This window comes from Methylomonas sp. BW4-1 (assembly GCF_052474385.1).
On the sequence record NZ_CP184125.1, the window covers coordinates 4,484,402 to 4,542,072 of the forward strand.

Genomic DNA, 57,671 nt, shown 5'->3' on the forward strand with positions numbered 1-57,671 from the left:
ATTCCGGCCAGAGACCAGTACCAGCAATATTGCCCCCAGCGCCGGGGTCCATAACAGCGCGCTTAGCATCACCATTGTTATCGTTTAAGTCCAATACAGCAAACATTCTAACGACATTTGGTTGAAAAAAGCCAATCCGACCAAGAATTGGTTTAAATAAACCAGACGGCCGTTTAGGGCTTACACTATCGGACGGTAGAGCCGATTTCGCAAAGCCCGGCGCTTCGTGTAACCTAAGCGCAGCAAAAAGTATCGGGATTTGGGGAGCCTACGCATGCCAAACAAGGTCACGCTTGCGATTAGCGCCAATAGCTCGGCGACGTTTGTAAACGCTGTGCGCATGAATGCCACCCGTTCTTTACCCCCGTTTTCCCGCGAATTGATAGCCTGTAACAACTATGCAAATCCACATGATAGCCGTCGGCAACAAAATGCCGGACTGGGTACAGCAAGGTTATAATGAATATGCCAAGCGGCTGCCGCGCGAATGCGAGTTGCTGCTAAAAGAAATTGCCCCGGACAAACGCCGTAGCGGCGACATTGCCCGCATTACCAAGGACGAAGGAGAACGCATGATAGCGGCATTGCCAAGCCGGGCGCACGTGGTGACGCTGGACATACCCGGCAAGCCCTGGACCACGCCTAATCTGGCGCAAGCCTTGCAACGCTGGCTGGGCAACGGTCAGCCGGTCGCGTTGATGATAGGCGGACCGGAAGGCTTGTCTCAGCAAGTGCGCGATCTGGCGCAGGAATCCTGGAGCCTGTCGCCGCTGACCTTCCCGCATCCCTTGGTTCGAGTGATTGTCGCTGAACAAATCTACCGGGCCTGGAGTCTGTTGAATAACCACCCTTACCATCGTTAAGCGCATGCACCCACAACTGATCCTGGCCTCCGCCTCGCCGCGCCGCAGCGAATTGCTCAAGCAAATCGGCATCCGTCACAGTATCATGGCGGTAGACATCGACGAAACGCCGCGGCCGGGCGAAACACCGACTGCTTACGTCGAACGGGTAGCCGCAGAAAAATCGGCGCTCTGTCTGGCAACGGTCGGCACTGATTTACCGGTACTGGCCGCGGATACCAGCGTGATTTGCGACGGCCGCATCCTCGGCAAACCGGACGATTTGCAGCACGCCATTGAAATGCTCAGTCATTTATCCGGCCGCAGCCATCAAGTCTATAGCGCGGTATCCTTACGCGGTGAGCAACACTGGCAAGCGCTTAGCGTTAGCGAAGTGCGCTTCCGGCCCTTGAGCCACCAGGAAATCGTCGCCTATTGGCAAACCGGGGAACCGTACGACAAGGCTGGCGCCTATGCCATTCAAGGCTTGGCCAGCGTATTTATCGAATCGATCACCGGCAGTTTTTCCGGCGTGATGGGCTTACCGCTCTTCGAAACCGCGCAATTATTAAGCCTAGCAGGCATAGACATTATTCAATGAGCGAAGAAATATTAATCAACGTCACGCCGCCGGAAACCCGAGTCGCGGTGATCGAAAACGGCGTCCTGCAAGAGCTGATTATCGAACGGGTCCGGCAAAAAGGTTTGGTCGGTAACATTTACAAAGGCGAAGTGTGCCGGGTGTTGCCGGGCATGCAGGCGGCTTTTGTGGATATTGGTTTGGAAAAGGCGGCGTTTTTGCATCTCTCCGATTTCAGCAGCAAGGAACTGGCCGAAAGAGCCTCGGAAAATATCGAACACTATTTAAAGGAAGGCCAAAAATTGGTGGTGCAAGTCACCAAAGATCCGCTCGGCAACAAAGGGGCGCGGTTGACCACCGATATTTCCATCCCGTCCCGCTACCAAGTTTACATGCCCTATGCCGGTAACTCCGGCGTCTCGCAACGTATCGAATGCGAATCCGAACGCACCCGCTTGCGGGCTTGCATCGAAGCCTATCAGCAGAAACACCAGGTGCCGGGCGGCTTCATCGCTCGCACCGCCGCCGAATGTGTGGAAGACGTGATTTTGTATTCCGACATGACTTTTTTGCACAAACTCTGGGAATCCATCCTGGAAAAAAGCAGCAAGGCCAAAGTCAAAACCCTGATCCATGAAGACCTGCCGCTCAGCATTCGCACTTTGCGGGATTTGTACAAAGACGGCATCGAAAAAATCCGCGTGGATTCCAAGGAAACCTTTCTCAGGCTGGTCGAGTTTGCCGAAACCTTCGTCCCGGAAATCGTTTCTGTGATCGAGCATTATTCGGGCGAGCGGCCGGTGTTCGATATTTACAACGTGGAAGACGAAATCAGCAAGGCCCTGGACCGCAAGGTTAAACTCAAATCCGGCGGCCATCTGGTATTCGACCAGACCGAGTCGATGACTACTGTCGACGTCAATACCGGCGGCTATGTCGGCGGCCGCAATCTGGAAGAAACCATCTTCAAGACCAATCTGGAAGCGGCCCAAACCATTTCCCGGCAATTGCGGCTACGGAATTTGGGCGGCATCATCATCATCGATTTCATCGATATGCAGAGTGAGGACCACAAGAAGCAGGTGTTGCAGGCCTTGCAGCGCAACCTGGACAAGGACCACGCCAAGACCAAAATCACCGAAGTGTCCGCGTTGGGTCTGGTGGAAATGACCCGCAAACGTACCCGCGAGAGTCTGGAGCATATCCTCTGCGAGCCTTGCTCGACCTGCGGCGGTCGCGGCGTCTTGAAAACCGCCGAATCGATCTGCCTGGAAATTTTTCGGGAAATCATTCGCGTGGTCAGGCAATACAATGTCCAGCAAATCCTGGTACTGGCTTCCGAACAAGTCGTGGAAATGCTGCTGGACGAAGAAGCCGATATGTTGGCGGAGCTGGAAATGTTCTTGAAAGTCGGTATTAAAATCCGCGCCGAAGCCGAATATAACCAGGAGCACTACGACGTGGTGTTGTTATAGGCGGCTATTTTGGTTATTCACCACGTTACCCGGGCTACCCGACACCTGTTGTTCTGGTCGCTGATCACGATTGCCCTCGTCTTGAGCGCGGTACGGGTTTTTTTGATCGACATTGCCGATTACCGCAGCGCACTGGAACAAAAAGTCCGCGAGACCACCGGCATTCCGCTGCATATCGGCAAACTGGGCGCGAATATGCGCGGCTTCAGCCCGGAATTATTGTTGCGGGAAATTGCGATCGAAGGCGCCGAAGCCGGGGCGAAGCCAGCTATCCGCCTGCAAGAAGTGCGGATTGGTATAGATTTACTGGAATGGCTATTGACCCAGGACCCTATGGCCGCCAGTTGGGTGACGCTGGTGGGCGCCAAACTGGATATTCTGCGTAATGAGGACGGCAGCCTCAGCATCAAAGGCCTGCAAAGCAGCGACGGACAACCGCTGTGGCTGTTACAGGGCAGCAAATACGAGATTCTGCAAAGCCAGGTGACGTGGCAGGATTTAAAGCGGCATCGGCCGCCGGTGACGGTCGAACACTTCGATTTGCTGATCAAAAACCACTATCTGGATCAAAGCCACGAGATCCATCTAGTCAGCAGTTTGCCGGAGCAATACGGCGACAACTTGCGCATTTCCGCCCGACTTGACGGCAATATCTTTCAGGCCAATGGCATCAACGGCCAAATTTATGTGGAAGGCAGCAATCTGCAAGGGTCCGGCTTGGCTGATCGAGGATTTGCCGCTGGGTTTGCATTTGGAATCCGGCTCCGGCGATATGCGGATCTGGAGCCAATGGCGCGACTCGATGCCCTACCAAGTCAGCGGTTATCTGCAAGGCCAACAGATTAAACTCGGCAGACAGCAAGGCAAACCGCTGCAACTCGATACCTTTGAAGGCAATCTAGCCTGGACCGAGCAAAACGGCCGGCAACGCTGGAGCGCCTACGATGTCAACGTTTTCGCCAATCATCAGCGCTGGCGGGATGCCGAGCTCTATCTACAGCAAGATGCGCAAGGCAACCTCAGCGGCGTGATCAAACAGTTGAATTTGCAAGCCTTGATGCATCTGATACCGCCATTTCTACCGGCAGAGCAAACGGATTGGGCTAAATGGCTGTCACTCAATCCACGCGGCACTTTGCGCGATCTGTCGTTTTACGCTGAGAGCAATCAGCAACGCTATGCGCTCAACGGCCATTTCAGCCAACTGGGCAACGATGCGCAAGGCGACGTGCCGGAATTACAAGAGCTAAGCGGCTCGATCATTGCCGGCGACCAGGGCGGGCAACTGATATTCGACAGTACAAACGCCAAATTCAATGCGCCGCAAATGTTTAGGAATAGCCTGGACGTCCCGCGTTTACAAGGCCGAATCAACTGGCGGCAAACCGACACCGACTGGCAAATCGCCAGCGAAAATCTGCAACTGGACAGCGCGGCCTTCCACACGCAAACCTACCTACAACTCAGCATCCCCAAGAATAACGACAGCGCTGTCATCGATATGCGCACCCGTTTCGACAATTTCAAAGACATCAGTAATGTACCGCAATACCTGCCGGCCAAAATCATGGGTAAGGATGCGGTCGCCTGGCTGGACGATGCTTTTATCGGCGGGCATATCGACAAGGGCGAAATGCGCTTGAACGGAAGGTTAGCGGACTTCCCGTTCACTAACGGTCCCGGCCTGTTTGAAGTAGTGTTTGAGATAGACGACGGCGAAATTCAGTTCAACGCCCTGTGGCCGCATTTGCGTGCGGTGCATGCCGATGTGCAATTCCTCGGCGCAGATCTGAACGTGGCGATTAGCGGCGGCCATAGCGAAAACGTCGACATCAATCAAGCCGTGGTGTCGATTCCTGATCTGGCCAATAGTGATTATGTTTACGTATTGGGCCAGGTGCAAAGCAAGCTGCCGCACAGTTTACAGTATCTGCAAAAAACCCCGCTACGCGCCAAAATTGATCCGCTGGCTAAAGTGTTAGCTCCGGATGGCCATACCCAAGTCGATCTGGATCTGAAAATCGCTTACTACGAAACGCTGCCGACCACCGTCAAAGTCGATGCGCATCTGGATAAGGCTCGCTTGCTGGTCAAACCCGTCGATCTGGCCGTCAACGACATCAGCGGCGTGCTGCACTTTACCGAAGACCGGGTCAGCAGCAACCGCCTGGAAGGCAATACCCTGGGCTATCCGATACATGCCATCCTGCAAAGCGATGCCAGCGCCACGCAAATCCTGATAGACGGTACCACCGACATCCAGCGCCTGGAAAAGCAATTCAGTTTCCTGAAAAACCAGGTTGCCGACGGCAGCTTGAATTATCAAACCGTATTGACGCTGCCATACGATGCGGTAAAGCCGTCCACACTGAGCATTAACAGCAACTTACAGGGCGTAACGATCAACACCCAGGATGCTCTGGCCAAATCGGCCGAGCAAGAGCAAGCATTGAATCTAAGCTTTATTTTTAACAACAGCCCATACTTGCCACTAAAAATTACTTACGGCAAGGAGTTGAACGCTGCGCTGTTGATCGACGGCAAACAAAATCAACTCCATTCCGGGCATATAGTGTTCGGTCGAAACTCGGCGGACTTTTACGAACCGGCAGGGTTGAAGCTGGAAATCAATCAGCCGCAATTCAAATTGTCCGACGCGCTTGCCGCATTCTCCGACAACGAAACCCAGCAACTTTTGCCGGCGTTAAAAGAAGTTATTCTGGATACCGAGCAACTGATCTGGCAAGGCCAGAACATCGGCGCGCTAAAATGCCGGATGCAGCATATCAATCAAGCTTGGCAAGCCACGTTGGACAGTGCGATGGCACGCGGCAAATTGACGATCCCCGACCAGCGCGGCGGCACCAACATCATCAAGCTGCAAATGGATTATCTGAATTTGTCGGCGATGGATAACCTGAATTTCGACGCGGCAGAAGAAGTGGTCACCGACTTACCCTTGATCGACATCGACAGTAAACAGTTGCTATGGCGCGGCGTGGATTTGGGTAGTTTGAAGCTGAATACCGAGCGGCTGATCAACGGCATTCATTTCAAACACGTGCAACTGGCCAGCGTGGCCGGTACGATAGATTTCAGTGCGGACTGGATCAAACTGGTCGGCGGCAGTTCGACGCAATTGACCGGCAAACTGAACATGAACGGTTTCGGCTTGTTTCTGTCGCAGCTAGGTTTTACCGACGACTTAAGAGGCACGCACGCCGAAATCAATTTCAACGGCGGCTGGCGCGGCGCCCCGCAGCAATTTTCAGCGGCCAACCTGACCGGGCAAATGCAGCTGAAGTTCAGTGACGGCCGCATTTCCAGCATAGAGCCCGGCTTTGGCCGCTTGCTGGGTTTGATCGCGATGGAACAATGGGCCAAGCGCTTGAGTCTGGACTTTACCGACGTCTACCGGCAAGGCCTGGCCTTTGATCAAATTACCGGCGACTTCAAAATCAGCAACGGCTTGGCCTATACCGACAATTTACTGATCGACGCGGTATCTGCGAAACTCAGCATAGCCGGCACCGCAGACTTGGTGAAAAAGACCATAGACCACCGCGTTGCCGTCGTGCCCAAGAGTTCCGGGGCCGTGCCGATTGCTGGTACAATCGTCGGCGGTATCGCTGCCGTCATTACCCAAGTGGTGACTGACGATTACAAAGAAGGTTATTTTTTCGGCTCGCAATACAAACTCGCCGGGCCCTGGGGCAATGTCGAGGTCACGCCGTTACACGATCAAGACGGCTTGGTGCAAAAGGCTTGGCGCGGCTTAACCGGCGGCTGGCTGGAGTCGCTGAGCAAATGAATGGCTCTGCCGAATAAACGGCTCCCCAACAGTTAAAACTATAGAAAACAATTAAAATCAGGGACACCTCATGACCATATGTGCCGCCATCCAGATGGCCTCCGGACCGCAAGTCAGCGCCAATTTGCTTGAAGCCGAGAAACAGATCGCCGAAGCCGTGAAAGCCGGTGCGAAACTGGTAGCCTTGCCGGAAAACTTTGCCATCATGGGTATGAACGAATACGACAAGGTTAAAGTCAGCGAGCAGGATGGAAACGGCCCGATTCAGGATTTCCTGGCCGCCACCGCAAAAAAATACGGCATATGGGTGATAGGCGGCACGATGCCCATGCAAGCCACTGCTCCCAATAAAGTCCGCGCGGCTTGTTTGATCTACAACGAGCAGGGCGAGCGAGTCGCCCGCTACGACAAGGTACATTTGTTCGACGTCAGCGTGCCGGATACCGCCGAGGAATACCGCGAATCCGACTCCGTCGAAGCCGGCGACGCCTCCTGCGTGATCGATACACCGTTCGGCCGGCTCGGTGTGGCGGTGTGCTACGACTTACGCTTTCCGGAATTTTTCCGGCCGATGACCCGGCAAGGCCTGGATATATTGGTGATTCCTTCCGCGTTTACCGCCAAAACCGGCGCTGCGCACTGGGAAGTATTGTTGCGGGCCCGCGCCATCGAAAACCTCTGCTACGTCATCGCGCCAAACCAAGGCGGCTTTCATATGAACGGCCGGCAAACCTACGGTCACAGCATGGTGATCGATCCTTGGGGCGTGGTACTGGATTGTTACAAAACCGGCCCAGGCTTTGTCAGCGCCGAAATCGATAAAAGCCGCCTGGAAAAAACCCGCCTGTCTTTCCCGGTGCTGGAACATAGACGCTTTTTTTGCGAGTGAGCCTTATGTGGTTGAGAACGCTGACTTACGGCCTGCCTTGCCTGTTGCTGACAGCTTGCGCGGATGCGCCGGACAAATACCGCGACACCCACCACCTGGAACTGCCGCCGGTTTTACCGATAGAACATACCAATCCGCAGCCGGCAGTGGCTGCCGACGATTTAAAGCCTAAGTCGGCTTTGGCCGATTTGATGGCGTTTACCGACGAAGGGGGCAAGCCTGTGCTTACCTTGAAAACCCGCCCCGACCGGGCTTGGGAAATGGTCGCCACGGCGCTGAAAATCAGCAATATCGAAGTGCTGGATAAAAGCCAGGAAGATCAACGCTTTCAGGTGCGTTATGACCCCGACACCAGTGGCAAGGATGTCGGCTTGTTGCGCGCTTTATTGAATAATGATTACGACGAAGCCGAATACACCATCAAGTTGAAAGAAGAGCGGCGTGGCTTAACCGTCAACGCCAGCCTGACAAAACCGCAAGACTTGGAGTTTGGCGAAGATGGCTCGGCGGAACTGATTCGTTTGCTACACAAAGCCATAGACGAAAAAATCATCAACCGCCCGCCTGACAAGAAGGCCGACGAGTAAGCGGCAAGGCTTGATTTAAGCGTCGTCCCGTCGCCAGTGCCCGGATTTGCCGCCGCTTTTTTCCAGCAAGCGCACTCCTTGAATCGTCATACCGCGATCCACGGCTTTGCACATATCGTAAATAGTCAGCAAAGCAATCTGGGTCGCGGTGAGGGCTTCCATTTCCACGCCGGTTTGGCCGGTAGTCTTCACTGTGGTTTGACAATACACGCGATTCAAGTCGGTTTGGGCTTGCAGGCTAAGCTCTACATGGCTGATCGGCAATGGGTGGCATAAGGGGATCAGGTCGGCGGTTTTTTTACTGGCCATGATGCCGGCAATGCGGGCAATGCCCAGCACGTCGCCCTTCTTGTGGGTGCCGGCCACAATCAGTGCCAAGGTTTCCGGCTGCATCTCTATGTACCCCTCGCAAACCGCCTGACGCTGGGTGATGGCCTTATCCCCGACATCCACCATATGGGCTTCTCCGGCGGCATTAAAATGAGTGAGCGGCGAATGGGACATGGCATACTAGGCAAGTGGAATCAGCCAAGCATTGTATTACCGGGTGAATAAAGATGTCGATTAAAGTGCTTTACTTTGCAAGCTTGAAGGATCGCGTCGGCCGCAGCTACGACGAACTAACAATCGATGCGCCGTTGACAGTGCTCGAGGTCTGGCATCGCGCTAATCCGCACATGGACATGCCGGGCACGATATTGGCGTCGATCAATATGGAGTATGTCGGTCTGGATGCCGAAGTTAGCGACGGCGACGACGTGGCGTTTTTTCCACCGGTCACCGGAGGTTGAACAGATGACCATCAAACTCAGCGCCGAGATTTTCGACCCCTGGCAAGAACTGGCCGATTTTCAAGCCCAAGCTGTCGACATGGCCGGCAAATACGGCGCTACCGGTGTCTTTGTCGGCACCATGCGCGACTTTAATCAAGGCGACGAGGTACGCGGTATGTACCTGGAGCATTATCCGGGCATGACCGAAAAACAATTACAGCGTATTGTCGAACAAGCCCAAGGCCAGTGGCAATTGTTGGAGGTGTTGCTGATCCATCGCATCGGCCAGATATGGCCCAACGATACGCTGGTGCTGGTGGCCGTGTGGTCCGCGCATCGCGGCGACGCTTTTGACGCCAGCCGCTTCATTATGGAAAACTTGAAAAGCCAGGCACCGTTCTGGAAACGGGAAACCTTGGAATCCGGGCAAATACGCTGGGTCGAAAAGAACAGTGACGGCTATCTAAAGCAACCTTAGGTCTGTTAAGACTGACGCAAATTACCCGTGGACTTTGTCTCGACAGCATAATTTACCGTTGGCATTTCGGCCAACGACTGGGCTTGTAGCTTCTGTTGCAGTTCGGCAATTTGCTGGTTGGACTGAGCAAGCTGCTGTTTCAGTTCATTGATGGTTTCATGCAGATATTCGAAGTGAACTTGAAAATAGCGCGCCGACGGGAAGCAGGCATCCAAGGCTTCCGGCGACATTTTGTCCAATTTGGTTCGAGATCGTCTTGTTTTCATATTACACCTAATCATCATTATCGGCTAAAGCATACCCATTCGGCATGATTGCTATGATGCTGTTAATAGTAAGACGTTCCAGAACGCAAATCCCCCACTTAAAATACCAAATATTTTAACAATCGCCCCAAGCGTCAAGCATACTTACCCGGTAACCAGCCACGCTCGACGCATTCCCGAAAATTCCATTGCGGCATATTCTCGGTTTTATAACTCCAGAAAAACCAGCCCAGATACTTTTCGAACACGGCCAGTTGGGCGGCCGCGTAGCCGCGACAAGCGATATCGAACTGCATGTCGTCCATTTCCGTATGGACATGATCGAAAAGCCCCTCGGCCCATAGCGCCGCCAGTTTTGCATCCAACCCCAAACTCCATTCGCCGACGTAGGTCGGCAAACCCAGGCCGCTGATAATCTCGTCAGCTTCTGCTTTCCAATCGCAAACCACTTTTTGCAGATGCCGATAAATATCCCTGTCGATATCGTCCTGTACAAAACATTGATAACGGTGTATGTCAAAGATCACATTGCCATGCTCGGGCGACTGTAAAAAACCGGCGTATTCGCGAAACGACCGGAAACCATCATGAAATATCACCGCCACCTGTTCGGCCGGACAATGGCGGCGAATGCGCCAATAAGCGGCTTCGGTGTAACGTTTCAACAGTTCAGTATCCACATCCCAGCGCGGCTCGTTTAAGATCTCAATTCCGTGCAATGTCGCGCGTTTGCCGTAACGCTGGGCCAATCGCTCAAGGGTCCCTAGGGAATAGTCGATATAGGCGTCTTGGGTATGCCACTCGCAAACGTCCTGGATGCCGCCATTATCGAAACCGTTCTGACAGCCGGGCGCGGCATGGAGATCGACAACAACCTTTAAGCCAAATTCTTCAGCCCAATCGAAAGCCCGGTCAAGCACCTCCATGCCGCCGCCGACAAAAGGAAATCGCACGGCGCCGAAACTATGATGATAGGGATAATCGGCTGCAAACAGCCAATAGCCAACCGGGATGCGTACCGCATTGATCCCGACTTGCGCCAACCAGGCAAAGTCGGCGCGGGTGATGAAGGTTTGCCAATGTTGCTGCAAACGGGTTTCGGCTTCGCGGCCCAATTCGACGCACCAACTGGTCTCGTCCCTGGCATTCAACCCGGCAAACAAACTGGGCGTCATCCATTTTTCTAAAACCAACCATCCGCCCAGATTGACCCCGCGCAGTTTTTTGGCAGACATTCGGATAGCCCCGGTAACAAAGCGCCTTAGAGCACGTTTCCCGTTAGCAGAGCGTAATCCGCCGCTTGTACAAAGCCTGTATATTGGGCACCTTGGTGATGGTCAGGACAGCGGAATCCGTGAGCCTTTTATGGATTAGATTGACCATGTCCACTTCGCTTTCAGGGTCGAGCGAATCAAAGGCTTCCTGCATCAATATCCATTTGGGTTTGTGCAACAACAGCCGCACCAAGCCCAAGCGTTGTTGTTGTTCGCGCTCAAGATTCTTCTCCCAATCGGCAACCTGGTCGAGCTGTTCCTCCAACTCTTTCACTCCGGCCAGTTGAAGGGCATTTTCAAGTATCTGCTGATCGAAAGTGGAGGGGTTGGATGGGTAGCAAATCGACGCGCGCAAGGTACCGGTAGGCAGATAAGGACGCGGCGGCATAAAGAACATGGTTTCATCATCCGGCAATTCAATTATGCCTTCGCCCCATGGCCACAGACCTGCTATAGCTTTGAACAGCTTGTTACCGGAAAACGCATTGCCAGCAATCAACACCCGCTCTCCGGCCTTGATTTCTTCATTGAGAGTGGACACGCAGACGATTCTGTCCAAACGCGAAATGCATAAATCGCGAAACGCCAATACGGATTTGTCGCTTTTCACCAAGCGAATCCGATAGGGGTCAGGCTTGGCTATTTCGCGTTCCAATTGCTCCAGGGCCTTGCTCAATCCCAAAACTCGCTCGACAGAGGCCCGCCATTCCGCAACCTTACCCATATTGTCAACCGGCCAGGACAAAGCCGCGACCATTTGCTGGAAAGCCTGCGCGGATTGCATCAACGCTCCCAGGCTGATCGTACCCAGAATAAAGCGCGGCGCCGACACCAAGATAGGAAATGCCATGGACAATATCGAATAACCGGAACTGAACATGGTGATCCGCTGCCAGGCATGGGTTTGCTGATTCCAGGCATCGACAATGTTTCCGAATAAATGATGAAAATGCGGATTCTCATGGCGCTCACCGTGGATCAAGGCAATGGCTTGCGCATTCTCCCGGGCTTTGACCAGCGCGAAGCGGAAATTGGCTTCCACAGTCTGTCTATTGTCGGTAGCCATAGTGAGCGGCTTACCTATCCACCAACCCAGCGTGGATGCGCTAGCGGCGTAAATCAACGCCAACCAGACCAAATGGCCTTGAACCGGGATTTCGACCAAACCTAGATTTACCGTAACGGTCCCCGACAAGGTCCACAGGATCTCGGTAAAACTGGTCAACAACAGTACGCAGTAAAAGAAAGTGTGTAACAGATCGATTGCGTATTCAGTGGAAATGCGGACATCTTCGGCGATGCGTCCGTCAGGATTATCGTGCTGACCCGGTAAGTGGGTAACCAGATAATGCCGGCCGTCGCGCATCCATTGCCCGATCAATTTATCGGTTAACCAGCCCCGCCAGCTCAGTTGCAAGCGGCGTTTGACGACCAAATGGGTCGCCGTGATTGCCATATTCGCGATAAAAATCAAGACGATCAACCCAACTTGGGTAAACAGCCTCGACATAGAGCGCTGCTCCAAGGCATCGAATAAATCCGCGCTCCATTCGGTAATAATGACCGAGACCGCAATTTGCGCCACTGTTAACGCGACCAAAAACGCCGATAAGGTCCGAATGGTCGTCTTATTTTCCGAGCACCAGAAAGGGCCGGCTAATCGGACGAATTGCATAAAAAATTTGCTGGTTGTTCGCAAGGCCATACTCCTCGTTTAAGGTCGTCGCGCAATATAACAAAATTAATCGCATCGATAACCATCAAATGTGCTGGCGCGCTGCTGGCTGCACATCAGAATGAGTCTAGGCTTCTGTGTTTTATGACAAAAAAGAGAAAAACAGCGGTGGGGATGTTTGACGAGTTTGTGACGAGCGCTGTAGCGCTCGTCGGTACAGAGGTTTTGCGCTCAGCGCTTCATCGAATCGAAAAATGCAGCGTTGGTTTTAAAGTCCTTGAGTTTGCCCAGCAAAAACTCGGATGCCGCCAACTCGTCCATTGGCTGCAGGATTTTGCGCAAAATCCAGGTTTTTTGCAGTTCGTCCGGATCGACCAGATATTCTTCGCGGCGCGTGCCGGAGCGGTTGATGTTAATCGCCGGATAGATACGTTTTTCAGCGATTTTCCGCTCCAGATGCAGTTCCATGTTACCGGTGCCTTTAAACTCTTCGAAGATCACCTCGTCCATCCTCGAGCCGGTTTCCACCAGCGCGGTAGCGATAATCGTCAAACTGCCGCCTTCTTCGATATTCCGCGCCGCACCGAAAAAACGTTTGGGTTTTTCCAGCGCATTAGCGTCGACACCACCGGACAACAGTTTGCCGGAAGACGGTACCACCATGTTGTAAGCACGGGCCAGACGGGTAATCGAGTCTAACAGGATAACCACGTCGTGCTTGTGTTCAACCATGCGCCGGGCTTTTTCGATGACCATATCCGCCACTTGCACGTGACGGGTAGCGGGTTCGTCGAAGGTACTGGAAACCACTTCGCCACGCACGCAACGCTCCATCTCAGTCACCTCTTCCGGGCGCTCGTCGATCAAGAGCACGATCAGATAACACTCGGGATTGTTCTCGGCAATCGCATGGGCGATGCTTTGCATAATCATGGTTTTACCGGCTTTCGGCGGCGAAACGATCAAGCCACGCTGGCCTTTACCGATAGGGGCGATCAAGTCGATGATACGGGCGGTTAAATCTTCACTGGTGCCGTTGCCTTGCTCCAAACGGAAACGTTTATTGGCAAACAGCGGTGTCAGGTTGGAAAAGGAGATTTTGTTTTTGGATTGTTCTGGCGATTCGAAGTTGATGCTTTCGACCTTCAACATCGCGAAGTAGCGTTCGCCTTCCTTCGGCGGGCGGATTTTGCCGCTAACGGTGTCACCGGTGCGTAAACCGAAACGTCTGATTTGGCTGGGCGATACATAAATGTCGTCGGGGCCCGCCAAATAGGAGCAACCCGGTGTTCTTAAAAAACCGAATCCATCCGCCAATATCTCCAAAACCCCATCGCCAAAAATATCTTCCCCACTCTTCGCCTGTTTCTTCAAAATCGCAAAAATCAATTCCTGCTTTCGGGCTCTGTCGATGTTTTCGAGACCCAAGGATTCAGCGATTGCAATAATTTCAGTGGCTTGTTTAAGTTTTAACTCGGTAAGATTCATGTTGATTAAGGGAAATGAAAGAAATGCAAAACAGCAGAGTGCTGTTTACAGCGGCAGGTAGTTGTTGGATTTGTTAAGGACGTTCAGAATGCGAAGAAGCAAGCGGGGAAAATTCTAGCGCAATAACCGGACTTATCAAAAACATTTTTAATAAATCCGGTGATTCGGCTTGATTTATATGTTGCTATCGATAAACGCAGCCAATTGGGATTTGGTTAAGGCGCCAACTTTAGTCGCTTCCACTTCACCGCCTTTAAAAAGCATCAAGGTCGGGATGCCGCGCACACCGTAGTGCTGCGGGGTTTTGGGGTTTTCGTCGATATTCAGTTTGGCAACGGTGAGTTTGCCTTGATATTCGGATGCAATTTCATCCAAAACCGGGGCAATCATTTTGCACGGACCACACCATTCTGCCCAATAATCGACCAACACCGGCGCACCGGCTTTCAACACAGTTTCATTAAAATCAGCGTCTGATACATGAAGGACTAGGTCGCTCACGCCATTCTCCATTAGTTTACAAAGTCAAGACTATAGTTTCGCGGCGCTTTAATTGTCAATCGATTTCAACCGCGCGGCTTTTTAGTTTATTCTATCGGGCTATGAAGAAAACACATTTGACGGAAACACGTTTTAGCAATTTGGAGCTGTCCGACTCCATCATTAAAGGTCTGAAAGAAGCAGGATTCATCAACTGCACCCCCATTCAGGATAAATCCTTGCCCTTGTCCTTACGCGGCAAGGACATTGCCGGCCAAGCCCAAACCGGCACCGGCAAAACTGCCACATTCTTGCTGGCGACCTTTCAGCACCTGATCAACGACGAAAGCGAAAAAATCAAGAACCCGCGCGCGCTGATTCTCGCTCCAACCCGCGAACTGGCGATTCAGATTCATAAAGATGCACTAGCCCTAAGCAAGTATCTGAACCTGAAGTTTGCCTTGATCTACGGCGGCACCGACTACCAAAAGCAGCTGGATAAAATCAAAGGCAATGTCGACATCATCATCGGCACACCGGGCCGGATTATCGACTTTTACCGGCAGGGCGCCTTCACGCTGGACAATATTCAAGTTACCGTGATGGACGAAGCCGACCGCATGTTCGATCTGGGCTTTATCAAGGACATCCGCTTCTTGCTGCGCCGCATGCCACCGGCGGAAAAACGCCTGAATATGCTGTTTTCCGCCACGCTGTCTTACAAAGTCACCGAACTGGCCTACGAGCACATGAACAACCCGGTGCTGATCCGAATCGAGTCAGAGGAAGTGACTTCCAAAGCCATCAATCAGGTGGCTTACTGTCCGGCCAACGAACAAAAAATCCCGCTATTGCTGGGTTTGCTGAGACAGCACCAACCGCAGCGCAGCATCGTCTTCGTCAACACCAAGCGTTGCGCCGAACAACTGGACGATTATCTGCAAGCCAACGGCCATAAAACCGCGATGCTCAGCGGCGACGTGCCGCAGGAAAAGCGCCAGCGCCTGCTCAACGATTTCCAGGAAAACCGGGTTACATTGCTGATCGCGACCGACGTGGCGGCGCGCGGCTTGCACATCCCCGACGTTTCGCATGTGTTTAACTACGACTTGCCGCAGGACGTTGAGGATTACGTGCATCGGATCGGTCGTACCGCGCGTTTTGGCGCCAGCGGCGAGGCGATCAGCTTTATTTGCGAGGAATACGCTTACTCGATGCCGGACATCGAGGATTACATCGGCGAGAAAGTGCCGGTGCAAACCATCACGCCGGAATTGATGGTGGAAGACGTGATCAAACCGGAACGCCGTGAGCCGCGCGAACGAGTCATGCAGCGCGACAAACGCCCGCCGCGTGCAGATCACAAACCCAGGGAGCACCGGCCGCCTCGCCCCGCAACTGCTACAAACCAGGCATCAACGCCCGAAAATCCTCCACCGCCGCAAACTCAGCAACCTGCTTAACCGGTCGTTGACTATCCGGCTTGCTGATCGACACCAGATGAGCAATGCCGAAAGTACGGGCGGAGGTCAGTACGGCAACACTATCGTCTACCAGCAGCGTTCTATCCTTTGCGAACAGATGCTGGTCTTGCAGGATTTGCCAAAAACCTTGCTGTTCCTTAGCAAAACCAAAATCGTGCGACGAAACGATTTCGTCGAAAAACCCATGCAGACAGGTTTTTTCCATTTTCAGATTCAAGCTGTCGCGGTGCGCGTTCGTCACCAGCAATAAACGCTTGCCACTGGTTCGCACCGCATCCAAAAACTCGGTGACATGCGGATGCACGGCAATCAAGCCTGCCAACTCCTGCTTCAGCCCGGCGATATTCAAGGCCAACTCCTGGGTCCAATAATCCAGGCAATACCATTCCAGTTTGCCTTCCATCGCCTTGAAACGCGGTGCCAACTGCTGTTTGGCGTCCTCAAGCGTTAGGCTGTGCAGTTCGGCAAAGCGCAAGGGTACAAACTCCTGCCAAAAATGATTATCAAAATTCAAATCCAGCAAAGTGCCGTCCATATCCAACAGTACGGTATCGATTTGTTTCCAGTCGAGCATTTTAGTTTATCCCTATCATTCAATAGCTCCCGTCATTCCCAAACACGGCCTAAATTAGTTTTTCATTCTAACCGGAAAATCCCTAAGTTCAGCTAGGCTTGATGTCTATAAGAAAAAGGATTAAAAGCTTGCATATCTGTGTTGTCCGGCAGCAGCCGTCGAAAGGAGTTAAATTCATGCGTACCATGAAAGTTCGGACCCGTTTAGGCTTGGGATTCAGCGGGGTCCTAATGTTATTGGTCATGATTGCCGGCATCAGCATCAACGGCATGAACGGCCTGCTGTCCAACATCGACAATATGGTCAACGATAAATTTCCGAAAACGGTCTGGGCCAATAATGTCATCGACAATATCAATATTATCGCCCGCTCCATGCGCAATACCCTGATTGTCAAAGACCAAGCCACCATCGACAAGGAACTGAGCCGTATCCAAGACTCGCGCCGTGCTATCAAGGAAAACCTGGATAAACTCGACGAGAGCATTGCCAGCCCGGAAGGCAAAGCGCTGCTGCAAAAAATACAGGCCGCCCGCACACCATACATTGCCGCCCAGGATCAGTTCATCAAATTGGCAGCAGAGGGTAAGCAAGCAGAAGCTGCGGATTTCTTGCTGTCCCAAGTCAGGAAGTTACAAACCGAGTATATTAACGCGGTAGCCGCGCTTATCGAGTTTCAAACCAAATTAATGAAACAATCTGGAGACGAAGCCAAGGAAACGGTTAATCAAAGCGTGAACTTTATTACCATACTGGCGCTAGTTTCCGTGGTGCTTGGTGGTGTTGCCGGCTATATGATCACTAAAAGCTTGATGACGCAACTTGGCGGAGAACCAAGCTATGCTGCCGAAGCAGTCAATACCATGGCCGCCGGCGACCTTTCCGTGGCGATAGAACTACGGGAAGGCGACAGCAGTAGTTTGCTGTACGATTTAAAAGGCATGCGCGACCAGCTGAGCAACGTCGTTCAGCAAGTTCTCGGTAACGCCGACATGTTAAGCTCGGCATCCAAGCAAGTCAGCGCTACCGCGCAATCGATCAGCCAAGCCACCACCGAGCAGGCGGCTAGTGTCGAAGAAACCACCAGCTCCATCGAACAACTCAGTGCGTCCGTTCAACAAAATACCGAAAACGCACACGTCACCGAACAGATAGCCGGCAAATCCGCCAGCGAGGCCAAACAAGGCGGGGAAGCGGTGATCGAAACCGTCAACGCCATGAAACACATTGCCAAAAAAATCGGGCTTATCGAAGATATCGCCTACAAAACCAATTTGTTGTCCTTAAACGCGGCAATCGAAGCCGCTTCCGCCGGCGAACACGGTAAAGGCTTTGCCGTGGTGGCGGCGGAAGTCCGTAAACTGGCGGAAAGCAGCCGCACCACAGCGGCGGAAATCAACGAGTTGGCGTCCAACAGCGTCTCGATTGCGGAAAAAGCCGGGGTGCTCATCGGCCATGTGCTGCCGGACATTGTGAAAACAGCGGACTTGGTCCAAGAGATCAATGCCGCGTCAGCAGAACAAGCCAGCGGTATCAAACAAATCAGCGAGGCCATGCGGCAGCTGGATAGAGTGACGCAACAAAACGCAGCCGCCTCGGAAGAAATGGCCGCAACCGCCGAGGAATTGAACGGCCAAGCCGAACAACTGCAAAGCGTGGTGGGTTTTTTTAAGTTAGCGAACAGTTGAAAGTACTTTCACGCCGATCTTGGCATAGAAAGCAAACCCACGTCAGCAACCCAACCAACAACCAAGCTGTAGACCCTGAGCCGATGCCCAACAGACCAAAAATCCTCAAACAAACCGTCATCGCCCAAACCCGACAATTCTGCATCGAAGCGCTGGACCTGGAGTTTAGTAACGGCGAGCGCCGCCAATACGAGCGCCTGGCCCGTAGCGCTTCGCACGGCGCGGTACTGGTGGTGCCGATGCTGGATGCAGACACTGTGCTGCTGGTTCGGGAATACGCCGCCGGCATCCATCGTTACGAGCTGGGTTTACCGAAAGGCAAGCTGGATGCCGGCGAGGATATGCTGGACGCCGCCAACCGTGAGTTGAAAGAAGAAATCGGTTACGGCGCGGCCAAATTACACCATTTGCACCGGGTATCGCTGGCGCCGGCCTATCTGGAACACACGATAGATATTATTCTTGCTGAAGACCTGTATCCGGAAAAACTGGTCGGCGACGAACCTGAAGAACTGCAAGTGGTACCTTGGCCCTTGAATAGTATCGATACCTTGCTAGCCAGCGGCGAATGCAGTGAAGCGCGCTCGATTGCCGCGTTGTACATGGCATTGGCACATCTGAACGGGCGCGGCTGAGGAATCGAACCTTAAATCTTGAACAAGGGCTCCAAACCGTCATCGCTTTTGCCTTTGCCTTTGCCGCTGACCGCTGCCGGTTTAGTGGAAAACACCTGCCAAAGAGTCTGGCCTTGCCAGTCCTGACTTTGGCCGGAATATAGCAAGCGATTCAGCGCCAAAATCTCTTCACGCAGCGCCTCGGGACAATGCGCCGCAATCGCCCCCAAACTCTCCGCACCGAACTCGGCCTTACCCCATTGCAGCAAGGCCTGTTTGGCGGCCTGCGGGTTATTTTCCCAACAAGCACGTTTCAGGGTCTTTTCCATAGCGGTTTCCGGCACCCGTTCAACAGGCTTATCCTTAGATACTTTGCCGGAAGGGCGGCGATAAAACACAACAATGGTCAGCAGCCAGCCCAGCGCCAACGTCGCCGATACCGCTTGCCAAAAGCGGGTGTCGCTGCTGTTGGTCACGGTAATCGGCGACGTGGTCATCGGGCTAGTTACCGGCTCTTGCGGCGTGCTTGATGTAGCGGGCGGTGCGGAATTTTGGGCATCCGTGCTGCCGGCTAAAGCCGTGAGCTTGACGCTAGGCAGATGTGCAGTTTCCGTTTTCTGGGTTTTGGTGTTGAACCAAACGATGTCCAGCGCCGGCAAGGTATATTCGCCGGGCTTGGAAGGGATGAAGGCGATTTTTTCCTCGCGCAGCGCGGTTAAGCCGTCGCTGTCTTTGTCTTCCTTCAGCAGCGGTTGGTCGGGATAGGTTTTGATGCCGTCGATAGTCGTTTTATCGAGCAGCTCCGGCAACTGGCCGACCGTGGTGCCTTTCGCGCTCAGTGTGAGGGTGCGGGTCAAGGGTTCGCCCACTTTGGTTTGCAAGCCGGCGTCGGACCAAGCTTCGCTGAGTGTTAATGACTCGGCGCTCAACCAGTTCGGGCCTTTAAAGCTGGCCGGCACCGCTTGCACGTTTAAAGTGATGGCTTTTGAAGCCACCCGCCGAGTTTCGGTATCCGGCCGATTGAAGAAGCCGTTGAAACGCGGTTGGCGTTGATTGCTCAGGTATTCGGCATTCAGAATCAGCGGCGCAATGGTAAATACCCCGCTCTGTTGCGGAAAAATGGCATATTTGCGCTCGGTCACCCAGTAATCCACGCCCTTGACTTGGGTGGCGTAGGTGCTGTCCTCGCCCAGCTTTTCGACCAGCGCATCCTTAATTTCCGGCTCGCTAAGGCTGGCCTGGGTAATCTGTACTTTGCGGAACAACTTCAGCGTGTACAGCACCTGCGACTGCACGTAAGGTTGCTCGGGCGTGGCGGTCACGTCCAGAAATATGTCGTCGTTGCCTTGCGGAGCGGCGGTATTTTCGTTGACGACCAGTTTTAACGGCTTGCTGCTATCGGCACCGAAGGCAATCGGCGGGATAAACAACTCGCCGGCTTGTTTGGCCATCGCCCGGACTATCCATTGTTCAGTCCGGCTACTTTTGCCGTTGACCCAAGAGGAGCTGGTGCTGCGCTGCTGACTGAGAATTTCAAAATTCTCCTGCAAGGGCGCAAACTCCGGATTGCCGTCCGGCTCTTCGCTGGCGGTAAAGGTAATTTGAAACGATTCATTAAGGCCAACCGGGTTGCGATCAACCGCTACTTGAATCTCCGCCGCCTGTATCGCGGCGCTGATCAGCATTAACAGGCCATACAGCAGCCACGAGTAACTATGTCTATGTATACAATGGATCATTTACTTCATTGAAAAAGGTTTATGAACATCAGGGCGGTCATCAAACCAGCCGTATAACACCGGCAATACCACCAAGGTCAGCAGCGTGGAACTAATCAAGCCGCCGATCACCACGATAGCCAAGGGCTTTTGCACTTCCGAACCTGGGCCGATGGCGAATAAAAACGGCACCAGACCCAGCAAGGCCACCGTGGCGGTCATCATCACCGGCCGAAAGCGTTGTTCGCAGCCGCGCCGTATCGCATACTCCAGACTCAGGCCGCTTTCGCGCTGGGAGCGAATATACGAGACCAACACCACGCCGTTCAGCACCGCGATGCCCCACAATGCGATGAATCCCACCGACGCCGGTACCGACAGGTACTCGCCGCTGAGAAACAGCGTGATGATGCCGCCTATCGACGCAAACGGCAGCACCAGGATAATCAACGCGGCAAAGCGCAGCGATTTAAACAACATAAACAGCAAAAAGAAAATCGCCGCGATAGTGACCGGAATGATCATCTGCAAATGCCCCAAGGCCCGTTCCATATTCTGAAATTGGCCGCCCCATTGCAGATAATAGCCTTCCGGCAATTGCACTTTGTCGGCCACGGCTTTTTGCAGCTCGGCGACGAAGCCGCCCAAATCCCGGTCGCGCACGTTAATCCCTACCACGATGCGGCGCTTACCCATTTCCCGGCTGATCAAGGCCGGACCATCATTTAAGGTGATATTGCTGACATCGCCGAGCGGCACGCGCGCGCCGTTCGCGGAGGTCAGCATCAGCGCGTCGATGGCACCGATATTGTTCCGAAATCGCTCCGGCAAACGCACCGCCGCCGAAAAGCGCCGTTCGCCCTGATAAATCTCGGTAGCCACCTTGCCGGCTATCGCGGTTTCTATGACATCGTGAATGTCCGAGGCATTCAAACCGTGGCGCGCAATGGCTTGCCTATCGACGGTAATATTCAAGTATTGTTGGCCGGTCAAACGCTCGACCCGAATATCGCGGGCACCGTTCACGTCGTTCGCCACCCCGGCAATGGCGTCTGCCAGGCGTTTCAGTTCAGCCAGATCGTCACCGAAGACTTTCACCGCCACGTCCGAGCGCACGCCGGTGACCATTTCATCCACCCGGTCGGAAATCGGCTGGGCCATCACCACCTGCATGCCGGGCAAGTTTTCGGTGAGTTTCGCGCTCATCGCATCGGCAATATCGTCCTGAGTCCAGCCTTTCGGCCATTCTTCCCGCGGTTTCAATGTAACGATAGGCGTGGACTCGTTTTGCGCTTGCGGATCGGCGGGACTTTCGCCGCGCCCCACACCGCTGACCACGGTTTTTACGCCGGGGATTGCCATCACCATTTTCATCGCCTGCATCTCCACATTGATGCTTTCCTCAAGTGAAATGTTCGGCATCCGGTTAATGCCCGGCACGATGGAGCCCTCCTTCATTTCCGGAATGAACGATGTGCCCAGCAAGGGCAGTAAGGCTAAAGTCGCGGCAAACACACCGACCGCACCGCCCACCACCTTCAGCCGATTGGCCATCGCCCAATCCAGCATCCGTAAATAAATCCGCTTGATGAAAGCGATCAGCCGGGTGTCATGTTCGCCGTCGTGACCTTCCAGTAAAAAGGCACAGAGTACCGGCGATAAGGTCAACGACACGATCAACGAAATCAGCAAGGCAATCGCAATGGTATAAGCCAGGGGCGCGAACATCTTGCCTTCCATGCCTTGCAGCGTCATCAGCGGCAAAAATACCAGCACGATGATGCCGACACCGAACAATACCGGCGTGGCCACTTCCTGTGCCGCGGTCTGCACCACGCGCACCCGGCTGGTAGCGCGGCCCTTGCGTTCGCCGAGCAAACGAAAAGCGTTTTCCACCACGACCACCGAACCGTCGACCATTAAACCAATGGCAATCGCCAAGCCGCCCAGCGACATCAAATTGGCGGACAGACCCAGCTGATTCATCGCGATAAACGTCACCAAGGGCGTGACGATCAAGGTGCTGACCACGATCAGACTGGAGCGGACATCGCCCAGAAACAGGAACAACACGATCACCACCAACACAATGCCTTCCAGCAGAACTTTGGTCACGGTATGCAAAGCCGCATCCACCAAATCGCTACGGTCGTAATAGGAAACAATTTTCAGGTCATGCGGCAGCATGCCTTTCGCGTTGATTTCCGCCACTCGCGCCTTAATACGACTGACCACTTCCTTGGCGTTGCCGCCGCGCAGCATCATGACAATGCCGCCCACGGATTCGGTGTAGCCGTCCTTGAGCACTGCACCCGCCCGGACTTCGTGGCCGATTTTGACTTCGGCGACATCATGCATATGCACCGGTACGGAGTCTTCTTCCTTCAAGACGATATTGCCGATGTCCTTGACGTCGTTGATCAAGCCGACGCCGCGAATCAGATATTGTTCGGCATAATGCGGCAGCACGCCACCACCGCTGTTGGCGTTATTTCTGGCCAGCGCCTCGAATACTTCAGTTAATGAAATCCGGTAATGATGCAAGCGGTTGGGATCAACCAACACCTGGTATTGCTTGACATAGCCGCCCTGGGAGTTAATTTCCGCCACGCCGGGAATCCCGCGCAACAACGGCCGTACCACCCAGTCCTGCGCTTCGCGGCGCTGTTGCAATTCCTCCTGGGTCAAGGCCCGTTTGCCATCGTCGTCGCGTTCCAAGGTGTATTGATACACCTCGCCCAAACCGGTGGACACCGGCCCCAGCACCGGATTGATGCCTTGCGGCATCTGCTGCTTCACCTCTATCAGCCGTTCCATCACTAACTGCCGGGCAAAGTAAACCTCGGTCTTATCGGTAAAAATTAACGTGATCAAAGACAAGCCGTTCTTATTCATCGAACGCATTTCTTCCAGGCCGGGCAGGCCGGCCATCGCTATTTCCAATGGCACGGTGACCAATCGCTCCACTTCATCCGGCGATTTGCCGGTCGCTTCGGTGGCGATTTGAACCTGGATATTGGTGACATCCGGAAATGCATCCACCGACAACTGCTGCACGGCGCGCACGCCGAACAGCGTGACCGCCACTGCCAGCACCGCCACCAGAACACGTTGATGCAGAGCGGCTGCTATTAGGCTATTAATCATGCTCTACTCCAATGTGCTGCGCAGGCGTTCGTTATTTAAATGAAACGCGCCGCCCACGACAATTTTTTCACCCGCTTTCAAGCCTTCCAGTAAGGGCCGTTTCTGCGCTTCTTCGCGGCCCAAACGTACCGGGCGCAATTCGAACCGGGCGGCCGCGGTTTCCACAAACACAAAATCCTTATCATTTTCCCTGACCACCGCCTGGCTGGGCACGATCAAGGTTTGCGAACCGGGCTTGCTGATTTTTAGAGTAGCCAGCATCTGCGGCTTAAACAGACGCTGCGGATTGGCCAGGGCCATGCGCACCGTCACCGTGCGGGTGTCCGAATCGACCATATCGGCGACGTAAATCAACTTACCGCTAACTTCCTGCCCCGGCAGTGCAGGCACTTCGGCGAACGCTTGATCGCCTTGCCGCGCCCAATGCGCTTGTTGCTCGGGAATTTCCGCCACCAGCCACAGCTGCGACAAGTCCGCAACCGTGTACAAGGCGTCTGCCGGCTGTACCACCTGGCCGATGGCGACGTTACGTTCGATGACGACGCCGTCTATGCTGGCGGTAACCGGCGAAAAGGAGTGAATGCTGCGTTGTTTGTCTATGCGCTGCAAATCGGCATCCCTCATGCCCATGACCCGCAACTGGTCGGCGGCGGCGCGTAAATCCACATCCGCTTCAGTCAACACGCTCTGCCGCTCCTGAAACTCGGCTTCCGAGATCACGCCGCTTTCCAGTAGACGCTCGGCACGTTTGACGGTAATCCGCCGCAAATTGACTTGTGACGCGGCTTTTAGATAGTCGGACTGAGCTTTACCGAGCTCGGTGCTGTTCAGTAGCGCCAGACGTTCGCCTTTTTTTACCGCTTGGCCGAGCATGGCATCGATTTCGGTAATCCGCCCGGTAACCGAGGCGCCGATGCGCGCGACCCTATGTTGATCCAACTCCACCCTGGCCGAAAGATTCAGCGACTCGCCGACTTCGCCGGGTTTAACCTCGGCGATGCTCAACAGCTTTAACAAGGCGGGCGAGGCTTCCAGTAACGGTTTATGATCCGCGCCAACGGCGGGCAAGGCAAAACTCAGCAAAAACAGCGCTGCCATAAGCGGAGAAGAGCGGAATGACGTATGGAGCTTGGCTTTCATGGTATGTCCTTTAAGCAAAAAATCTTTTCAAACAACTAACAAATCACGGGCTACTTCTACGTTGCCAGGTGATTTTCTAGGTCGTCAGGTAATCTAACGATGTAAAGCGAATGCCGATGCAAGCAATGTTGGCGTATAACTCAGGTGTCGCCTATTGCGCTTTAGGCCGACAAACCCAATGTGGCAAAGCGTTAAATTGCGGCCTCGGGCGGCTTGGCGCTGACCAACACCTTGTCAATACGAGTACCGTCGATGTCGACGATCTCGAAACGCCACTGCCGATATTCGAAGTTGTCCGTTACTTGGGGAATTTTTTCCAGGTAAAACAAAATAAAGCCGCCGACGGTGTGATAGGCGTTGTCGGCTTCGCCGGGCAAATTGCCGTCTATACCGATCACCGTCTTCAAACGCTGAATCGATAAGCCGCCATCCACCAACCATGAGCCGTCGCTACGTTGCACCACATCGACGTCCAGATTGGTGCGGCTGGGCAGATGGCCGACGATGGCTTTCAGCACATCGCTCAGCGTGACCAAGCCTTCAATATCCCCATATTCGTCGACGACCAGCGCCAGATCGGCTCGCTTTTCCTGGAAAAACTCCAGTAATTGCCTTAGCGTCATAGCTTCCGGCACGTATAGCGGCGTATGCAGGATCGGCGCTATATCCAAGGTCTCGCCGGCCATCGCCAGTTTCAGCAGATCGCTTCTCTGCAAGATTCCGACCACATTTTCCAGACCGTCCCGGCAAATTACTGCCCGGGCGTAAGGACAGTCGGCAATTTCCGCGCGCACTGTCGCTTCCGGATCGCTTAAATCAATAGCGTATATTTGTTGCCGGGGCGTCATGGCCGCACCCAGCATTTGTTCATCCAGTTGCAAGACGTTACCGACCAAATGGCTTTCGCTGGCATGAAATACCCCGGACTCCGCACCGATTTCCATCAGCAGTTTGATTTCTTCGTTGGTGACACTGGTCTGCGGCGGCCGATGCGCGCCAAATAGCCGCAGTATCAGCGTACTGGATGAAGACAGCAGCCAGACGATAGGGCTGGCAACCAGTGACAGGGTGTGCATGGGCCGGGCGATAAACACCGCAATCCGCTCCGGATGTAGCAAGGCCAGTCGCTTGGGCACCAGTTCACCTATGACTACCGAACAATAAGTAATCAGAAATACCGTGGCGATTAATGCAATGCTCTGGGCATAGGGCGCCAGCAGGGGAATGTTCTGCAGTTGCCGATACAGGGGCTCGGTCAAGGCATCCTCGCCCAAGGCGCCACTGAGAATGCCGACCGAGGTAATGCCGACCTGCACGGTAGACAAAAATCGGGACGGGTCCTGGTGCAATTTCAGCGCGGTGCGCGCCCCCGCGCGTTTTTCGCCGGCCAATTTCTGCAAGCGCGCCAGTCCGGAAGAGACCAGAGACATTTCCGACATTGCAAACACACCGTTGATCAGGATTAAAATCAGTATCAGGCCAATATCCATCGTTTCATCGCGTCCAAAATTAAAATGTGTCGGTCTTAGGCTAATTCGTTCCGGATTCCCGATCCGTCAATTTACCAGGCCGGACCGGCCGGGTTAGCTCGATTGCGCTGACCGTATTGATATTTGAATTTACGCTTTAGTAAGCCCGTCGGCTCGTCGGGTATGCGCTTCAACAATTGCTCGTTGGCGCGCTCGGTTTCGTTTTTTTCCGTGGCTTGCGCGGCTTGTTCCTGGTCTGTCGGCTCTTGCTTGGGCGGCTGCGGCTCAGCTTGCTGTTTGGCCTCGGCTTCGGATTGTTGGTCTTCTTTCGCCTTATTTTGTTCCGCGTCCTGCTTGGCGTCGGCTTTTTGCTGGTCTTGCGGTTTTTGCTCCTGCTGCGCATCTTTGTCGGCTTGATCGGGCTTGCCGTCCTGCTGTTGCTGATTTTGCTGTTGCTCGGACGAATCCGGTTTATGTTGATCTTGGTGGTCCTGCTTTTGCTGGTCTTGCTGTTGATTCTCCTGCTGCTGTTCCTGTTCTTTCAGCTTCTTCTCGACCAGCTCCTTATTGTATTTCGCATCCTGATGCTTAGGATCAAGTTGCAGCGCCTGCTGATAGGCTTGCACGGCTTCTTGCAACTGGCCGGCCTGAGCCAAGGCATTGCCGCGGTTGTAATGGCCTTCCGCGCTTTGGGTGTTTTTCAAGGTCTCGGCGGCTTCTTGGAATTTACCGGCCTTGTATTGGGCGGCGGCGCGCCAATCCGGATTGTCGAACTGCTCGGCGGCTTGTTGATATTGCTGTTGCTCGAAAGCCTGCTTGGCGCGTTGATCCGGCGTTTGCCACAAGCTCTGCCAGTCCAGCGCGTAGCTGTTTTTCGGCAACGGCAACAAACACAGCAAGGCCAATAACAAACCTTTTCTAAATTGCAAAGCCGCCCACGGTAACACAAGCAATAACAGCCAGGGCCCCTTTTCATCCCATTGTTGCAGCAACAGATTGCTATCCAAATTTTCGTTACCGGTTTCGGCGCTATTGAATAAACGCCCCAAATTCTCGACGTCCGCATCGTTTGCCGTCACCGGCTGATAAATGCCGCGACCGTGTTGCGCCAGCGTGTTCAACGCGGCTTCGTCCAACTTGGCGACCACGATGGCGCCATTGCTATCTTTTAAAAACCCGGCGCCTTGTAGCTGGATAGGCGCACCTTCCGGCGTGCCCATCGCCAGTACCGAGAGCCGGTAATCGCCCAACCAGTGTTCGGCCTGCTCGGCGACATCGCTATCAACGCCGTCGGTGACCAGCAGGATATGGCCCTTGACCAAGCCGGCCTGGCGCAGCAATGCCACCGCCGCATTCAATGCCGCACTGGTGTTGCTGCCAGGGCTGGGCATGATGTCGGTGGTCAGGGCGCTTAGCTGGCTATCAATGGTCGCGGTATCGTTGGTCAATGGTGTAACGGTAAACGCATCGCCGCCGTAAACCAGCAGTGCGGTTTGACCATCCTTGCGCTGTTTTAATAAATCGGCAATTTTGTAACGGGCCTTGCCGATACGGCTGGGTTTGATGTCGGCGGCATCCATGGACTTGGACAAATCCAACGCAATCACCAGCGCGGCATCGTTTCTAAAGGCCGGGCCGGGCAAGCGCTGCCAAGTGGGGCCGGCCAGGGCGATTATGGTTAGCAACGCGGCAAAGCCGGCACCGAACAAAGGGCCACGCGATGCTTGCAACGGTTTGTCTTGCAAAATAAAGGGCAGCAACTCGGCATCGCACACCTCGCTCCAGTTGCCGCGTCCTTGTCGATGCCGCACCAGCAAAATCAAAAACAGCGCGGCCGGCAATAATGCCAGCAACCACCAGGGCCGCAGGAAATGAAACTCGGCAAAATTCATGACCACCTCAAGCGGGCCAAGGTTAAGCATCCCGTCAATAGCAAAGCCAGACCCAGCGGCCAATAAAATAGCTCACTGCGCGGCCGAAAATATTGTTTGTCTTTTTCAACCGGCTCCAGTCTGATCCAGCATCCGGTAGATTTTCTCCAGTTCTTCGGTATTACGCGCCCGGAAATAATGGCCGCCGGTGGTATCGGCAATCGCAGTCAGGGTTTTTTCGTCCAGATCGGCGGACGGATTGACCCGGCGGGTACCGAACAGGCTGCGCACCAATACTTCATCGGCACCTATGCCTATCGTGTAGATTTTCAGCTTATGTTCGGCGGCCAGTTCAGCGGCTTTTATCGGCGTTAATTCACCAGCGGTATTGGCGCCGTCGGTTAATAAAATCAACACGCGGCTGGCATCTTGCTGTTGTTGCAGGCGCTTGATCGCCAAGCCGATGGCGTCGCCGATGGAGGTTTTCGGGTCATCCTCGGTGATGCCGATAAACGCCTCGTGCAACAAGGTTTGCACGGTCTTGCGATCAAAGGTTAAGGGCACATGCAAGTAAGCTTGCGTGCCGAACAGGATTAAGCCCAGGCGGTCGCCGACCCGGCGCTGAATAAACTCGCCGGCCACTTGTTTAATCGCGGTTAAGCGGTCCACGCGCTGTTTGCCGATGATGAAATCTTCCTCCTGCATACTGCCGGAAACGTCCACCGCCAGCATCAAATCACGGCCGCTGACCGCTTGCTCGATGGGTTCGCCCAGCCATTGCGGACGCGCGGCGGCCAACAGTAAACAGGCCCAGGCAAAAGCTGCCAGCCATAAAGGCCAACGCCGTTCGCTGCTGACCACCCGCGTTTCGCTGGTACCAAGATCATCCAGAAACGGTACTTTCAATGCCGCCGTTTGCGCGACGGCACGCGCCGGCAACAGCCAACGCAATAGCAGCGGTAGCGGCAATAGAGATAGCAACCAGGGCCAATACAATTCGATCATCGTTTTTTCGCCTGTTGTTTCAACCAGCGTTCGCACAATTCAAACAAGGCCTCCAGTTCGGTATCGGCGGGCGGTGTTTGCCGATAATGGCCGTCGGCCAGACAACGGCCGGGGCCTTGGCTAAACGGTGCATCCGGCAGGGATTGATCCAGATAGCTAAGCCAGGCTTCGCCGCGCAAGCTCGCGGCATCGCTACGCGGCGCCGTACTAATTGCTACACGCCGTAACAGAGCCGATAAAGCCACCAAGGTTTGTCTGGCGTCGGCGCTGCCGTCCCGGCGAAGCGCGGATAACAATTTGCCGGCGGTTTTCACCGCTGTCTGCCGGCGGATGCGTTTATAAAAATACCAGCACAAAAAAATCAACAACGGCAGCAATACCGCTAACAACCACCAGCCCGGCGCCGGCGGCCAAAAAGCCACCGAATCGGGCAAATGAATATCTTTTAAGGGCAATGGTTCCATATTGAATATCTACATCGCGTCCAAATTGGGGAGTGGGGTATACAAAATCAACATGTCGTCGATTTGCTGCTGAATAGCCCGCAGATCGTTAAAACCCGCCTGCGCGGCATCGCGCTGGCCGGTCTCGCAGCGTTTCAGCAAACTTTCGGCCAGGACATGCAATTGCCGCTGTAATTGTTCGATATGTTCCAGCCAATCCTGGGCATACTGTCTGTCGTGTTGTACTTGCTTCAGCCAGCGGCCCAGATGGGTACGACGCTGGTCCATGATGGGCCAACTTTTGACGGCAGCTTGCGGCTCTGCGAACAGGCAGGCCTGGACCCGCTGCAACCACTGCCGGGTGTCGAAGCGGCGAATCGCTATGTCAACCTGTTCCGCCGACAGCTCGGCATCCGCATAAATTTGCCAGTCGTCGAAAGGCCGGTAAGCCGTTACCCAGTCGGCAATCGCCGAGGCAGGCATGGGCCGGGCAATGGCATAGCCTTGCAGCAGATGGCAGCCCAACAGCAACAGCACGATACCTTGTTCCTGACTTTCCACGCCTTCCGCCACGACTTCCCGGCTAAAAGCCTGACTGAGATCGATCACGCTGTCGATGATGGCGTAGTCGTCCGGATCGTCGAGCATGTCACGGACAAAGGTCTGATCGATTTTCACGGTATCCACCGACAGATGCCGCAAATGCGTCAACGAGGAGTAGCCGGTGCCGAAGTCGTCCAGGGCCACGCTGATCCCCAGTTGTTCCCGGCAGCTTTTGATAATCCGGTTCACCGCCGACAAATCATCCAATGCGGTGCTTTCCAGAATTTCCAATTGCAGATAACGGGCATCCAGTTCCGGATGAAGGCGCAACGTTTCTTCTATATAAGCGCCGATGCCGGACCACAGCAGATGATAGGAGGAGATATTGACGCTGACCTCCAACAATAGTCCCCGCGCGTGCCAACCGGCCAACTGCTCGCAAGCTTGCGCAATGACCCAATTGCCGATGCGTATTTCCAGATCGGTGGAGGCAATCACCGGCAGAAACTCCAACGGCGGCACCATGCCGCGCTGCGGGTGCTGCCAACGAATCAAGGCCTCCACGCCTTTAACCTGGCCGGTTTTAATGTCGACCTTGGGCTGGTAATACATGCACAATTCGTTGTTTAAAAACGCCGCTTCGATGTCGCGCAATTGTTGGTGGCGATGCATGACTTGTTGGTCGTGGCTGGCATCGAACAACTGGCAACGGTTTTTGCCGGCCAATTTGGCCTGGTACATGGCATAGTCGGCATGCCGCAATAAGGCGTCGGCGTCGGCATCATCCAGAGGATACACGGTAAAACCGCTGCTGGCGCCGACCGAAATCGGCTGATCGTCGATGACATACGGCTGGGCAATCGCCCGATGAATGCGCATGATGGTTTGTTCGCATTGTTCAATCGAGTCTATATCGCCCAGCAATAGCGCGAACTCGTCGCCGCCGTGCCGGGATACGCTGTCTTCCTCGCGAATCGCGTTTTTGATTCGTTCGGCCACTTCCACCAATACCCGGTCGCCGATATCGTGGCCGAATTGATCGTTGACCGGCTTGAAACCGTCCAGGTCCAGAAAGCAAATCGCCAGCAAAGTGTTTTCCCGCTTGCTGTGGGCGATGGCCTGATTCAAGCGATCAGCGAATAAAATCCGATTCGGCAGGCGGGTGAGCGGATCGTAATGGGCAAACAATTCCAGCATCTGTTGCTGCTGCTTAGCCTGGGTGACATCGGAAAATAGCCCGATATAGTGAGTGACCTTGCCGTCGGCATCACACAAAGCAGAAACCGTTAGCCACTCAGCATACAACTCGCCGTTTTTTTTGCGGTTCCACAATTCGCCTTGCCAATGCTGGGCTTCATGCAAGGCTTGCCACATATCCCGATAAAAATCCGCACCATATTTGCCGGACTGCAAAATACTGGGGTTTCGGCCTATCACTTCGGTGCGGCTGTAGCCGGTAATCTCGGAAAAAGTCGGATTCACATCGACGATGATCCCGCCAGGATCGGTAATTAAAATACCTTCGTGCGCCTCGCTGAATACCCGCGCGGCCAGTTTCAGATGTTCCTCGGCCTGCTTGCGTTCGGTTATGTCGCGGGTCAAACCCAGCAAGGCTACGATATTGCCTTCCGCATCGCGCATCGGCACAGCGTGGGTGTCAAACCAGCGCTGCCGGCCTTTCAGGCCGACGATTTCAAATTCCAGTGTGCCTGATGCGCCGGCAAACACCCGCCGAGTCAATTTTTTAAAGGCTGCCCGGTACCTGGGCAATACCAGATCCTCCATGCGTCCTTGTTGGGCTTGCTCCAGCGTCTCGGCCTCTATCATGTCCAGACCGGCGCGGTTCATTTGCAATAGGCTGCCGTCCCGCGCGAGCAGTTTCACGCACTCCGGCTCGGAATCGACGATAGTGCGCAGCTTTAACTCCGATTCCTTGGCGATATTGGCGGCGGTTTCCAATTCCGCAACCGCGTCGGCCAATGCCTGGGTGCGCTCTTCCACCAAAGCTTGCACGGAGGCGGTTCTGCCGCTGATGATCAACAATAAAATACTCAGCAAGCTGGTAAAACAGAGCCCGCCGATCAAAGTAATCAAAGGTAGCGATGAACCTTGTTCGTTGACGAAATCGCTATCCGGCGTGACGGTAATTTGCCAATTACGATCCACAAACGCAAAATTATGCTGCCATTTTTTTAAGTCGTAGTTTAACGACACCGGTTTGCGTACCGGTTTTACATACAAAGCCGTTTGTCCGGCGGGCGCGCTGAGGTCATCAATGCTGATACCCAGCGTATCGGTGTTGAGCCCCCTGGTGACTGTTTCCACCATTTTGGCCGGCAGTAAGATTGCCGAGACGTAGCCGGTAATATCCAAGACGTCGCCGCCGGTGCTATGCCGGCGAACCGGAATGGACACCAAAATACCGGGATCGGTATCGTCACGCTGCATTAGCGTCAGTTTTTGCGAGGCGGTGGGTTTACCGCTGGCGCGGGCCAGGATTTTTGCTTGCCGGCTAAGAGGATTTGTCATGGAATCGAAGCCGAAGGCTTTTTCGTTGCCGGCCATCGGCTCCACAAACATGATCGGAAAATACTCCTGCCGGGCACTTGCATGCACCAATTGACCGGCACTATCCCGTTCGATGACGCGAAAATCAGGAAATCCTTCGGCGCGTACCGCTTGTTCGAAGGCCGGTAAATCAGCTTGGGTAATCAGAGGTAGCCATTCCAGGGCTTGGATTTCCGGATGACGTTGCAGGATACCCTGGGAAAACACGCTAAATTCGGCTCTGCTTACCTGCCCGGATGCCAGAAATACATCTCTTAGCGCCAGCGTACTATCGATTACATCAATGGCATATTCCGCCAGCAGCCGGTCTATCTCGGCGGCCCGACTATCGAAAGCTTGTTGAATGCGTGCGCGTTCCGCTTGAAAGGCTTGCAAAAATACCAGCACCAAACCCAGCAGCGTGCCCAGTAAGGGTAGCGCGACACTCAAGCGCCGCGCCTGCCAAAGCGCACGGGGGCGTCCGAAATAACAAAACAATAGCGGCGTCACTATCATCACGCCCAAACTGTCGCCAACCCACCAGTTTCGCCAGGACGACCAGAGTTGCGCCTGGCTCATCAAGTCCAATGAATAAAGTACGGCTCCGCCTACGCTGGGCGCGATTAGACAGGCTACCGGCCCGGCCAGGACAAAAAACTTGAGGATGGCAGCCGGACTATCCAATTTGGGCAAACCCGGTTCTACGTAGGCTTTGGATAAAGCCAGAGCCGCCAACGCCTGCAAGGCGCTGCCGCCGCCAATGGCAAAGGAGGACATCGCAGTTTGCGCGGTCAATTGACCGGAAAAATCAATAGTCACCAGAAAATTGCTGAACGCCGCACCCAGCCAGATTCCGGGCCAAAGCCTGCGGCCACCCATAAATAGCGCAGCCAGTGCGATGCCGGCTGGCGGCCATAGCGGACTGGCATAGCCGGGCGGAATGATCATTTTGCCGCCCAGCCAGCCGCCGGCAAACATCAGCAAACTCAGTACGCCGATTTGTATCAGTAAAACCAACGGGCTGACGAGCGCGATACTTTGTGTCTCGTTATCCGGCACCGGAAAATCTATTGAATGAGACAAATTGGGGATGCGCATGGCCAGATTGAGAAGGTCTTAGGCCGCCGGACGCGCGCGGGTGCCGTTCAATGCGTCCAAAGGCATTTGCTGAGTCGTGCAGGGTATCAAGGTGAGACGCAGCTTATTGGCCAGCTTTTGCAGATACGCCTGCCGGTCCTGGAAGCGCTGCCGATAAGCTTGCAGGCGCTGTTTGTCACCACTATCGAACAGCACTTCGCGCCAGCCGTCGGTAAAGCGGTAGCGGCCTTGGGTCGGTAAACTGCTTTCCAGCGGATCGGCGATGTGTACCAACACCACCTCGCAATGCCGGGCCAGATTGGCCAGATGATTTTCGGCCGCGCTATTCATCCCGCGAAAATCGCTGAGAATATACACCCGGCTGCCGGGCCGGGCATGATGCAGCAATCTGGCCAGAGGCTGCGCCAGGTTGACGACAGCCGCACCGTTGTAATCCGGATTGACCAGGGCGTTTAAGAAGCGTAACAGCGCCGGTTTGCCGGTTTGCGGTTTTACTTCCTGGCAACCGTCATCACTGAAAATCTGCCCGCCGATGCGGTCGCCTTGCTTCAGTGCAGCCCAAGCCAGCAAACCGGCCAAGCGGGCAGCCTGCACGGATTTGAACACGCCGCGCGTGGCAAAAGCCATGGTGGCGCGGTAATCCACAGCAATGAACATGGGCCTTTCCCGTTCTTCCTTGTAAATCTTGCTGTGGGGCTTATCGGTGCGGGCCGTCACGCGCCAGTCGATGCGCCGCACGTCATCGCCGGGTTGGTAGAGCCGGGTTTCGTCGAAGGCCATACCGCGGCCCTTCAGATGCGACAGATAATTACCGCTTTGCGCGGCGCGGATATTGGCGTGCCCCAGACTAAGCATGCCGGCCGGCTTGGCCAGGTCCACCAAAGCTTTGAGAGTGACCGTAACCCGGGGATTGTCGGTCGCTGGCGATTTAATCATTAGGGTACGGCAATTCTGGCTATCAATTCTTTGATCACATAATCGCTGCTAATGCCCTCGGCTTCAGCCTCGTAGGACAGAATCAGGCGGTGGCGCAGCACATCGTAAGCCATATCTTGAATGTCGCCGGGATCAACAAAATCGCGTTGTTGCAGCCAGGCCTTGGCGCGCGCGCAGCGGTCCAGGGCAATGCTGGCGCGCGGGCTGGCGCCGTATTGAATCCAGCCGGCCAAATCCTGACCATAAGCGCCGGGATTACGGGTCGCCAGCACGATTTGCAGCAGATATTGCTCCAAGCTGTCGGCGAGATACAAATCCAACACTTCGCCGCGCGCGGCGAATAAGGCTTGCTGGCTCACTTTAGGCGATGCGCTGTCCTGGTTTTGCAGTGCGCCCTTGGCCTCGGCACGAGCCAGATGCAGTATGGCTTGCTCGTGTTCGGCATTGGGATAGTCGATTTTGACATGTAGCAGAAACCGGTCGAGTTGCGCTTCCGGCAAGGGGTAGGTGCCTTCCTGCTCGATCGGGTTTTGCGTGGCCATGACCATGAACAAGGGCGGCAGCGGATAAGTGGCCTTGCCGACCGTGATCTGGCGCTCGGCCATGGCTTCCAGCAAGGCGGCCTGGACTTTAGCCGGTGCGCGGTTGATTTCGTCGGCCAGGATCAAGTTATGAAACAGCGGGCCTTTTTGAAATTCGAAGCTGCCTTGCTGCGGCCGGTAAATTTCCGTACCGGTCAAATCAGCCGGTAACAAGTCCGGGGTAAATTGCACCCGATGAAAGTCGGCTTCTATGCCTTGGCTGAGTACGTTGATGGCGCGGGTTTTCGCCAAACCCGGCGCACCTTCCACCAACAAATGACCATCGGCCAGCAGGGCAATGAGCATTCTTTCGACCAGTACTTCCTGGCCGATGATCTGGGTATTGATGTGGGTTTTGAGATTTTGTAAGGCGGCTTGGCTGGGGCTAAGACTTGTCGCAGTCATGTGTATGAAAAATCCTTATGTTTAACAAAAATGTGACCGAGTTGAGTCCTGAAAGTTGCGCTGCGCTTAATTTTTGCGCTGCAAATCTTTCCACTCGCGATGCGCAACCATGATATCGACCACTTTTTGCGGATCGTCGGTGACGGTGATCAGCGCCAAATCTTCCTCGGAAATGGTGCCGTATTCCATCATCTTGGCTTTCATCCAATCCATCAGGCCGCTCCAGAAATCGGTGCCGAACAATACCAACGGAATCGGATATATCTTGTGGGTTTGCATCAAGGTCAAGGCCTCAAAGAACTCGTCCAGCGTGCCGAAACCGCCCGGCATACAGACGTAACCAATCGAGTAGCGCACGAACATTACCTTGCGCACGAAAAAATAACGGAAATTCAGCGAAATGTTTTGGTAAGGATTGGGGGTTTGTTCCATCGGCAATTCGATGTTCAAGCCGATAGACGGTTGATCATGCAAAATCGCACCTTTGTTGGCGGCCTCCATCACGCCGGGCCCACCGCCGCTGATCACGGCAAAGCCTTCCTTGCTGAGCATTTCCGCCAGTTCCACAGTTTTTTGATAATAAAAATGCTCGGGCGGCAAGCGGGCGGAACCGAAAATCGAAATCGCGTCGCACAAACCGGACAGTTCGTCGAAGCCCTCGGTAAACTCGCTGATGATGCGAAAAATCCGCCAGGATTGATCGCCTTTCAGGTCGTCGATGATGCTGGACGAGGTCGAGCCGTCAGTGCGGCGATTTTTGATGCAACTCATGATTTATTCCTTAAATGAGCACGCTGTGCTAATGGCAATGGGACGAAATAACCTGTTCACGGCAGCTCAACCAAGCGATACGCCAGCTTACCGGCCAGCAAAGTATGGGTCACGCGCCCGGTCAAGGTCTGCTGCCAATACGGCGTATTGCAACCGGCGCTAAGCCAGTTGTCGCGATTAACCGGCCAATTGGCTTGCGGATCGAAAATACACACATCGGCCGCAGAACCCGGCGTTAATGTGCCGCTAGCCAGGCCTAAAATGTGTGCAGGTTTGCAGGTTAGATTGGCGATGGCTTGCGACAAACCGATGCGATGTTGTTGGGTCAGTGCCAGCGTCAATGGCAACAGGGTTTCCAGTGCAGCCACGCCCGCTTCGGTTTCCGGAAAGGCGCCGAGTTTGGCATCCAGGTCGTGGGGTTGGTGATCCGAGCATATCGCGTCTATGGTGCCGTTAACCAGGCCCTCGCGCAGATATTGGCGGTCGATGGCGCTGCGTAGCGGCGGCAATACATGGTAGTTGCTGTCGAATGGGGTGATATTGTCTTCGGTCAGATGCAGTTGGTGAATCGCCACGTCGGCCGTGACGTTTAGGCCGTATTTCTTGGCCTGCTGCAATTTGATCACCGATTGCTTGCAGCTGATTTGACTAATATGCACCCGACAGCCGGTCAACTCCGCCAACTCCAGACATTGCGCCAAGGCAATCGATTCGGCGGCTTCCGGGATACCCGGCAAACCGTAGCGGCTGGCTACCGCGCCTTCGTGGGCGCAGCCCTTGCCGGACAGGGCGGGTTCATTGGCGCGATACATCAATAATAAATTGTGGGTGGCGGCATATTCCATCGCCCGCCGTAATATCAACAGATTGCCGAGCGGTTCGCTGGCGTTGCTGACGGCAATGCAGCCGGCCTGTTTCAACGCGAACATCGCACTCAGTTCGCTGCCGGCCAAGCGCTGCGTCAATGCACCGATGCTATAGATTTGCGGGTAGTCGGCCTTTTCCGCTTTGTCCTTGATGAACTCGACCACCGCCGGACTATCGATGCAGGGTTTGGTATCCGGCGGCAGGCAAAGAGAGGTTACGCCGGCGCTAAGCGCGGCGCGGGTTTCGCTGAGGATATTACCTTTTTGGGTATGGCCGGGTTCGCGCAAACGCACGCTGAGATCGATGAAGCCGGGGCAGACGATCTGACCGTTGGCGTCGATTGTCTGCTCGGCCGTGAAATCGGCGGCTTGCTCCAGCACGGAGACAATCTTGCCATCAGCAATACAAACTGGACCGATGGCGTCGATGTTGTTGGCCGGATCGATGATGCGGCCGTTATTAATCAAAATCTTGGTCATGCCGCTCCTCCTTGACTGTGCATCGCCATCGACATAATCGCCATCCGCACAGCCACGCCATTGCTGACTTGCTGCAAGATCACCGATTGCGGGCCGTCGGCGACGCTGGAGGCAATTTCCACACCCCGATTGATCGGTCCGGGATGCATCACGATGGCATCGGCTTTGGCGCGTTTAAGCTTGGCTTCGGTCAAACCAAAACAGCGGAAAAACTCGCTTTCGCTGGGCAAAAACGCCGAATTCATGCGTTCTTTTTGCAAACGCAACATGATGACCACATCCACATCATCCAGGCCCTCGTCCATATCGTGCATGGGTGTCACGCCCATAGTTTTGACTTGTGCCGGTAACAGCGTTTTGGGAGCTATTACCCGCACTTCGGCAACACCCAATGTGTTCAAAGCCAAAATCTGCGAACGCGCCACCCGCGAATGCAAGATGTCGCCAACGATGGCGACTTTCAGGCCTTCGAATTGTTTTTTATGTTGGCGAATGGTGAACATATCCAGCATCGCCTGGGTGGGATGGGCGTGCTGGCCGTCGCCGGCGTTGATCACGCTGATATGCGGCGCGGTGTGTTGAGCGATAAAATGCGCCGCCCCGCTCAGGGCATGGCGAACCACGAACATGTCGACATGCATGGCTTCCAGATTATGGATGGTGTCCAGCAGACTCTCACCCTTGGAAGTGGCGGATGTGGCGATGTTCATGCTCAGCACGTCCGCCGACAGCCGGGTGGCCGCCAGCTCGAAAGTGGTGCGGGTGCGGGTGCTGTTTTCGAAAAACAGGTTGACGATGGTTTTGCCGCGCAGCAACGGCACTTTTTTGACTTGATGTTCGGACATGCCGGCAAATGATTCGGCGGTATCCAAGATTTCGGTCAGCAGCTCCTTATCCAGACCTTCGATCGTCAGAAAATGCTTGAGCTTACCCTGTTCGGTAAGCTGAATATGTCGGGTCATGCCGCCACCACTTGCGGGGATTGAATCTCGATGCCCAATGGGTCGGGGCCGGTCAGTTTGATACGTTGATCGCCGGCCAAATCGATGCGGATACCGTAACAGTCCGGTTGCAGCGGAATTTGCCGGCCATTACGCTCTATCAATACCGCCAACACCACCTGGTTAGGGCGGCCATAATCAAATATTTCGTTCAGCGCGGCACGGATGGTGCGTCCGGTGTAAAACACGTCGTCGATCAAGATGATGTCGCGGCCTTCCAAGTGCGGCGGCAATTGGCTGGTCTTGACCTTGGGATGCATGCCGATTTGCGAAAAATCGTCGCGATAAAAGGTGATGTCCAGCATGCCCAAGGGTTCGCTCAAACCCAAACGCTGATGCATATGCCGTGCGATCCAGGCACCGCCGCTGTGTATGCCGATTAGCAAAGGATTATGCAGGTTACGCTCGCTAATCTGCCGGCGAATCGCGGCTTCCAGAGTGTCGAGCAGGTTATCGATATTCAGCGTGGTGATGGGCATGGCGGTTACAGGGGGAATCTTGTTATTGTTATGAAATTCGGGAAAAAGCTGAAAGCGACGGGATAATAAGGCTGCATGGGCGTAAAACCGTTTTCGTCTTTTTACTGATCAAACCAGCTTTGCAGAATGATCTGAGCGGCCAGTTGATCTTGCACGGCCCATAGTTTAGCAGCGCTAACCTTCAAGTCGTCGAACAGCATTTGTTTCGCGGCGAACGTGGTCAGTGTTTCGTCGATTTGGTGCACCGGCAGATTGTAACGACCATTCAGCTGCCGACAGAATTTTTGCATGCGCGGGGTAATCACATTATCCGAACCATCGTTCTGTCGAGAAATGCCGACCACCAAACCTATGGGCCGCCATTCGGCGATCAGCTGACCGATTTTATGCCAGTCCGGCACTTGATTAAGCGATTGGATGGTTTGCAGCGGACTGGCAATGCCGGTATCCGCATGCCCCACCGCGACCCCAATTTTTTTGTTGCCGAAATCAAACCCTAAATACGCATCGCTGCTGAATTTTGCCGCCAGCGGATCGAGCTTAACCATGACCTGCCGGCGTGGTCAGGCGATTAATGTCGATACCTAATTGTCCCGCCGCCGCATTCCAGCGCTGGCTGATCGGCGTTTCGTAGAGTATCTCTTCACCGCATGGCGTGTTCAGCCAGGCGTTTTCTACCATTTCTTTTTCTAGTTGGCCGCTACCCAGACCGGCGTAACCTAAGGCGATCAAATAGTGGTTGGGGCCTTTACCTTCGGCAATGGCCTCGAGAATGTCGCGAGAGCTGGTCAGCGTAATATTCTCGGCGGTACTGATACTGGAATCCCAGCGCTGTTCGCAGGCATCGTGGATGACAAAGCCGCGTTCCTGCTGTACCGGACCGCCGGCAAACACCGGGGTTTCCAATACATTTTCCAGCTCGGTTTTAATCCCCATTTGCTCGAAAATGTCGCGTAATTTCATGCCGGTCGGTCGGTTGATGACGATGCCGAGCGCGCCTTCTTCATTGTGCTGGCAAAGGTATGTCACCGTGTGAAAAAAATGCGGGTCGGCTAAGCCGGGCATCGCAATCAAAAACTGGTTATTTAAATAAGTAACGTCTGTCATTGGAGTGCTGTATGGGCTAGCGGGCAGTCATGCCGGTTTCGTCTGAGAATTTCCAGACCCTGGTAATCACCAAAACGTTCACTTCTCTCAACAAATCATCGGGTAAAGCGGCAAAGGGCGCACTCATCTTCACAATCCGTTTCGCGGCGTCGTCCAGTGCGGAATTGCCGGATGACCGGACAATCCGCATGCTGTAAATGCTGCCGTCGGCGTTAATCCCCACGTCCATGGTCAAGGACTGCGAAACGCCTTTTTTACGCGCGGCCTCAGGATAATTCAGATTGCCGGTGCGCTCAACCTTGTCCTCCCAATCCTTGACATATTGCGCCGCGAGATACTTGTGCGTGCTAACCGCGTTGACGAATTTAATCTTAGTATCTTGCGCGCTTTGTTGGGTATTTCTGATGCGCTCGCCGAGTTGGGCGATTTGTTGCTGAAGCGCTTCCGGGGATAATTTGGGGGCGGACTCCGGAACTTCAACGGCTTCAGGTAATTCTACCGGTTGCTCGGGTTCCGTCACCACCTTAACCGGCGCTTTGGCTTGGGTAAGCAGTCTCTCGGCGACCGGTTTGACTTGTGGAACCACCGGATGCGGCAAAACTTTCTTTGCCGGCGGACTGATCGATTGTTCCTGAGTGGCTATTTTTTGCTGCGGCGGCTCCGGTTTGCGGGTTTCCTCGCCGGCACCTATTTGATGCTCCGTTGCCAGATGTTTCGCATCCTTGGGCGCCTTTTTCACCGGAGCATGGGCCACGGTGATCTCAATCGAGCGGTTGATCTTAGGTGGCTGCGGTGCGGTGAAATTAACGCCCAACAACACGATCACATGCAGTACCGCCGCTACAAACAACGCCGTCAGCAGCGAATCACTTTGCGACAACGGCGTGGGAGTCAAGTCCGGCGCGTACATATCAGGCCTGGCATTGAGCGGCGATGTGGTCCATTAATTGAGCGCTGATATTAATGCCGAACTGTTTATCCAGCTCCTGCACGCAGGTTGGACTGGTGACGTTGACTTCGGTCAGATAGTCGCCGATGACATCCAGGCCGACAAATATCAGGCCTTTTTCGCGTAAGGTTGGCCCGACCTGTTCGGCAATCCAGCGATCACGGTCACTCAATGGCCGGCCTTCGCCGCGTCCGCCGGCTGCCAGATTGCCCCGGCTTTCGCCGCTGGCCGGAATCCGTGCCAGACAATAAGGCACCGGTTCGCCATTGACCACCAAGATCCGTTTGTCGCCGTCTTTCACGGCAGGCAGGTATTTTTGCGCCATGATGTAACTGCTGCCGTGTTGAGTCATGGTTTCCAGAATCACGCTAAGATTGGGGTCATGCTCTTTGACATAAAAGATCGACGCTCCACCCATGCCGTCCAAGGGCTTCAGGATGATTTCCTGGTGCTCTTTTAAGAAGTCGCGGATTTTTTGCGGGTCTCGGGCTACCAAAGTATCGGTGCAACATTGCGGAAACCAGGCGGTGAACATTTTTTCGTTGGCGTCGCGCAGCGATTGCGGCTTGTTGACCACATAAACACCCTGGCGCTCAGCCTGTTCCAGCATATAAGTGGCGTAGATATATTCCTGATTAAAGGGCGGATCCTTACGCATGATGATCGCGTCCAATTCGGACAAAGCTATTTGCTGCTCACCGAGAAACCTATGCCACTGCTTGTCATCGCGTTCGACTTCCAGCACGCGGGAACGGGCATAAGCGTCGCCGTTGCGCATGTAAAGGTCGGACAGCTCCATGTAATGCAGCTCCCAACCGCGAGACTGGGCTTCCAGCAACATCGCAAAACTGGTGTCCTTTTTAATATTGATCTGGCCGATGGGGTCCATGACCATGCCGAGTTTAATAGCCATTAAAGTCCTGTAAATTCCGAAGCGACGGGAAATAAAACCGATTTTATCAAATTTATTTTGCAGGCTGTTGTTTACCAACAAAAGTTTTTTTGTTATAAAGCGCGGCTATTTTGAATTAAAAGCTCGCATTGAGGTAGTCATGTCCAGAGTATGCCAAGTAACAGGTAAACGCCCAGTAACAGGGCACAACGTTTCACACGCGATGAACAGAACCAAAAGACGTTTTACGCCTAATCTGCATCACCACAGATTTTGGGTTGAAAGCGAAAACCGTTGGGTTCGTTTGAGAGTATCTTCCAAAGGTATGCGTATCATCGACAAAAACGGCATCGATGCTGTTCTGGCCGATATGCGTAAACGCGGCGAACAATATTAAGGAGACTGACAATGCGCGACAAAATCAAATTGGTATCTAGCGAAGGCACCGGCCATTTCTACACCACCACCAAAAACAAAAAAACCATGCCTGAAAAAATGGAGATCAAAAAATTTGATCCCGTGGTTCGTAAGCATGTGATGTACAAAGAAGCCAAGATCAAATAAACAGCGTTTTATTGATCCGCTTTCAGGCGTTGGCGGGCTAGCAGCAGGGTTTTTTCCGACTAGCCACCGCCACCGGCTTTCTTCATCGCTTCCAGCTCGGCTTTCAGCGATTCCGTAAATTTGGCAAGTGCCAAATATTTCATCTCCAAAGCCTTTTTCTCAGCTTCCAAAATATTGTATTTGGTTTTCAGCTGCTGCAGAAAGCGCCGTAAACGCTCCATATCATCTTGTATTGAGGATTGCTCGGTGAACGAGTGACTCGTCTCGCTCTCGCCGCTGCTCCCTCTAAAATTACCGGTCTCAATACCGTCGTCGATCGGAAACGATGAAGGTGCTTTCAGTTCGTCCGGGTTAATACTGTCGATACCACCGTTTAGAATCAGCGCATTGAATTTGTGCCGCATCAGGATAAAAGCCGCCGTTTCGCTAATCTTGCCATTCTGGCAAACCACGACGATGGGATGCTGCCGATTCAAGGTTTTTAGCTGCATGCGCAAGGAAAAAAACGGCAGATTAATGCTGAACGGCAAATGCTTTGGCTTGTATTCATCGGGCTCGCGCACATCGATCAAATCCGCACCCTTGGTCACCAAGTCTTGAGCGTCTTTATAGCTGATATATTTAAGCGTCGGCTGTTTGATCAAGTTCAGAAACTGCTCCTTACCCAATCGCAACAGGCAAACATCCGTCAACGCACTGACCGTAACGTTGCGAGGCTCGCCTGAAATCAATGCATCCTCACCAAAAGTATCCTGATCGCTGAGTTGCGCCAGCTTAATCTCCTTGGCGTTGGGTGCAGGTTTCCTGCTCACCAAGCATTGCCCTCGTTTGATGATGTAGTAAAAGTCGCCCTGCTCACCTTGATTGACAATGACAGTGCCTGCATTCACGCGCACTTCCTCCATGCCCATCAAAATTTTTTGCAAATTAGCCGGAGGCAACGCTCGAAATACCGGCGACTTCAACAAGGTCGTCATCCAGTCGTCATTATCCTCCACCTCTTCAGCTACCATAAAACTCTCTGCTTCTTCATACGGGACATCTTGAACCGATTTCATCATATCAGCATTCAAACGCAAAAAACGAATTCGGCTATTGGCAACGGCATGCACTTTCCTGGGGATTTGATGCGCCAGCGCAAAGCGCGCCGAGGGGCTATCGGACTTGATCGTTTCGATCTTTAACAGATCGGTCTGTAAGGTCACGCTGCCATCGATCAAATACACTAGATCGTTAGGTTCATCCCCGCATTTGAACAAAAATTGGCCTTCTTCCGCATCCTCGACCTTGATTTGTGCGCACAGCGCCTCAAATTTACTGAAGGGCAAGGTGGATAGCGGAATTAATTGCCGAATCACACGGCCTTCAGCGGAATGGATGTCGACAGCCACGTACTCGTCGCGAATAAAAAGTGAAGGGAAACCAACAAGAAAACTTAATCTATGATAGTCGATTATTAAGTAAACTCTCAGTGAAACATTTTCCCGCCCAGCGAGTCCATGCTGGCAACTTAACTGCCTGGAATGCAAAAACCATGACGAACATGAACAAACTATTCCTGATTATCTTGTTTGGCCTGAGCAGCTGGCGAGCCGGCGCAGAATTGCCCGGACAAGTCGACGGCGCACCTTTGCCGTCCCTGGCGCCGATGCTGGAGCAAAGTATGCCGGCCGTAGTGAATATCTCCACCTCCACCAATGTGCGGGTACAGGAAAATCCGTTAATGAACGATCCGATGTTTCGGCGTTTTTTCAACATCCCCAAAAACCAGCGGCAACAGCAAAAAAACAGCTTGGGCTCCGGCGTGATTATCGATAAAGATCAAGGCTATGTGCTGACCAATAATCATGTGATAGACAAAGCGGACAAAATCACCGTTACCCTTAGCGACGGCCGGCAGCTCAACGCCAAACTGCTGGGCACCGATCCGGAAGCCGACGTGGCGGTGATCCAAATCCCCGCCGACAACCTGAGTGCCTTGAAAATTGCCGACTCCAACCAACTGAAAGTCGGCGATTTCGTGGTTGCCATCGGCAACCCGTTCGGCTTGGGCCAAACCGTCACCTCTGGCATCGTTAGCGCGCTGGGCCGTTCCGGCTTGGGTATTGAAGGTTACGAAGATTTTATTCAGACCGATGCCTCGATCAATCCCGGCAATTCGGGCGGTGCCTTAGTGAATTTACGCGGCGAATTTGTCGGCATGAATACGGCAATCCTCGCGCCTACCGGTGGCAATGTCGGCATCGGTTTTGCGATTCCGTCGAATATGGCGGTTCGCTTGATGGAGTCCTTGGTGCAACACGGCGAAGTGCGCCGCGGTTTGCTGGGTGTGACCACGCAAGATTTAACGCCGGAACTGGTTAAAGCCTTTGCCTTGAAAAGCCAGCACGGCGCGGTCGTTAGCCGCGTGGAAGCCGGATCGCCCGCCGAAAAGGCCGGATTGGAGCCTGGCGATATTATTATGGCCATTAACGGCCAGGACGTAAAAGGCGGTAGCGCGCAAATTCGCAATGCGGTGGGCTTGCTGCAAATCGGCGACACTGCCAACCTGGAGATCATGCGCGGCGAGGAACGCAAGTCGCTGCAAGCCACCATCGGCAAGCCGAAACGGCCGGAGCTGGACGGAAATAAACTGCATCCGACTTTAAGCGGCGCGGTGCTAGGCGTAACGCCCAAGGATCAAGTGGAAGGCGTGATGATAGAAAAAGTCGAACAAAACTCCAAAGCCTGGAAAACCGGCTTGCGGCCGGGCGACATCATCGTCACCGCCAACCGCTACCGGGTCAGAAACCTGGATGAAATCAAGCAGGTGGTCAATCCCAATGCACCGCTGTTAGTCAATCTGCAACGCGGCGGCGAAGGCTTTTTCGTGGTATTGCAATAAGCTCAATTCAGCATCGTTTTCAGCGCGGCCAGGCTGGCCTTGCCGCGCTGTTTAATTTCTTCCGGCGGCAACTGTTTTTTGTTGGCCCATTCCAAATCCTCTTCCGGCAATTCGTTTAAAAACCGGCTGGGTTCGCACTCAGTCAGATCACCGAAGCGTTTGCGATGCGTGCAATAGCTAAAGGTCAAGGTCTGCTGAGCGCGGGTAATGCCCACGTACGCCAAGCGCCGTTCTTCCTCGATATTATCGGTTTCGATGCTGTTTTGATGCGGCAGCAGGTTTTCCTCCATGCCAATCAAAAACACGTGTGGAAACTCCAGGCCTTTGGCGGCATGCAAGGTCATCAAGCTGACCTGGTCGCCGGCTTCGTCTTCTTGATTGCGGTCCAGAATATCCAGCAGCATCACCTTGGCAATCACATCGGCCAGCGACTGTTCACTGCCTTGCTCCTTGGTGGCGATACGCTGCAGCCATTCGATTAACTCATACACATTTTTCAGTTTACGTTCGGCGGAAGCGGGGGTTTTGCTGTTTTCCTGTAACCAAGCCGAATAGTTGATCTCGTCTATCATCCGGTTGATCACGACAAAGGTATCCTCGCGCTCGACCTTGATCGCCGTCTCTTTCAACCAATCGCAAAACTTGCTCAAGCGTTGTACCGACTTTTCCGGCAGCCGTTGTTGCAGGCCTAACTCGTTGCAGGCTGCAAAAAGACTGATATGCCGCTCGTTGGCGTAAGCTCCCAGCTTTTCCAGCGTGGTCGGTCCAATCTCCCGGCGCGGGGTGTTGATCACCCGCAAAAACGCCGCGTCGTCATCCCGATTAACCAATAACCGTAAATAGGCCAGTACGTCCTTGATTTCGGCGTAGGAAAAAAACGAAGCGCTGCCGCTGATGAAATAGGGCACGTTGTTCTCGCGCAATTCCTTCTCGAACAAGCGTGACTGGTGATTGCCGCGATACAGAATCGCATAGTCGCCGTAGCTGCCACCGGTCTTGAAGCGATGATGCACAATCTCGGCAGTCACTTGCTTGGCTTCTGCCACGTCGTTTTTATGGCTTAGTACCCGCAGCGGATCGCCGTAGCCCAACTCGCTCCAGAGTTTTTTCTCGAACGCATGCGGATTATTGGCGATCAACTGATTGGCCACCTTCAAAATCCTTCCGGCGGAACGGTAATTTTGTTCCAGCTTGATCACTTGCAAGCGGCTGTAATCTTTTTGCAACTGGCTGAGATTTTCCGGTTGCGCGCCGCGCCAGGCATAGATGGATTGGTCGTCGTCACCCACCACGGTAAAGCGGCCCAGATTACCCGCTAATAGCTTGACCAATTGGTATTGGGTGATGTTGGTATCCTGATATTCGTCCACCAGCAGATAGCGAATTTTGTTCTGCCATTTCTCCAAAACGTCGGGATGTTGTTGAAACAGCAACACCGGCAACAAAATCAAATCGTCGAAATCGGTGGCGTTATAGGCCTTTAAACTGCGGGTAAACGCCTCGTAAAGCAGCGCCGCCGGCAAGCTGTTGGCATCGGCTTGGCTCAAAGCCTGGATGGGCGTCACAAAGGCGTTTTTCCACTGGCCGATTTGCCAGTTGTACTGCTCCACATTATCAATGTCGCAGCCGCCGACGCCATGGCTGATCAAGTTGCGCAGCAAGGTCAGCCGGTCCTGTTCGTCGAACAAGGTAATCGCCGCTTTGTAGCCCAGGGCTTTGTGTTCCTTGCGCAGAATATCCAAGCCCAGGGAATGAAAAGTCGATACCCGCAAGCCGCGACTGGCTTTGTCATCGATCAGCCTGCCGACCCGGCTCTTCATTTCCCGCGCCGCCTTGTTGGTAAAAGTCACCGCCGCGATATGCCGCGCCGGCGTGCCCTGTTGAACCAGATAAGCGATCTTCTCAGTAATCACCCGCGTCTTGCCGCTACCGGCACCGGCCAGTACCAACAAGGGATGATCGATGGTTTTAACGGCAGCGAGTTGTTGGGGGTTGAGTTTGGGGGACACGAAAACAAAGGGGTTATTGACAGGCCGGCCATTATCGCAGGGCTAGCTAAAATTGTGTGAACTTGGGCGAATGGGCGTTGGCTTAATGGGAGCTCGCGGAGCACATTGTCTTTTTGGAAATCGGAGACATAGCACCGAGAGTCGTGCAGCCTCAATGCAGCGTCAGCGAAATCAAGGACGTCGGCTTACCGACTACCAATTCTAAAGCGCATGATGAGAAAAGACAGTGCCTAACATGGCAGTCAAACGGACGGGCAAAAAGCTTCGCTTTGCTCTACGTGGGGCAACAAACAAATGAACATGACACACGTCAATCTTGTTGCCATACTTTTTACTTGGCGCCGTTACGGCCTTATTCCCTGGGGCAACGCTGATTAAATACCCCGCCAGGCTTTGAATCTGGTGTTCAGTAGTTGATCTGGCGACGATCCGAGCAGATTGTTCATCTAGCGATCATAGTTAAGCCTTAATTCTGCTTGACCTTCCCATTATGTAAACCTTTAGATTGATGCCTCCGGATGGTCTCCGAGGTAAGGTGACTATCCATGACTAAAATTTGAATACTTTTTCAGGAGGTTGAAATGGAATCACATTGGGTAGCCAATCAGAAAACCGCACATGCTTATAACACAGCCGCCGATTTATTCGATCACCCGGCCAACACGTTTTGGAACCGTTTCGGTCATAGCACCATTGAGCGAATAGGTTTGAGGCAAGGTGACCAAGTATTGGATGTTTGTTCCGGAACCGGTGCTTCAGCCTTACCGGCCGCGCGGATGGTCGGCTCGGATGGCCGAGTGGTTGCGGTCGATTTGGCAGAAAAACTATTGACTCGGGCAGCCGATAAAGCCCAAGCCGATGGTCTTGAGAATCTGGAATTTCGGGTCCATGATATGCTTGCTCTAGGTTATCCCGATGGTTATTTCGACGCCGTCGTTTGCGTGTTTGGGATCTTTTTCGTACCTGATATGGCCGCCGCCGTCAAAGAATTATGGCGCCAGGTCCGGCCAGGCGGGCGATTGGCTATTACGACCTGGGGACCGGATTTATTCGAGCCAGCCAACACCTCGCTTTGGCAAGCCATCCGCCAACAACGCCCCGAACTCTATAAAGACTTTAATCCTTGGGATCGTATTTCCACACCGAAAGGACTGTTGGACATGCTGGCCGAAGCCGGTTTAACCGAAGTGCACATTTCTGCCGAAACCGCGACTCATGCTCTGTCTGAGCCTGAGGATTGGTGGACCCTGGCGATGGGTAGCGGTTATCGGGGAACCTTGGATCAGCTCAATAGCGAACAGCTACAGAAGGTGAAACAGGCCAATCTCGACCAATTAGTGAGCCAATCGGTTACTGAGATTTCAGCCAATGTGATTTATGCCGTCGCCGATAAACCTGTCGTTTAGAGCCTTGCGTTTTTTTCATGAGCGATTTTTTCAAAAAATACCAGGGACTAAAAAAGCAAAAAAATCGCTTGTCCTTCCCATCGCGGTAACCCGCCGGCTTATTGCAATCCGTCAGGCATTAACCGAACCCGCTAGCGGGCAGCGAACTGGCCGCCCGCAACGCTGAGTCCCCCTATTGGAGAGTGAGCGATGAATATCAGCCAAGCTGCGAAAATGACCGGCGTATCCGCCAAAATGATTCGTCACTACGAAGGTATCGGACTGATCAAAAAAAGCGTGCGCACCGCATCGGGCTACCGGACCTACAACGATACCGATTTGCAAGTGTTGCGGATGATCAAACGAGCTAGGGGGCTGGGGTTTTCGCTGGAGCAAATCCGCGATCTGGTTTCGCTGTGGCAAGACCCGGCAAGAGCCAGTGCCGATGTCAAAGCGCTGGCCCAATCCCATGTCGACGATTTGAATCGACGCATTGCCGAATTAGCCGAAATGCGCGACATTCTGGCCCGGTTGGCTCAGACCTGTAGCGGGGACAATAAACCGGATTGCCCGATTATCGATACATTGGTACTCGGCAACCAGCTGGTTTAAGACTACATAACCCAGCGATTATTCTCCCTTGGTTGCCTCCCCGTTTTGCTGATTCCGGATCTGCAAATACGCGGAAATGACGGAGCCAGGGAATTTAACAGTCTGATTAATAAGGGCAAAGATAGACGTTGTCGAATATGAGGTGTCTAAACCGGGGAAACCAGCGAAGGCTGAATCACGCATCCCCTAAAATCGAACACACTTAGAATTGAAGTACGCTTACGGTGCACAACTCACCACCAATTCGTCACTGTATTGGCCCACTTCCAAATCTTTCACCACATAAACCGCCGTATAACGGCGCAGCTCAGGCTTGCCGGCAACCAATAGCGGGCGGTTATCGACATAACGGGTTTGAGTGTCGCGGGCTAGAAACACAAATTCGCTTTCGTTCTCACGCTGGGAATAGATATTGATGCCGTCGCTTTTGAATTTTTGAAAACTCAGTAACACATTACCGCCGGTCTGATCGGCAGCCTTCAGCACCGGTTTGGCGTCGGTTAAATCCGTATTGATTTCCGCACCAACGATACCCAACAGACTACCCAATGCCTCTGTATAACCGGGGTGAGCCTTGATGCGCCGCGCCAATGCTCTTACCTTATTCTCGAATTGGCCGCGATAAGCCTGCTTATCGGCAGTCGCATGATGCGCGGCCGCAGCGGCAATATTGGCGGCCGACACTTTGCCATGCAGTTCTTGATTCTCGGTATTGCAGGCGGCTATGTCCTCGTCGGATAAACCCAACTGGCTTTTCAAAGACGCAAGGTTGAGGATAAACCGATCATGCCATATCAATAACTCGCCATCCGGGCGGGGGAAATAATCTGATTTAGCCATCAGTGTGCTCCTTATAAATAAACGATAAGCACGCCAGACAACGGCCAACAGGCCGAATCGCCGGCGGAAGTATTGGAATAAATCGAAGGGAATAACTAGCGTTAAAACTATGTCGCCCAAGAGTATAGATAGTCGCCCCTGAAAAGTCATAAAATCAACACTAACACATTGAATTACATTGGATATTTAATAAAAAAGCCGGGTAATAATTGCAAGAAACGGGTAAAATAGATATTAATTTCTTGCAAATTTTTATTCAAAATGAAGCCAAAATCCCAAGAAACGAGCGGACAAATCGATTTATTCAACACGCCGCTGGCCGACCTGTTAAATCCAAAACACGAACTTTACCAACTGGCTCATCTGATCGACTGGAAAGTCCTGGATGACGCCTTTGGCGAGTTTTTCACAGAGAATCAAGGGGCGCACGCCTTGCCCACGCGACTGATTGCTGGACTTCATTACCTTAAACATGCGTTTGCCCGTTCCGACGAAGCGGTCGTGGCGCAATGGCTGGAAAATCCCTATTGGCAATATTTTTGTGGCGCAGAGTACTTCCAACACCAGATGCCTTGTCACCCCACCTCGCTGACCTATTGGCGGAAGCGGATCGGTGAAGCCGGTTGCGAGTGGATGTTAATGGTGACCATTCAAGCAGGTGTCGACAGTCAGACCGTGAAAAAACAGGATTTTGAATCGGTGACGGTCGATAGCACGGTTCAAGAAAAAGCCATCACGTATCCAACCGATGGCAAATTGTACGAACGCTGCCGCCAGCATCTGGTGCGTTTAGCCGAGCAGCATGAGATTCCGTTGCGGCAAAACTATAACCGCAAGGCTCCGTATTTGCTGCTAATGGCCAACCGCTACCATCATGCCAAGCACATGAAGCGCAAACGCAAAATGCTCAAACAACTGAAAACCCTGGTGGGTCGGGTTTACCGTGACATTGAGCGCCAATTGGACAATCAATCCGACGCTGTCAAAGGGGCGTTCAAAGAAACGCTGGAGAAAACCCAACGGATTTTGAATCAGCAACCGCAGGATAAAAACAAACTGTACAGTTTTCACGCCCCGGAAGTGGAATGCATTGCCAAAGGCAAGGTCCACAAAAAATATGAGTTCGGCGTTAAAGTGGGTATCACCGTCACCAACAAAAGCAATTTCGTGCTGGGTGCACGTAGCTTTCCCGGCAATCCCTATGATGGTCACACCCTGGAATCCTGTCTGGAACAGGCGGAAATTCTAAGCGGCACACGCGCCAAAGAAGCGTTTGTGGACTTGGGTTATCGTGGGGTCGAGGTACCCGGGGTCACGATTTACAAAGCCCGGCAAAAACGCGGCGTGGATACCCGACGACTCAAACGGGCCCTGAAACGTCGCAACGCCATCGAGCCGATCATCGGCCACTTGAAGAACGACGGATTATTGGGGCGCAACTACCTGAAAGGCGAACTGGGCGATGCATTGCATGCCATCCTGTGCGGTGCCGGCCACAACATCCGTTTGATCCTCAGGCGGTTGAGGATTTTTTGGCCTCATGTTTGGCAGTCGCTGTCTCGGCTTTGGGGCGCATTTTCATCCGAACCATTTTTATCGTTCGCCTGAGGGGCGTCGCTCCTGAAAAATTTCGGCTTTTTCAGGGACGACTAGATAAGCTCTCGACTTACACAAGTGCGGCTAAATGTCGCGTTTTTGGATTTTAAAATTACCCGAAGGCATAGCCATTTACTTTGTAGTGACTTCCGAAGCACCCGTGCGGGTTGCCGACCACCGCGAACGCATTCCAAACAGTCCCGGCGGCATATAAAAATCCCCGGAAGGCATATCCCAATGTCTGGAACGCACCTGCGCAAATCCGGAAGGCACCCCCACCAGGCTCGAAGGTGCAGCCAAGAAGCATGAAGGTACCACCGGACTTGTTGGGGGTGCCGCCGAGAGTTTTTTATACGCCAACGGGTTGGGTTTATATGCGGTCGGGGCTCGTGGGAGTGCATTCGGAACAACTTTTAATCTACTAAATCCGAATTAAAACCTAATTTGCTTCTTTTATTTAGACAATGTTTTAACCATAACTACCAGCGATCATGCGCAGCCACAACATCATCAGCACCATAAATTTCATTGATCAACATTTCATCGATAACATCCAGAATTCTTCGACGGGCTTCAGGGCGGGATTCTGATGCCGTATATTCTTTCTTAATAAGGCTTTGCAAATGGTGTGTGTCGGTGAGTCGTTGATTAGTCTGATTACTCGCATCGTTGATCAAACGTTTGCTTACAGAAATAACCAGCTCAAGCACATCGTTTGTCGCGTCTTCCAATATTCGTAATACAAAGTAAGAGTTTCCGAAAAAAGCCGGGGATGTTATGAAACTCTCGATTAATTTGCGATAAGGCTCAATATCGGTTTTATCTGTTTTTCTAAATACATCGGATGCATGTTTACGAACTTGTTTGTCTTTATCGAAGAAAAAGCCTTGCAGAAGAGTTTCCGCTCGGCGGCGATTATCCGTCCAGCTAAATGCATCGGCGGTGACATCTGCCAATAATCGTTGATGCTGTAGGCTTGAGGCAGCAAGGCTTTCAGCCTGAGCAATATAGGCATCATTTCGATAGCTTTCACAAAATATCAACCATGCAGCTATGAGTTGTTTGTTTTCATCACCGCATCCCAGCAATCGCTCCACTAATTCTTTGCCCAACTCCGGCAACCAGTAAAAAATATGTGGAAAAAGATAAATGCCTTGGTGAGTAACCAGTGGGGATAGGCAAGTATCATCTCTGTTTTCGACCACGTTACAGGGCAAGATGATTAACTTTCGTATCGAAGCGGAAAATCGGGTTTTATCGGCCTTGAATAACGGAGTCAGGGTTTTCATCATGCTACAACGCACGCTGACTAACGGCTCACTATCCAAAGCAATATCTAATACATCCCAAATTTTAGAAGTATTTTCGGGCATTTCCCATAACACATTGGCTAAAGCCTCCCACATTTGACCGCGCGTTCCGTTTATACCTCGCAGATATAACCCACCGACCGATTGCAGCAATGTGTCGATAGTAATAGTTTCACGTTTGGTATATTCGTGATTAATAGATTCGCCTTCTGCCTCTCCCTGTAATGCAAGTTTGAGCATGATTTCGAGAATTTCAGAATCGGCTGCAATGTGAGAACGCTTATTGACTATCCGAGCTATCGCGCGGCCAAAAGCTTTAGTCGGATGCTGATCGGCGTACTTGATAACTTGTATCATTGAATTATCTGTAGCTGATTCTGCTTCAGCCAATCCCCATAAAATCCGTTCGATATAACAGACGGGTGCACTAACGGGAATTTTCAAACTTAGCGCCGCGAAGCGTTCAGGCTGGATTTTAGTCAATTCCTGAAGTTGGTAGGCAAGCTCATCAGAACCGCCGTCAACAAAACCTGGACCTCTACGTCTTTCAGTTTTATCGTTGTAACGCTCAATGGCTGCCAGCCAATTTTTGTCACTCATTCTTTCACATTGAGCATTCTTGATAGGAGATCCCACCGAATACACATTGTGGTTTAATGGTTGTTCGATTTTTTTGTTTTGAAATTTACGGCGAAGCGTTTGGAGTCGAGATAGTGCAATTGGAGATAATAAACTTTCGCCTATCGTCTCCAGAATGCACCATTGCTGATAACCAGAAAAGTTTAAGCACCTTGCAACATCTTTCTTTGTCCAGAAGGGAAGTGACTCTCCTTCTGCTTTAATCCGATTCGATAGCTCAATACCGCGCTCAATTTCCGGATATCGACCTAGAATTGCAGATTCCACGGTAAGTTTTGCTTCCCTATCCAGAAACGGAAAAGCCTCTCGGCAAGCATGTGCAAACGACCACCAATCTGCACCATCAAAACCGGCGTCGAAAACACTGTTGTGACTGACTAGATTTCGTAACCGGTGTGCCAGCACGACAGGATTAGCTTGAATCGCTTCCAAATGAAGATGCATCAGGCATTCATGCTTGAATGGATCGAGTTTATCCAGATAATCGACTGCTATTTCAGGGCTTTGTTTCAGCACCTGCTTTAGTGCTGATCTGTAACAAGCTAAAAAACTATCGAATCCAAAGTGATGATTGGAATACGCTCGATGATTAAACTGCCAGCTTTGAACGCTATCTTCGGATTCGGCCACTGTATTTATGGCTTTTATCAATGCATCCGTAGTTCCAAGCAGAATCGCAAGCGGAGTTTGACCTGCAATTTCGTTTATACCATGTTCGATTAATTGACCAAAGTCATTGTTTATAAATGGAATTTCTTCTTTATCAAGCGCAAACCAAGTATCGAACAAGGCATGCAAAATCCGACCACAATGTTCAGGCGAACTTTTGCTACAGGTATGTAGCAGCGTTGATACCAGATCATCATTTTGATAGTGCAATAGGTCATCCGAACGCGAAAGAATGAGTTCTTCACATAGATCAATCAATTGACCATCAGGTTTGTCAGGGCTAATAAATCCAAACCAATTCAGTAGCCGCTCAGCCCGCTCGGGCTTACCGCCCCACCACGCCTTTAGTAATTCAGCAATTGCTTGTGGATGATCATTAGCTAAATGACCAAGCCACCACAATATTCTTTCAACACGCTCATTATGCAATCCATTGATTTCTTTATTAATCCATCCGCTGTCATTTAATAAATGAAACCAGTTAGTCGATAGAACTGCTTGCCGAAACAGGGGATGAAATTTATCCGGCGTTTGATCGAACTTTGAAATAATCCGGAATTCCGAGTCCGTCGGATTTTCCACGGAATTTAGCCACTGGCAGACTGCCGATTTGATGTGAAAACGAACACTAGAACTGGAAAGCAACTCGGATAATTCGGTCAAATATCTTTGGAGATCGTTTTGGCGTAGGGATTCGAGAATTTGCCTGACCTGCGTACGTCGAAACAGATACTGTTCTGCCGAATTCAATAATTCGACCAAACTCTGATGTCGATTGACAAAAGCCCTGGCAAAAATATGGTCGAAAAAACTTTCATGAAAAAAATTCAGATGGCCGCGAGAAACGACGATCAAACCTTCCGAAACCAAAATATCGGCTGCGCTTTGATAGTCATCCAATACTGATAAGGGAGCACTCAATTGTTGCTGCTCGGTCATCCAGTCGCATAATGCGGTAAAGGCTCTGATCGGAGACCAGCTAATTTGGCGTTGCCGAGGAATTTCTCGTTCTTTCTTCTTCAGCAACGCTTCATGCAAACTCGAACGAGACAGAAATGACAATCCGGGTTCGCCGATTTCCAAAAACACTGCCAAATTGACAGGCAAACACAGTAACCGGCGTTGCGGTTCTTTGAAGATGGCAATTTCAGCACCTTTCTTTTTTAACAGCGGTTCAACATCGGCACCCCAATCTAGCAAAGGTATGTCGATTTGCCGAGTGCGGTTATTGGCTTTCAAATGCTTTAATCGGGGATCACTATCCAAGTCGAATGTCCGACAAACTGCGACTATTTTGATGTTACTGAAATGATGAGCGTCCTGAATTAAGCGGAAGACAACTTCTTTTATTTGACCATCGCGCCCTGATACTTCACTGATGGCATCGACTTGATCGATGAATAAAACCGATGGCGTGCTAGGGAAAGTCCCCTTCAAGGTAGTGACTGGACTTTCCTCTCGCCCAATCAATTTTTTTCCTAATGCTTCACGACTAACACACTGTAAATGGTGATCGACTCGAAACGCCAAATGAGGAATATTTAGTCGCCGAAGATTTTCGATGGCAGCGCGTACAATCCCTGACTTTCCCGAACCAGCAACACCGGCAAGTAAAATCAATTCAAGCCCATTGTCAGTTAGCAGTTCATCAATTAGTGATTGTGTCTGCGGCCTTGTAATAATTTCATTACCGGCGCCGAAAGGGGAATAGGTGCCGAGATAGGCATCAGTTTCTTCGTGCAATCGCCGTTGGATAGTAGGATCAAACGCCCATTCTTTAAATCTCAAACCGCTTTGTTGTTTCAAAGCTTCACGAAGCGTATCAGTCGATAATTGTTTATTGAAATTCTTTTCGAGAATGTCGCGCAGTACGGGAAAGGCGGATTTACCTCCTTGTTGAAAAGTCAGATCGCCAAAAGACTCATTGATAGCGTCTAACTCACTATCTGGTATGACTTTGACATAGCATCGTTTTAGCCATTCAAATGCAGTTTCTGGTGTTTGACGCCAAAAGTCATAGAGTTTCGGAAATGTCCTATCTCTTTCCTCATTCGCAAGTGCATCGTCAATGAATTGATTAAACGACTCGGCTAAGTGGGCTTTGTCTGTCAGCGTCCTGAAGTCTTTAGCGCTGTCTTGCGAAACAAAAAAACAATAGGCCTTATGATCCGCCGATAGCCGCTCTGCAAACGCCTTCAATATACCTTCACGGTTTAGAAGATTGAGCGTCCAGTTTCCGGCAGGTGCATTGATCTTTGTCTGATGCCATTCAGTAATATCGCCATGCGAAAGAGCAAATTCAAAGCCTTGATATTCCGTATCAATACCTTCGAATTTAAGCCAATTTGCCTTACCGGCAATTACGTCTATCAGGCAGCGGACCAGCCATTTCGCTTCATACCGATTGCCAAGTTTGTCGGGTATTCCACCAACTATCATTTAGAAAATGTCTCTCAAGAACAAATCGGCAGTGATAGTGTGAGCAACTGCGAAATGTCCTTTGGAATTAACGATGTTCTTCGTCGACATTGCTAGACACTATTGATAGTTGTTTTAACAACTCAGGCAAGGCTGAACAAACCGTCTCCCAAACTACTTCAAAGTTGATTTCGAAATAACCATGGGCGATGCGATTGCGCATACCGCGCATGTTTCGCCAAGGCACATTCGCATGCTTCTCGATGAAGGCAGGATATCGATCCATTATTTTTGTTGAGGCTTCACCGATGATGATCAA

Annotated in this window: 48 protein-coding genes and 1 pseudogene (2 of these 49 running past the window's edge); 18 read left to right on the forward strand and 31 right to left on the reverse strand. The window is 52.7% G+C overall.

What is annotated here, in order from left to right; all coding sequences use genetic code 11:
• On the reverse strand, nucleotides 1-75 hold the beginning of the coding sequence (locus ACH5Y9_RS20755) for a complex I subunit 4 family protein (RefSeq protein ID WP_445367430.1). Its footprint begins 1,398 nt before the window's first position; the window shows 75 of its 1,473 coding nt (coding positions 1-75); its start codon is at nucleotides 73-75; the stop codon falls past the left edge of the window.
• Nucleotides 76-398: 323 nt separating this feature from the next.
• Between ACH5Y9_RS20755 and rlmH the strand changes: the two genes are divergently transcribed.
• The 7 genes from rlmH to ACH5Y9_RS20790 all read left to right on the forward strand — a co-directional run bounded on the left by rlmH (nucleotide 399) and on the right by ACH5Y9_RS20790 (nucleotide 8,184).
• On the forward strand, nucleotides 399-863 hold the full coding sequence (rlmH, locus tag ACH5Y9_RS20760) for a 23S rRNA (pseudouridine(1915)-N(3))-methyltransferase RlmH (RefSeq protein WP_033157571.1): 465 nt from the start codon (nucleotides 399-401) through the stop codon (nucleotides 861-863).
• A 4-nt stretch (nucleotides 864-867) separates the two neighbouring features.
• On the forward strand, nucleotides 868-1,443 hold the full coding sequence (locus ACH5Y9_RS20765; protein WP_445367431.1) for a Maf family protein: 576 nt from the start codon (nucleotides 868-870) through the stop codon (nucleotides 1,441-1,443).
• Nucleotides 1,440-2,897, forward strand: coding sequence for a ribonuclease G (gene rng, locus ACH5Y9_RS20770; RefSeq protein ID WP_445367432.1), 1,458 nt, complete (start codon nucleotides 1,440-1,442; stop codon nucleotides 2,895-2,897). Before ACH5Y9_RS20765 ends, rng begins: the two co-directional genes overlap by 4 nt.
• Nucleotides 2,898-2,906: 9 nt before the next feature.
• Entirely contained in the window at nucleotides 2,907-3,743 is an 837-nt protein-coding gene (locus ACH5Y9_RS20775) for a YhdP family protein (RefSeq protein ID WP_445367433.1), read from the forward strand.
• A complete protein-coding gene (locus ACH5Y9_RS20780) occupies nucleotides 3,670-6,708 on the forward strand; it encodes a YhdP family protein (protein ID WP_445369912.1) in 3,039 nt (1,012 codons plus the stop codon). Before ACH5Y9_RS20775 ends, ACH5Y9_RS20780 begins: the two co-directional genes overlap by 74 nt.
• 70 nt (nucleotides 6,709-6,778) lie before the next feature.
• The gene (locus ACH5Y9_RS20785; RefSeq protein ID WP_445367434.1) at nucleotides 6,779-7,597 is read left to right on the forward strand and encodes a carbon-nitrogen hydrolase family protein; all 819 of its coding nucleotides are present in this window, start codon (nucleotides 6,779-6,781) and stop codon (nucleotides 7,595-7,597) included.
• 5 nt (nucleotides 7,598-7,602) lie between these two features.
• Nucleotides 7,603-8,184: a hypothetical protein gene (locus ACH5Y9_RS20790; RefSeq protein ID WP_445367435.1), complete on the forward strand. Its 582-nt coding sequence runs from the start codon at nucleotides 7,603-7,605 to the stop codon at nucleotides 8,182-8,184.
• Nucleotides 8,185-8,199: 15 nt separating this feature from the next.
• On the opposite strand, the gene moaC is transcribed toward ACH5Y9_RS20790, so the two are convergent.
• Entirely contained in the window at nucleotides 8,200-8,688 is a 489-nt protein-coding gene (gene moaC / locus ACH5Y9_RS20795) for a cyclic pyranopterin monophosphate synthase MoaC (protein ID WP_205452157.1), read from the reverse strand.
• 53 nt (nucleotides 8,689-8,741) lie between these two features.
• On the opposite strand from moaC, the gene ACH5Y9_RS20800 reads away from it, so the two are divergent.
• Both ACH5Y9_RS20800 and ACH5Y9_RS20805 read left to right on the forward strand, forming a co-directional pair.
• Nucleotides 8,742-8,975 (forward strand): MoaD/ThiS family protein, encoded by a 234-nt coding sequence (locus tag ACH5Y9_RS20800; RefSeq protein WP_205452160.1) that lies wholly within the window; start codon nucleotides 8,742-8,744, stop codon nucleotides 8,973-8,975.
• A 4-nt stretch (nucleotides 8,976-8,979) separates the two neighbouring features.
• Nucleotides 8,980-9,435: a molybdenum cofactor biosynthesis protein MoaE gene (locus ACH5Y9_RS20805; RefSeq protein WP_445367436.1), complete on the forward strand. Its 456-nt coding sequence runs from the start codon at nucleotides 8,980-8,982 to the stop codon at nucleotides 9,433-9,435.
• A 5-nt stretch (nucleotides 9,436-9,440) separates the two neighbouring features.
• Here ACH5Y9_RS20805 and ACH5Y9_RS20810 read toward each other — a convergent pair whose 3' ends face one another.
• From ACH5Y9_RS20810 to trxA, 5 genes are all read right to left on the reverse strand, one after another.
• Nucleotides 9,441-9,701: a hypothetical protein gene (locus tag ACH5Y9_RS20810; RefSeq protein WP_445367437.1), complete on the reverse strand. Its 261-nt coding sequence runs from the start codon at nucleotides 9,699-9,701 to the stop codon at nucleotides 9,441-9,443.
• Nucleotides 9,702-9,835: 134 nt separating this feature from the next.
• Entirely contained in the window at nucleotides 9,836-10,936 is a 1,101-nt protein-coding gene (locus tag ACH5Y9_RS20815) for a glycoside hydrolase family 5 protein (RefSeq protein WP_445367438.1), read from the reverse strand.
• Nucleotides 10,937-10,979: 43 nt separating this feature from the next.
• A complete protein-coding gene (locus ACH5Y9_RS20820; RefSeq protein WP_084153348.1) occupies nucleotides 10,980-12,650 on the reverse strand; it encodes an ABC transporter ATP-binding protein/permease in 1,671 nt (556 codons plus the stop codon).
• 231 nt (nucleotides 12,651-12,881) lie between these two features.
• Entirely contained in the window at nucleotides 12,882-14,138 is a 1,257-nt protein-coding gene (gene rho / locus ACH5Y9_RS20825; protein WP_033157583.1) for a transcription termination factor Rho, read from the reverse strand.
• Between the two features lie 174 nt (nucleotides 14,139-14,312).
• The gene (gene trxA, locus ACH5Y9_RS20830) at nucleotides 14,313-14,639 is read right to left on the reverse strand and encodes a thioredoxin TrxA (protein ID WP_033157672.1); all 327 of its coding nucleotides are present in this window, start codon (nucleotides 14,637-14,639) and stop codon (nucleotides 14,313-14,315) included.
• A 101-nt stretch (nucleotides 14,640-14,740) separates the two neighbouring features.
• Here trxA and rhlB point away from each other — a divergent pair, with 101 nt between their 5' ends.
• On the forward strand, nucleotides 14,741-16,081 hold the full coding sequence (gene rhlB / locus ACH5Y9_RS20835; protein ID WP_445367439.1) for an ATP-dependent RNA helicase RhlB: 1,341 nt from the start codon (nucleotides 14,741-14,743) through the stop codon (nucleotides 16,079-16,081).
• Here the strand turns inward: rhlB and yrfG are convergent.
• Entirely contained in the window at nucleotides 16,020-16,676 is a 657-nt protein-coding gene (gene yrfG, locus ACH5Y9_RS20840; RefSeq protein WP_445367440.1) for a GMP/IMP nucleotidase, read from the reverse strand. The genes rhlB and yrfG overlap by 62 nt on opposite strands.
• Before the next feature lie 176 nt (nucleotides 16,677-16,852).
• On the opposite strand from yrfG, the gene ACH5Y9_RS20845 reads away from it, so the two are divergent.
• Together ACH5Y9_RS20845 and nudE are read left to right on the forward strand one after the other, a co-directional pair.
• The gene (locus ACH5Y9_RS20845; RefSeq protein WP_445367441.1) at nucleotides 16,853-18,364 is read left to right on the forward strand and encodes a methyl-accepting chemotaxis protein; all 1,512 of its coding nucleotides are present in this window, start codon (nucleotides 16,853-16,855) and stop codon (nucleotides 18,362-18,364) included.
• Nucleotides 18,365-18,447: 83 nt separating this feature from the next.
• Nucleotides 18,448-18,999, forward strand: coding sequence for an ADP compounds hydrolase NudE (gene nudE, locus ACH5Y9_RS20850; RefSeq protein ID WP_033157587.1), 552 nt, complete (start codon nucleotides 18,448-18,450; stop codon nucleotides 18,997-18,999).
• Between the two features lie 11 nt (nucleotides 19,000-19,010).
• Here nudE and ACH5Y9_RS20855 read toward each other — a convergent pair whose 3' ends face one another.
• The 18 genes and pseudogenes from ACH5Y9_RS20855 to gshB form a co-directional block, all read right to left on the reverse strand.
• The gene (locus tag ACH5Y9_RS20855) at nucleotides 19,011-20,717 is read right to left on the reverse strand and encodes a BatD family protein (RefSeq protein ID WP_445367442.1); all 1,707 of its coding nucleotides are present in this window, start codon (nucleotides 20,715-20,717) and stop codon (nucleotides 19,011-19,013) included.
• A complete protein-coding gene (locus tag ACH5Y9_RS20860; RefSeq protein ID WP_445367443.1) occupies nucleotides 20,718-23,843 on the reverse strand; it encodes an efflux RND transporter permease subunit in 3,126 nt (1,041 codons plus the stop codon). It lies immediately after the preceding gene.
• A gap of 3 nt (nucleotides 23,844-23,846) precedes the next feature.
• Nucleotides 23,847-24,983: an efflux RND transporter periplasmic adaptor subunit gene (locus tag ACH5Y9_RS20865; protein WP_445367444.1), complete on the reverse strand. Its 1,137-nt coding sequence runs from the start codon at nucleotides 24,981-24,983 to the stop codon at nucleotides 23,847-23,849.
• 191 nt (nucleotides 24,984-25,174) lie between these two features.
• Nucleotides 25,175-26,473, reverse strand: a complete 1,299-nt coding sequence (locus ACH5Y9_RS20870; protein WP_101053690.1) for a hemolysin family protein — start codon at nucleotides 26,471-26,473, stop codon at nucleotides 25,175-25,177.
• Nucleotides 26,474-26,544: 71 nt separating this feature from the next.
• Nucleotides 26,545-28,344: a VWA domain-containing protein gene (locus ACH5Y9_RS20875; RefSeq protein WP_445367445.1), complete on the reverse strand. Its 1,800-nt coding sequence runs from the start codon at nucleotides 28,342-28,344 to the stop codon at nucleotides 26,545-26,547.
• Nucleotides 28,341-29,328 (reverse strand): annotated as a pseudogene (locus ACH5Y9_RS20880) (vWA domain-containing protein). Before ACH5Y9_RS20880 ends, ACH5Y9_RS20875 begins: the two are co-directional and overlap by 4 nt.
• On the reverse strand, nucleotides 29,325-29,792 hold the full coding sequence (locus ACH5Y9_RS20885) for a DUF4381 domain-containing protein (protein ID WP_445367446.1): 468 nt from the start codon (nucleotides 29,790-29,792) through the stop codon (nucleotides 29,325-29,327). The pseudogene ACH5Y9_RS20880 and the gene ACH5Y9_RS20885 overlap by 4 nt, the downstream one beginning before the upstream one ends.
• 9 nt (nucleotides 29,793-29,801) lie before the next feature.
• Nucleotides 29,802-33,944, reverse strand: a complete 4,143-nt coding sequence (locus ACH5Y9_RS20890) for an EAL domain-containing protein (protein ID WP_445367447.1) — start codon at nucleotides 33,942-33,944, stop codon at nucleotides 29,802-29,804.
• A gap of 33 nt (nucleotides 33,945-33,977) precedes the next feature.
• Nucleotides 33,978-34,895 carry a DUF58 domain-containing protein gene (locus ACH5Y9_RS20895; protein WP_319962789.1) on the reverse strand — a complete coding sequence of 306 codons (918 nt, stop codon included), beginning with the start codon at nucleotides 34,893-34,895 and terminating at the stop codon, nucleotides 33,978-33,980.
• A complete protein-coding gene (locus tag ACH5Y9_RS20900; RefSeq protein WP_319962790.1) occupies nucleotides 34,895-35,881 on the reverse strand; it encodes an AAA family ATPase in 987 nt (328 codons plus the stop codon). The genes ACH5Y9_RS20895 and ACH5Y9_RS20900 overlap by 1 nt, the downstream gene beginning before the upstream one ends.
• Before the next feature lie 66 nt (nucleotides 35,882-35,947).
• Nucleotides 35,948-36,652, reverse strand: coding sequence for an LOG family protein (locus tag ACH5Y9_RS20905; RefSeq protein ID WP_256605236.1), 705 nt, complete (start codon nucleotides 36,650-36,652; stop codon nucleotides 35,948-35,950).
• Between the two features lie 56 nt (nucleotides 36,653-36,708).
• Nucleotides 36,709-37,998 carry a dihydroorotase gene (locus ACH5Y9_RS20910; RefSeq protein ID WP_445367448.1) on the reverse strand — a complete coding sequence of 430 codons (1,290 nt, stop codon included), beginning with the start codon at nucleotides 37,996-37,998 and terminating at the stop codon, nucleotides 36,709-36,711.
• Entirely contained in the window at nucleotides 37,995-38,960 is a 966-nt protein-coding gene (locus ACH5Y9_RS20915; RefSeq protein ID WP_445367449.1) for an aspartate carbamoyltransferase catalytic subunit, read from the reverse strand. Before ACH5Y9_RS20915 ends, ACH5Y9_RS20910 begins: the two co-directional genes overlap by 4 nt.
• Nucleotides 38,957-39,478, reverse strand: coding sequence for a bifunctional pyr operon transcriptional regulator/uracil phosphoribosyltransferase PyrR (gene pyrR, locus ACH5Y9_RS20920; RefSeq protein WP_033157601.1), 522 nt, complete (start codon nucleotides 39,476-39,478; stop codon nucleotides 38,957-38,959). Before pyrR ends, ACH5Y9_RS20915 begins: the two co-directional genes overlap by 4 nt.
• 101 nt (nucleotides 39,479-39,579) lie before the next feature.
• Complete coding sequence (gene ruvX / locus ACH5Y9_RS20925) at nucleotides 39,580-40,026, reverse strand: Holliday junction resolvase RuvX (protein ID WP_415879516.1); 447 nt, start codon at nucleotides 40,024-40,026, stop codon at nucleotides 39,580-39,582.
• Complete coding sequence (locus tag ACH5Y9_RS20930; RefSeq protein WP_445367450.1) at nucleotides 40,019-40,585, reverse strand: YqgE/AlgH family protein; 567 nt, start codon at nucleotides 40,583-40,585, stop codon at nucleotides 40,019-40,021. The genes ruvX and ACH5Y9_RS20930 overlap by 8 nt, the downstream gene beginning before the upstream one ends.
• 16 nt (nucleotides 40,586-40,601) lie before the next feature.
• A complete protein-coding gene (locus ACH5Y9_RS20935) occupies nucleotides 40,602-41,495 on the reverse strand; it encodes a TonB family protein (RefSeq protein WP_445367451.1) in 894 nt (297 codons plus the stop codon).
• A gap of 1 nt (nucleotide 41,496) precedes the next feature.
• The gene (gshB, locus tag ACH5Y9_RS20940; protein ID WP_445367452.1) at nucleotides 41,497-42,447 is read right to left on the reverse strand and encodes a glutathione synthase; all 951 of its coding nucleotides are present in this window, start codon (nucleotides 42,445-42,447) and stop codon (nucleotides 41,497-41,499) included.
• 139 nt (nucleotides 42,448-42,586) lie between these two features.
• Between gshB and rpmB the strand changes: the two genes are divergently transcribed.
• Together rpmB and rpmG are read left to right on the forward strand one after the other, a co-directional pair.
• Nucleotides 42,587-42,823: a 50S ribosomal protein L28 gene (gene rpmB, locus ACH5Y9_RS20945; protein WP_033157675.1), complete on the forward strand. Its 237-nt coding sequence runs from the start codon at nucleotides 42,587-42,589 to the stop codon at nucleotides 42,821-42,823.
• An 11-nt stretch (nucleotides 42,824-42,834) separates the two neighbouring features.
• Entirely contained in the window at nucleotides 42,835-42,990 is a 156-nt protein-coding gene (gene rpmG / locus ACH5Y9_RS20950; RefSeq protein ID WP_013816853.1) for a 50S ribosomal protein L33, read from the forward strand.
• A 59-nt stretch (nucleotides 42,991-43,049) separates the two neighbouring features.
• Here the strand turns inward: rpmG and ACH5Y9_RS20955 are convergent, their stop codons facing one another.
• Entirely contained in the window at nucleotides 43,050-44,381 is a 1,332-nt protein-coding gene (locus tag ACH5Y9_RS20955) for a cyclic nucleotide-binding domain-containing protein (protein ID WP_445367453.1), read from the reverse strand.
• Nucleotides 44,382-44,533: 152 nt separating this feature from the next.
• Here ACH5Y9_RS20955 and ACH5Y9_RS20960 point away from each other — a divergent pair, with 152 nt between their 5' ends.
• Nucleotides 44,534-45,874 (forward strand): DegQ family serine endoprotease, encoded by a 1,341-nt coding sequence (locus ACH5Y9_RS20960; protein WP_445369913.1) that lies wholly within the window; start codon nucleotides 44,534-44,536, stop codon nucleotides 45,872-45,874.
• A 2-nt stretch (nucleotides 45,875-45,876) separates the two neighbouring features.
• Here ACH5Y9_RS20960 and rep read toward each other — a convergent pair whose 3' ends face one another.
• Nucleotides 45,877-47,883: a DNA helicase Rep gene (gene rep, locus ACH5Y9_RS20965; protein WP_445367454.1), complete on the reverse strand. Its 2,007-nt coding sequence runs from the start codon at nucleotides 47,881-47,883 to the stop codon at nucleotides 45,877-45,879.
• Between the two features lie 581 nt (nucleotides 47,884-48,464).
• Between rep and ACH5Y9_RS20970 the strand changes: the two genes are divergently transcribed.
• Entirely contained in the window at nucleotides 48,465-49,289 is an 825-nt protein-coding gene (locus ACH5Y9_RS20970; protein ID WP_445367455.1) for a class I SAM-dependent methyltransferase, read from the forward strand.
• Between the two features lie 189 nt (nucleotides 49,290-49,478).
• Complete coding sequence (gene cueR / locus ACH5Y9_RS20975) at nucleotides 49,479-49,880, forward strand: Cu(I)-responsive transcriptional regulator (protein WP_445367456.1); 402 nt, start codon at nucleotides 49,479-49,481, stop codon at nucleotides 49,878-49,880.
• A 219-nt stretch (nucleotides 49,881-50,099) separates the two neighbouring features.
• On the opposite strand, the gene ACH5Y9_RS20980 is transcribed toward cueR, so the two are convergent.
• Complete coding sequence (locus ACH5Y9_RS20980) at nucleotides 50,100-50,720, reverse strand: hypothetical protein (RefSeq protein ID WP_445367457.1); 621 nt, start codon at nucleotides 50,718-50,720, stop codon at nucleotides 50,100-50,102.
• A gap of 261 nt (nucleotides 50,721-50,981) precedes the next feature.
• On the opposite strand from ACH5Y9_RS20980, the gene ACH5Y9_RS20985 reads away from it, so the two are divergent.
• Nucleotides 50,982-52,328, forward strand: a complete 1,347-nt coding sequence (locus ACH5Y9_RS20985; protein ID WP_445367458.1) for an IS5 family transposase — start codon at nucleotides 50,982-50,984, stop codon at nucleotides 52,326-52,328.
• 467 nt (nucleotides 52,329-52,795) lie between these two features.
• On the opposite strand, the gene ACH5Y9_RS20990 is transcribed toward ACH5Y9_RS20985, so the two are convergent.
• Together ACH5Y9_RS20990 and ACH5Y9_RS20995 are read right to left on the reverse strand one after the other, a co-directional pair.
• A complete protein-coding gene (locus ACH5Y9_RS20990; RefSeq protein ID WP_445367459.1) occupies nucleotides 52,796-57,373 on the reverse strand; it encodes an AAA family ATPase in 4,578 nt (1,525 codons plus the stop codon).
• 67 nt (nucleotides 57,374-57,440) lie between these two features.
• Nucleotides 57,441-57,671, reverse strand: the 3' portion of a protein-coding gene (locus ACH5Y9_RS20995; protein ID WP_319963242.1) for a HepT-like ribonuclease domain-containing protein. It continues 135 nt past the right edge of the window; only the last 231 of its 366 coding nucleotides appear in the window; its start codon lies off the right edge, out of view; it ends in the stop codon at nucleotides 57,441-57,443.

What these genes read in the sequence shown, in the direction of transcription:
- ACH5Y9_RS20960 (WP_445369913.1), top strand. Translation starts at nt 44,534, where the DNA reads ATGAACAAACTATTCCTGATTATCTTGTTTGGCCTGAGCAGCTGGCGA.
- rpmB (WP_033157675.1), top strand. Translation starts at nt 42,587, where the DNA reads ATGTCCAGAGTATGCCAAGTAACAGGTAAACGCCCAGTAACAGGGCAC.
- rlmH (WP_033157571.1), top strand. Translation starts at nt 399, where the DNA reads ATGCAAATCCACATGATAGCCGTCGGCAACAAAATGCCGGACTGGGTA.
- ACH5Y9_RS20785 (WP_445367434.1), top strand. Translation starts at nt 6,779, where the DNA reads ATGACCATATGTGCCGCCATCCAGATGGCCTCCGGACCGCAAGTCAGC.
- ACH5Y9_RS20980 (WP_445367457.1), bottom strand. Translation starts at nt 50,720, where the DNA reads ATGGCTAAATCAGATTATTTCCCCCGCCCGGATGGCGAGTTATTGATA.
- ACH5Y9_RS20885 (WP_445367446.1), bottom strand. Translation starts at nt 29,792, where the DNA reads ATGGAACCATTGCCCTTAAAAGATATTCATTTGCCCGATTCGGTGGCT.
- ACH5Y9_RS20915 (WP_445367449.1), bottom strand. Translation starts at nt 38,960, where the DNA reads ATGACCCGACATATTCAGCTTACCGAACAGGGTAAGCTCAAGCATTTT.
- rng (WP_445367432.1), top strand. Translation starts at nt 1,440, where the DNA reads ATGAGCGAAGAAATATTAATCAACGTCACGCCGCCGGAAACCCGAGTC.
- ACH5Y9_RS20780 (WP_445369912.1), top strand. Translation starts at nt 3,670, where the DNA reads ATGCGGATCTGGAGCCAATGGCGCGACTCGATGCCCTACCAAGTCAGC.
- rhlB (WP_445367439.1), top strand. Translation starts at nt 14,741, where the DNA reads ATGAAGAAAACACATTTGACGGAAACACGTTTTAGCAATTTGGAGCTG.
- rho (WP_033157583.1), bottom strand. Translation starts at nt 14,138, where the DNA reads ATGAATCTTACCGAGTTAAAACTTAAACAAGCCACTGAAATTATTGCA.
- ACH5Y9_RS20895 (WP_319962789.1), bottom strand. Translation starts at nt 34,895, where the DNA reads ATGATTAAATCGCCAGCGACCGACAATCCCCGGGTTACGGTCACTCTC.
- ACH5Y9_RS20815 (WP_445367438.1), bottom strand. Translation starts at nt 10,936, where the DNA reads ATGTCTGCCAAAAAACTGCGCGGGGTCAATCTGGGCGGATGGTTGGTT.
- ACH5Y9_RS20900 (WP_319962790.1), bottom strand. Translation starts at nt 35,881, where the DNA reads ATGACTGCGACAAGTCTTAGCCCCAGCCAAGCCGCCTTACAAAATCTC.
- ACH5Y9_RS20810 (WP_445367437.1), bottom strand. Translation starts at nt 9,701, where the DNA reads ATGAAAACAAGACGATCTCGAACCAAATTGGACAAAATGTCGCCGGAA.
- cueR (WP_445367456.1), top strand. Translation starts at nt 49,479, where the DNA reads ATGAATATCAGCCAAGCTGCGAAAATGACCGGCGTATCCGCCAAAATG.
- ACH5Y9_RS20910 (WP_445367448.1), bottom strand. Translation starts at nt 37,998, where the DNA reads ATGACCAAGATTTTGATTAATAACGGCCGCATCATCGATCCGGCCAAC.
- rpmG (WP_013816853.1), top strand. Translation starts at nt 42,835, where the DNA reads ATGCGCGACAAAATCAAATTGGTATCTAGCGAAGGCACCGGCCATTTC.
- ACH5Y9_RS20930 (WP_445367450.1), bottom strand. Translation starts at nt 40,585, where the DNA reads ATGACAGACGTTACTTATTTAAATAACCAGTTTTTGATTGCGATGCCC.
- ACH5Y9_RS20985 (WP_445367458.1), top strand. Translation starts at nt 50,982, where the DNA reads ATGAAGCCAAAATCCCAAGAAACGAGCGGACAAATCGATTTATTCAAC.
- ACH5Y9_RS20905 (WP_256605236.1), bottom strand. Translation starts at nt 36,652, where the DNA reads ATGAGTTGCATCAAAAATCGCCGCACTGACGGCTCGACCTCGTCCAGC.
- ACH5Y9_RS20875 (WP_445367445.1), bottom strand. Translation starts at nt 28,344, where the DNA reads ATGAATTTTGCCGAGTTTCATTTCCTGCGGCCCTGGTGGTTGCTGGCA.
- ACH5Y9_RS20855 (WP_445367442.1), bottom strand. Translation starts at nt 20,717, where the DNA reads ATGATCCATTGTATACATAGACATAGTTACTCGTGGCTGCTGTATGGC.
- ACH5Y9_RS20805 (WP_445367436.1), top strand. Translation starts at nt 8,980, where the DNA reads ATGACCATCAAACTCAGCGCCGAGATTTTCGACCCCTGGCAAGAACTG.
- ACH5Y9_RS20790 (WP_445367435.1), top strand. Translation starts at nt 7,603, where the DNA reads ATGTGGTTGAGAACGCTGACTTACGGCCTGCCTTGCCTGTTGCTGACA.
- yrfG (WP_445367440.1), bottom strand. Translation starts at nt 16,676, where the DNA reads ATGCTCGACTGGAAACAAATCGATACCGTACTGTTGGATATGGACGGC.
- ACH5Y9_RS20800 (WP_205452160.1), top strand. Translation starts at nt 8,742, where the DNA reads ATGTCGATTAAAGTGCTTTACTTTGCAAGCTTGAAGGATCGCGTCGGC.
- moaC (WP_205452157.1), bottom strand. Translation starts at nt 8,688, where the DNA reads ATGTCCCATTCGCCGCTCACTCATTTTAATGCCGCCGGAGAAGCCCAT.
- gshB (WP_445367452.1), bottom strand. Translation starts at nt 42,447, where the DNA reads ATGGCTATTAAACTCGGCATGGTCATGGACCCCATCGGCCAGATCAAT.
- ACH5Y9_RS20820 (WP_084153348.1), bottom strand. Translation starts at nt 12,650, where the DNA reads ATGCAATTCGTCCGATTAGCCGGCCCTTTCTGGTGCTCGGAAAATAAG.
- ACH5Y9_RS20990 (WP_445367459.1), bottom strand. Translation starts at nt 57,373, where the DNA reads ATGATAGTTGGTGGAATACCCGACAAACTTGGCAATCGGTATGAAGCG.
- ACH5Y9_RS20935 (WP_445367451.1), bottom strand. Translation starts at nt 41,495, where the DNA reads ATGTACGCGCCGGACTTGACTCCCACGCCGTTGTCGCAAAGTGATTCG.
- ACH5Y9_RS20870 (WP_101053690.1), bottom strand. Translation starts at nt 26,473, where the DNA reads ATGGATATTGGCCTGATACTGATTTTAATCCTGATCAACGGTGTGTTT.
- nudE (WP_033157587.1), top strand. Translation starts at nt 18,448, where the DNA reads ATGCCCAACAGACCAAAAATCCTCAAACAAACCGTCATCGCCCAAACC.
- ACH5Y9_RS20845 (WP_445367441.1), top strand. Translation starts at nt 16,853, where the DNA reads ATGCGTACCATGAAAGTTCGGACCCGTTTAGGCTTGGGATTCAGCGGG.
- ACH5Y9_RS20865 (WP_445367444.1), bottom strand. Translation starts at nt 24,983, where the DNA reads ATGAAAGCCAAGCTCCATACGTCATTCCGCTCTTCTCCGCTTATGGCA.
- ACH5Y9_RS20860 (WP_445367443.1), bottom strand. Translation starts at nt 23,843, where the DNA reads ATGATTAATAGCCTAATAGCAGCCGCTCTGCATCAACGTGTTCTGGTG.
- pyrR (WP_033157601.1), bottom strand. Translation starts at nt 39,478, where the DNA reads ATGCCCATCACCACGCTGAATATCGATAACCTGCTCGACACTCTGGAA.
- ruvX (WP_415879516.1), bottom strand. Translation starts at nt 40,026, where the DNA reads ATGGTTAAGCTCGATCCGCTGGCGGCAAAATTCAGCAGCGATGCGTAT.
- ACH5Y9_RS20970 (WP_445367455.1), top strand. Translation starts at nt 48,465, where the DNA reads ATGGAATCACATTGGGTAGCCAATCAGAAAACCGCACATGCTTATAAC.
- ACH5Y9_RS20765 (WP_445367431.1), top strand. Translation starts at nt 868, where the DNA reads ATGCACCCACAACTGATCCTGGCCTCCGCCTCGCCGCGCCGCAGCGAA.